Genomic DNA, 49,918 nt, shown 5'->3' with positions numbered 1-49,918 from the left:
TCCTGTGCATGCCCTTCAATAAGGATGCGGTTGCCAATGCCGGTCGTATACTTGAGCGCATTATCAATGAGATTGGTCAGCATCAATGTCAGCAGTAGACGATCGCCGTGCATACGCATCTCGGGAAGTTCTCCAAACTCCAGCTCTATTCCTTGTTGGTAAGCCAGGAAAGCAAAGCGTTCCACCACCTCAAGGGTCACTTCGCTCAGGTCAACCTCTTGCGGGGTGGATATCGTTTGCTCGCTATCGGATCGCGCGAGTAGCAGCAGGTCATTCACCAGGCGGGTCATGTGCTCTGTCTCGGCCTGAATAATGAACAGTTCCTGCTGATACACTTCTATCCTCGCTAATGCCTGCTCATAGTTCTCGGGTCTGTGCAACTGGGACAGTGCCCGGCCGGTGGCGATATTGAGGATGCTAAGCGGCGTACGTAACTCATGGCTGGCATCGGCTGTAAACTGACGCTGGCGGTTTAAGACTGCTTCGATACGATTGAGCATCTCGTCAAAGGTGTCGGCCAGTTCGCCCAGTTCATCTCGCCGCTTGAGATGGAAGCGCCGGCTCAGATCCTGCTGTCCCATCTCCTGCGCCATGCGGGTAATCAAACGAACTGGGCGCATGGCCCGGGACGCCAGCCAATAGCCACCGATAATAATAAAGAGCAATACCAACAATCCCAGCCAGAAAATATCCAGCGCGATCTTGGGGAGGCCCGTATTATCCGGTATGGGCATCATTTTAGCGATCGTGCTCACCAATAGTCCCCCGAATAATACGAGCACAGCAATGGTTGTTGCGGCATACCAGAGCGTCAACCGCATCCGGATACTGCTGAACAGGCTGGATAGCTTTTGCCAGCATGTCTGGTTGGTCTTTTGTTGTGATTTCCTACTGGCTGCATGCATAACTGAACTCCATGTATCAGGACACTGGCCTGCGTAAGCGGTAGCCCACGCCGCGTACCGTCTCTAGCATTTTCGTTGGAAAGGCTTCATCGATCTGGTGACGAAGGCGGCGCATACAAACCTCTACTGCATTCAAAGTGCCGCTAAACTCGTAGTTCCAGATATGATTCGCGATCATTTCGCGCGTCAGGACTTGATCAGGATGGCGCATCAAATATTCGAGCAGCGTAAAGAGCCGTGGAGTCAGGTCGATGCGCTGCCCCGAGCGTTCAACTATATGTGTCGCGGGATCGACACTCAGGTCTCCAACGCGCAGGACAGCACTTTTCTCCTTTCCATTGCGGCGCAACAAAGCTCGCAGGCGCGCAAGTAGCTCGCTCAGGGCAAAGGGTTTGACCAGGTAATCATCGGCTCCGCTATCCAGCCCTCGCACACGATCCGCTATCGTATCGCGCGCGGTTAACAGCAGAATAGGGGTATTGATATGCTTGTGCCGAAGCTCCCGGCACACTGCCAGTCCATCCTTCCCTGGAAGCACAATATCGAGGATGAGCGCATCGTAGGACATAGCTTCGGCCAGTGCTTGCCCTTCAACCCCTTCGAACGCCATATCTACAGCATAACCTTCATCGACCAGGCTCATCTTGAGCTCATGATTCAAGCGCCGATTATCCTCAATCAGGAGAATACGCATAGCTGCCCTCCCTGCCTTTTCTTCTTTTACTCTATTATCGCTGAAAAATCTGACAATTAACTGACAACACCAAAAATCGTGTCAGCGCATTGTCAGGAAGCATAGCTACACTATTCCTCAGTCTCATACAACAACGACTTATGTTTAGATTTCACTTCGCACACATCTATCATTGCATACTGTATGGAGGACAATAAGCTATGTATAAGCAGGAAGAAGGGGATGTTTCCTCCTCTCCACAAGAGACTGTTCCGCCGGTTTTAGAGGCGTTGAACATTACCAGGCGTCTTCCACTGGGACGTGAACATATTGATGTTTTAAAAGGTATTACCTTTGGGGTCCAGCGTGGAGAAATAATGGCGCTGGTCGGACCATCGGGCTCCGGGAAAAGTACCTTGCTGGGCATTCTGGCGGGACTTGATAATCCGACAAGCGGACAGATCGTGCTTGATGGGATCGACATTACGCATATGTCCGAGGGAAAGTTAGCGCGGGTGCGCAACAGTAAGGTAGGGATGGTCTTTCAAGCCTATAACCTGATCGCCACGCTGACGGCGCAGGAAAATGTCGAGGTTCCCCTGTATGTCGGAAAGCATCCAGGAGCACCCTCAGCGCGCGCTCAGCAACTCCTTGATCTCGTCGGGCTCTCGCACCGCCTGAAACATCGTCCGGCTCAACTCTCCGGTGGAGAACAGCAACGTGTAGCCATTGCACGCGCCCTGGCGGCCGATCCCACCCTGATTATTGCCGATGAACCGACCGGGAACCTGGATAGACAAAATGGGCAGAATTTTCTCAAGCTGATCGCCGATCTACGTACACAGACTAGAAAAACCTTTATCCTTGCCACACACGATCCGGCCGTTGCCGCCCATGCTGATCGCGTCATCCATCTTATGGATGGTGTAATCGCAGATCGGGGCGAGCGAGATGCGGAGGCAGACGATGAATAGATCTCTTTTTATCACCTACCCTCTACGCTCTTTGTGGCGCGGTAGAGGTTCCTCACGGCTCGCCGTCGTGTGCATAGCGATTGGAGTCATGATAGTGGTGGCCACACAGTTAACGGGGCAGATGGCGATCAGCGCGTATGTGAGTAATTCGCGTACCGCCAACGGTGGCGACATCTCTGTGGGAGTCGCGAACCGCAATACGCCCCTCAAACAGAGCGATCTCGTGTTTTTCGAGCAGCTAAAACACGCGAAGACCATCAGCGACTATACACCGGTAAACCTGAACATTGGCTCGATAGGTAATACTCCTCCCCCGCTCAGTGGACTGCTTGTGCAGATCATTGATCCACAGCACTTTCCTCTGGTGAGCGCTCCCACGTTCATTTCGCCCTCATCTGGATCGCTGGCAACGCTGCTGACGGACAATCAGGTGGTGGTAACGCAAACATTCCTGACCTACTATCATAAACAGCTTGGCGATACATTTGATCTGCAGATCCAATCATACTGGTGTTAGTCACATCCCTGCTGACCTCGTGGAGAACGGTGCGCATACGCCCCCTCGACGTTCTGCGCTATGAATGAGCGAAGGGGCAGCGATACAGACAAACCATACCTTCTCATGCAAGATGAAAAAAGAGGGCCTGTACGGCCCTCTTCCCTGCTGCGGCTGGCTATTTATTGATGTCCGCGCAGCCGATTATAGACAATGCGCAGTCCTTCGAGCGGTAAATATTGATTGACGTACTGGATTTCAGGAATAATAGGAGCCATCTGCTGTGCCATCCCTCCATGGGCAATGACCTTGATTTCTTCTGGATGGGCCACGTCGGGTATCTCCTGACTGAGCCGCGCAATCAGACCCTGAACCAGGCCAACATGTCCATAAATAATGCCTGACTGCATATTCTCGATCGTGTTCTTTCCCAATGCGGAGCGCGGTGGTGTCATGTTGACGCGATAAAGTTGGGAGGCCGCACTACTCAATGCCTCAGCGGAAATTACGAGACCAGGAGCGATAGCACCACCCAGAAAATCGCCCTCGATCGAGACAACATCAAATGTAGTGGCGGTACTGAAAGCGATCACAATAGCGGGCCCGCCATAGAGATGATGGGCCGCCAGGATGGTCATGATCCGATCCGACCCCACTTCCCAGGGATTATCAACTAAGAGCTTGATTCCCAGATCCATCGTATGGTTGACGACCAACGCTTCACGGTTACAATAGCGTGCGGCCAGATCTTGAAAGACTGGTGTCAGGGGAGGAACAACGCTAGACATAATGATGTCTTCGATATCAGTCAAGGTGTAGCCAACGTGGCGCAACAGATCGCTGAGAACCATGGCGTACTCATCAGTCGTGCGCTGCCGGCTGGTTGATACGACCCAGAGATGCTTCATTACATCGTGATCATATAGACCAAACTTGATATTCGTATTACTGATATCAAGCGCAAGTAACATAGATAAGTCCCTTCTCTACAGAAAAATCATTATTTATTTCTGAGACATTTCCTCCGCCCGGGCTGCAGCCGCGTATTTCTTGATTACGGCGGCGATCAGGAAAGGATCTCCATGAGCATTGTCATTGACGACTGTGACTTCGGCGTTTGTACGATCATCTACAAAAGCTAATGAAGTTGGGGTGCGAACACGTTTACGCCTCTGTTTCTGGCCACTGGCTGTCACACCACGGCCGAAAATAAAACCCATCATGTTCTCGCCTGCCCCTTGAATATTGCGTACACCACCTTCGTCGGCTGTGCGCTCGATGGGTGCGCGTCCACGAGGAGTCACATGGCGAATATTTGCGAGTGGCACCTGGATAGTTTGGGAACCCTCTCTACGTACAAAATCTGTGTCAGTCAGCACTATCATATGTTTCTCTGGATGGGCCAGGCGCAGTATGTCAACCCATAACATATAAATACTACCAACACAGATGAATGCAAGTATAGCCAACATCAATGTAGTTAAAATAATGGAAAAAGCTCCACGCTGATAATTAAAAGGGATAACAATTGGCACAATTAAGGCTAATAAGCCTCCGCCCATTAAAATACCGAAAATCCAACCAACGATTCCCCAGATAACCTTCCCTTTTAGGAGCGGGAAGGACGACCAGCCAGCTGGTAGTTCCGCGCTCGTGTTCGCTTGTGTGAGAATCTCTTCTGCGTCCATTTTGAAATTCCTTGTCAAGATATATGGCACCATCTTATCTCGGCCCATTATATCAGAGAACGACCCATTTGGAAAAATTATTTTCATCCATATGACTATCGGAAATTCTCCCTGCCAGAGGCTTAAAAAGGCCACACCGAAGCTTTCTATGCGATATAATATGGTATGAGCTGAGGCAAAAAGCAAGCGTACAGGTTGGCATGCCTTTATTTTCTCATATTTGCTAGTATTTTTTAAAAGGCGCTGGGAGCACGCTGTGGATAATGTATTACGGTTAACGGTTGAGGCTACGGCCCGACTGGTGCTTGAAGAATATAGGAAAGATAACCCTGCGTGGACTGATGATGTAACTCCTATTGACGATCTGGCCGAGTGGTTGGGATTGAGTATTGGTACGTTCGCGGATGATGATTATGCGCTGGGAACGTATGGTTTCATGGATCCCGACGAAGAGGAAGATCTGATCTGGATTTGCCGTTCCTTGAATGAGACGTTTCGCCGCTTTACGCTGGCTCACGAAATCGGCCATGCGCTGCTCCATTGTCGTGATGGAATGCGCCTGCGGCGTTTTGCGCAGCAGCATGAGCTGCCTTTTTTAGCTCAAACATCCTATGCTTCGATTCCAGAACCATCACCGGCTTTCCCCTGCCATGACAATGATATTCAGGAAGATATGGCGGCTTTTCTGGAGCAAGAACAGATGCAGGAGAAAATTGGTAGTGCCCATGGCTATGATCCGCGCAGTGAACGTGAACTGGCCGCCAATGTCTTTGCCGCCGAACTGCTAATGCCTGGGGCTCGACTCTACACGTTATTTGTACGAGATGGCGCGCCAGCCCATACGCTGGCAGCCCGCTTCAATGTCTCGCCGACCGCCCTGCTCAATCGCCTGGCTGGATTTTTGAATGCGCCTCCTGCACCTGAGGCAATTCAAGAAGCCATCCCTTCTACTCCTGTCACAAAAGAAAACGTGGCTCCGGCGGCAAAAAAACAATACGATGAATTCCAGCAGGCGGCCATCGAGGCTGAGACACCGGCGCTGATTGTAGCCGGCCCCGGCAGCGGCAAGACCAGTACGCTGATCGGACGCGCCGACTATCTCATTAATACTTTACGCATTCCTGCTCAAAATATTCTGGCTCTGACCTTTTCACGAAAAGCTACCCTGGAGATGGAGGAGCGCTTACAGCAGCTGCTTTCGCAGTCCGGACAATCGCTGCCCACGATCAGTACTTTCCATGCATTTTGCGCCAATCTGTTGCGCCAGCATGCAACCCTGGCAGGCTTGCGACCAGATTTTACGCTGATCGATGAGGCCGAGGGCTATCTGATCTTACGCCGGCAGGCCAATGCGATGAAGTTGCACCACTATCGCTTATTGCAAACACCTACCCACTATTTTCCAGATATGCTCAAGGCGATTGCGCGTGCGAAGGATGAATTAGTGACGCCCGAGCAATATGCCGACCTGGCGCGGGCGATGCACGCACAGGCCAGCGATGAAAAGACGCTGGCCGAGGCGGAAAAGACACTGGAGGTGGCGCAAGTCTATGCACTCTATCAGCAAGAGCTACAACGTCGCGGTGATACTGACTATGGCGGCTTGCTGGTATCCGCGATCCAACTCCTCAATGAACATCCTGCGGTTCTGGAGGAGCAGCAGCGAAAATTCGCGCATATTCTGGTCGATGAATTTCAGGATGTGAACCGGGCCAGCGGCGTCTTGCTACGCGTGCTGGCTGGCACGGCCAGGCGAGTCTGGGTGGTTGGAGATGCTAACCAGGCCATCTATGGTTTTCGTGGCGCTTCGCCCGCCAATATCAGTCAGTTCGAACAAGACTTCGAGGGAGCCAGAATCCTGCCGCTCAGCCGCAACTACCGTTCGCGTCCCGACCTGGTAGCAATTGCCGAGGCTTTCCGCTGCCAACAACTCGAATTGGGGCAGGAAATTGGAAAGAACCAGCCGGTACGCCTGACCAATATCGAAACCTACGTCACCATTGCTAAAGCGCCAAATGAGGCCAGTGAAGTGGTGAGCTTGATCGCGGATATCCGTCAAAAGCGGGCCCAGGGTTATGCTTACAAAGATATGGTGGTCCTCTGCCGCACACGCAGCCAGGCCAACAAAATTACTGCCGCCATGCTAGAGGCCGAACTCCCTGTAATCGAGCAAGGAGGCATTCTTGAACAGGAATATATCAAAGATGTACTCTCAGCTATCCAATTAATTCCAGATATCAGCGGGATGGGACTCCTCCGGCTGGCCCACCAGTCCGAATATGCTTTGAGCCAGCAGGATATCGAGGCTTTGCTGCTGGCAGCGCGCGAGCCAGGCAAGACGCCCCGCCAGATGCTGTTGACTGGCGAGGCTCCCCTGGGTATGAGCAGCACCGGACGTCATACACTGCTGCGCCTCTCTCAAATAGTGCATTCTTTGCTCAGGGCGCCCAATATCTGGTCACTGCTAGCTCAATATCTCTTCATTGAAACCTCGCTGGTGCGCACCTTGCTGGCACAACCAGACGATAAGACCAGCAGCATGCAACTGGCTGGCTATCAGCAATTACTCCAAACGGCCCGGCATTATGACCAGCAACTCTTGCTACGCCAGAAGCTTGAGCAGCAGGCAAGCTTCCATGATGGACAGGAATCAGTGGACAGTGAGCCTTTATCTCTGGAAGAGCAGATCCGCGACTTCCTTGACTACCTCAAACTCCTGGTACGGCTGCGGCAGGATAGTGGTAATCGGCAGAATAGTGAAGATGAGGCGGCAATAGCGGCCGATACGATCAGTGTCATGACTGTGCACGCCAGCAAGGGGTTGGAATTTCCGGTGGTCTATATGCCTGGCCTCATGCAGCGCCGCTTTCCCACTTCAGGCCGTTCAGGCCAGGTCAAACCACCCACCGGTATGCTGGCGGCAGATAGCAATAACCATGAAGTGGGCGAAGCCTGTCTCTTCTATGTTGGAGTGACACGAGCACGAGATCAACTGGTACTGAGCTATAGCGAGCGCTATGGCAAAGCTCAGCAGAAATATCAGCGCTCCATTTACCTGGATGCGCTTGAAGCGGGGTTGAGTGAAGAGCGCATTATCAAACAGCACTGGAATCAACACTATGCCGGCACCCTGGTGGAGGAGGAAGAGGAGATCGTGGGTGCTCATAGTTCCCAGCCCAGCGAAGAATTTATTGCGGCCATGAGCTCACCCACGTTGAGCACCTACGCCATTGAAAGCTACCTTCACTGCCCACGCAAATACGCCTATAGCTCGATCTATCATTTTGAGGATCAGCCCACTGGCTATCGGCTCTTTACGCAAGCCACGCGCAAAACCGTCGAAGCGCTGCACCGACAACTGGATGGCGCCAAAGATCAGGCTAATCTACCCAGTCAACAGGAGATCCAGGAACTCTATCTCCAGCATTGGCAGGCCCTTGGTGGCCATACAGAACCGTTTGCCACCATGTACGAAGAACATGGTCAGGAAGTGGTTGCGTCCATTCGTCGCCACCTGCACACCCAGGAAGAGGTACGCTGGCAACTACAACCGGGCTATAACGTTGATGTCGCTGGCACCAGCGTGCATGTTCCCATCGATCGTGTGGAAACAGCCGATGACCTCATCAAACAGCCAGATCGTTTTGTACGCACCAGCTATGGACGTTCAAAAGAGAAGAGCGAGCCAAAACACAAAGATCTTCTGTATCACCTGGCCTATAGACAACAATATCCCGGCCAGAACGTTGAGGTACATAGCCATAATATGAGTACGGGAGAAAGCAAACCAATCACGATTACGGCCAGAAAAGAGCAAAACCTCTATCGCGAAGTCGAGCAGGCAGTCAAAGGATTGGAAGAGCACCGCTATCCGGCACAACCCAGGGACTCCCAACAGTGTCCTACCTGCCCATTCTTTTTTATTTGCCCAGCTTAAAAATTGTAGAGCGTATCCATTAGCGCTGCACGGTGCGTGTTATACACTGTGCAACATAGAACTGTCGATATACAGAGGGAAGCCGATGAAAGATAACGAAATACTCCAACATATTCAAGAGCTTGTGAATGAAGAACACCATCTTCTCCAACTGGAAGAGGAGGGCAAAATTCAAGGAGATCAGCGACAACGAGTCAAAGAACTGGAAGTGGGCCTGGATCAGTGCTGGGACCTGCTGCGCCAGCGACGAGCCCGCCGCAACGCGGGACTAAATCCCGAAGATGCCCAGGTACGCGATCCAAACATCGTCGAAAACTACAAACAATAAAATAGAAATCCAAAAAGGATGGACACGTGCTTGTCCATCCTTTTTGGATTTCTGGCTGCTAAACTTTAATTTATTGAGTTGAGGTCAACTGGCTGGTTGGTCGAAAGGTCAGCATACTCGCCACGATAACGCTCTGGCAGCATCTCGGCGATGCGCTTCATAACTTTGTTGGTGGCGTCTGCGATGTCTTCACGCGTGATTTTATTGCCTTTCGGCTTTAGCAAGAGAGGCTCGCCATAAGAGATGGTCACATGGGCACCAAATTTTTTCAAGGCGTTCTCGCTACCCCAGATCGCGACTGGAATCACGGGTACACCTGAGCGTAACGCAATCATACCCAGACCGGCATGAGCCTTGCCCAGGGTGTGAGCTTTGCTGCGCGTACCTTCAGGGAAAATCACAAAGACTTTCTTCTGCTTCAACTGCTCCTGGGCCGCGCGGATGGCCTGGCGATCGCCCTCACCGCGTTTCACAGGAAATGCGCCCAGAAAACGAACCAGCCAGCCAACTTTACTATGAAATGACTCTTCCTTGGCCATATACACTACTTTGCCCGGAATATAGGCTGGCACCAGTGGGATATCCGTCCATGAAAGATGATTGGAGGCAATAATATAGGGTCCTTTTTTGGGAACATTGTAACGCCCACGCAAGTGGACACGCGCCACCAGAAAGAAGAAGGCTTTGGCGATAAAGCGTATCAGCTCATACAGAACACGTGGGGTCGAATAGGGCTCATACAGGTTTTTTTCCGGCTTCTTCCCGGGCTCGCCTTTTCCAGATTTTTCAGCAGCCGCTGCATTGGCTGAAGAATCAGTGGCATCCATATCCTGCTTCATACAGTATCCTCCACATAGGGCGCGATAGCCTCCATTACCTGGGGCACGCTGAGATAATCGGTTTCGATCACGATGGCGTCTATCGCTGGTTGCATATTATCGTGGTCAATATCGTCCCGGCGCTGGATATCGCGTATCAGTTCTTCAAGTGAGGGCACATTCTCATGGACCGGCCCATAGCGCTCAACTAATTCGGTGTGGCGCCGCCGGGCCCGCTCGGCCAGGCTCGCCGTTAAATAAATCTTCAGTTCAGCATCAGGCAGGACAACCGCTCCAATGTCGCGGCCAACCATGACGACACGGCCCTGTCTGGCCATCATCCTCTGCTGCTCAATGAGCAATTTACGAACTTCGGGATGAGAAGATACCGCCGAAACCGCGCGCGTCACATCTGACTTGCGAATATCCCATGTAACATCCTGTCCATTGACAGTCACAGTATATTGCCGGCCATCAGTGATATGGGGATGGCTAATCACAATATCTGCTTGTTGCGCAAGTTGGCTCAGGGCAGGTCCATCATTGATATCAATACCCTCATGAAGAGCCAGCCAGGCCACTGCACGATACATTGCTCCGGTATCAACATAAAGGTAGCCTAATTGACGGGCAAGTTGTTCACCTATGGTGCTTTTTCCCGAGCCTGCTGGCCCGTCTATTGCTATACATTGTGGCCCTGACATGAATCCTCCGCGTATTGATGATAATCATAACTCAACGGATTATATCATATCCTACCTGGTTGGGATGGCACAGACGCAGCCAAACGTCAGTCTTTTACGTAATCTCGTTTGTGCTCAATTTTTGTCTTTATCTTTTGTGTGCTCTTTCATAAGCTGCTGAACTTCGGCCTCGGTCAGGTTGCGCCACTTGCCAGGTGCAACATTTCTGAGGGTCAGGTTGCCCACGCCCACGCGTATCAACTGGCGTACAGGATGCCCGACCGCACGTAACATACGCCGCACCTGGCGCTTATGGCCTTCATGTAAAGTCAGCATCAGGCTAGTCCCGTTTTCGCTCTGTCGCAGTACGCGCACCTCTGCTGGCGAGGTACGATAGATACCTCCATCATCCTCGTGAATAGGAACTCCATGACGTAAAGCATCCAAAGCTGCTGCATCCGGATGACCCTGCACCAATGCTTCATAGTGCTTCTGAGTAGAATAACGCGGATGCGTCAATTGTAAGGCAAAATCTCCATCATTGGTTAGAAGCAGCAAGCCGCTGGTATCGATATCCAGGCGTCCTACTGGATAGACGCGAAGCTGGCGAATTTTAGGTGGAACCAGCGATAGAACTGTTGGCCGCTGTTGGGGATCGTAAGCGGTGCTGACATAGCCGGCTGGCTTATTGATCAAAATATAAACCTTGCGCTTTGCAGGTTGAATACGCTTCCCGTCTACACTTATTTGATCTCGCTCGGGATCAATACGCACCCCCTGCGTGGTAACTGTCTGGCCGTTCACCTGGACGCGGCCAGCGTGAATGATCTCTTCCGAGTGGCGACGCGAAGCCACACCTGCATGGGCAAGAAAACGGGCTAAACGCACTCCTTCTGGACCCTGTTCGAACTCGTGTTTTTGATCTGGACTCTGCTCGCTGCTCATTGTAATCGCTTTCTCATCATGCAGGTACCCTCCGCAACTCACCAACGGCTGGACCAATTGATCTCTCAGAAATATTGCTACTGAACTACTACCACGACCTATACCATAGATAGGGCGTCTTTAAACTACACCATTTCAACACATTCGGCAAGATATATGATGTTTTACAAATCAAGCTGGTATAAGGCGGGAGGTGCAGGAGGGCCGGCGAGCCCCTCCTGACGGGGTGTGGGGCAAGCATGCTGGGAGCATTGCTTTCTCCTTGCATGCTTAGATACGTTGAGATCCTATAATGCAGCTATGGCAGTGTTTCTCACGGCAGTTTTGTTGATAGATATAATGCAAGCCTTGTTGCAAACAACTACCGCGCGGCTCTCTGGACAATTGTAACTGGGCGCACATGCTACGTGTGATCTGATTGGAGGGCAGCCCGGGATGTTGTAAGTAGAGCGTGCGGCCACGTTCAGCCAGCGCTTCGTTGTGCTCAAGCAGCGCAATAGCAGCGGCGAACGGCAAGACGACATTGCATAATAAGATATCGGTTCTGGCCTGGCTCAACCCGAGTGTGGCAAAGCAGGTGCGCAGGCTTGCCAGTATGTACTGATAATCTTCTGCTCTTCTGGCTGGCCATAAACAGTTGCGCAAGGTACGCCAGATCCCGACGCTACGCCAGCGCGCCAACAGGTTCATCAGTACATGCAGCCTGGTGAGATCAATAGGTTGTGGACACAGGCTGCGTCCTAGCGGCTCCGCTATTTCACCGCGTCCCAATAGCAGGCGCAGGCCTAAAGCGCGAAAGGTGACGCGATCGCGTCCATAGCCCAGTGCTTCAGCCAGCGCCAGAAAAAGGCAGGCATCATAAGCATCAAGTCCCTGAAACTGATCGGAACCCATGATATGCAATTCTTCCAGAAAACGATGGCTTTTGGCCTCGAAGCGCAAGAGTCCTGCACGCCGTAATAATTTATCGCGTTGCTGACTGCTCAACTGCTGGCAGGGCCAGGCCTTCTCGTCGATGATCGGCAATGAGACCAGCTTACGGCCAAGCGGCACATCGGCAAGCGAACAGGTGGGGATCACGCGGCCGTCCTGACGGCGCGTGGGCTGCGCATCATCACAGATCAAGACTATATGCAGGCGCACATTGTTATAGGCCGGATCAGAATGATGAGCATGTGCGCGCCAATCACTGGCACGCACATGAAATTCCACATCTCCCACCACGCGTTCCACCTCTTTCAACTCTTCCAGTGCCGGGTCAGGGACCGAAAAGAAGCGCATAACAGCATCACGTACATCGGGTCCAGCCGTACCAGCCGCTCGCCCTGCAAATAAAACCTGGCACCAGCCTCCTTGCTGTAGCGGCAGGCAAATAGACCGTGGCAGTTCCCACCAGCGCCGTGCTACCTCGTATTCATAGGGCAGCTCTGGCTCATAAAGCCGCGCGCCGGTCAGTGATAGAGAGAGCATATGATAGGTCGCATCCCTCCTACAACTACGTCTGCTGCTCGCTTTCTCCCTCAGTAGCATGCTGCTCCTCCTCCAACTGCTTCTCCAGATTCCTCACCAATGAACGAGCATGCGCTACCTCCATCTCAGCGGCAGTTAATGCCCGCACCGCATCCTCACCAGTTAGCGTACCCTCTTTGACCGCCGCACGTACCAGGGATAATGTATAATCTGCCTGCTTCATCATTTCATGCATATCCACCATATGCTCACTGCTGGCCTCCAATATTGCCTCAGATTCCGCCGCTTCATCCGCTTCGGCGTCCGCCAGAATCAGGGATGCCACGGCAGCAAACGCATCTTCATCTTTCTCGATCTCATCAAACATTGCATCGTTCTCCTTCGCTACATCGTCCAGAAAAGTCACATCGCTGGAAAGTTCCACCCGCTCAATGTCTACCAGGGTTGTATCCTCAGTGGGGGTCAGCGTGACCAGAAGCTGCTCTGCCTCGTCGGCCGCTTGCGCTGTTTCATAGGCAAAAATCTGGGCCCGTTGCGCCTCGCTCTGCAAATGCTCATATTCTTGAGCCAGGTGCCGACCGATACTCTCTTTGGCCAATCGCTTTTCCGCATATTCAGTGCGCGCCACGGCAACCCGAGCTGCCTCTTCCGCTACCCCGGCAATGGAGCGCGCATCGTGAGCCAGAGCCGCGGCCTCGTTGTGCACCTGAGCCGCCTGTGCCTGTAACAGGCTTTCGTGCTGCTGGGCCACCTCATCATGCTCACTCACAGATGAGAGGTCCCATGTCAGGAGTTGCTCCTCCTCATCAAAAATAGATGGACCCTCTTCTGTAGCGTTATCGTCACCGGAAAGGAGAGAAATAGTAACCAGGCGAGAATGTATAGTCAAGAGCCGTTGCTCTAGTTTTTGCACTCGTGCAGCTTTGAGCTGAAACTGCTCCTGCGCCAGTTTCAAACGCTCTTCACTTTTGGTGCGCGCCTTACGCGCCTTCTCAAGGCGCTCTTGCAGGCGGCGCTTCTGTTTGTTTAATTCCTTCTTGTTGCGCGCTATTTTGTCTTGTGGAGAAGATAAATCGGTTTTGCCCATGATATGCGGTCCTCCAAAAGGTATGCTCAGGCTCTGTTTTACATATGATGCTATTGGAACATCTCCATATTGCATTCATCAACCAACCTCACTCATTACCACTCCATATAGAACAAAAATGTAGATGCATCCCAGAATACCATATTCTTTCTGACTGGCTCTAAAGAGTTTACCACTTATTTCCTATAAAGCCCATCCTCACACCTTTCTCACATTCCATTACTCCCAGATAATCCTTATCTATGCCACCTTACGATGACATAGGGAGAACAGGTTAGTAGACCGGGATTTTATGCTGTGAAAGTAGACAATTGAGGTAAAGTACTGTATGATGGCTGGCAGAAAACAGGTACAACGCATGAAGAAAAATATCTTGAGAAATTACAGAAGAACAAATTTTCTCTCCGGTGACCATCTTTTTGCGCTGCTGCAATACTATATTCACCAGGATGTATACGCACTTAGACATGATATGCCTCTCTAAGGATAGAGAGTGAAGAGGTCATAATGGGCACAACATTTTTTCTGGCATGCTTCCATTCTTTACGTAGCAAAAAACTCTCTCTTTTATCACTTATATGTATTTCTCTGCTAAGTATTTTTGCGACTTCCGGCCGGGTGCTGGCGGAGGCGACACCGGGCGGCAATATTTCCAATCCAGTTGTCAGGGCGGTCGACCTGGCCAAACCAGCCGTTGTACGTATTATTACCACGCTGGGTGGACGCCTGACAGTCCAATTTACCGATACCCAAAGCGCCACTTTTCCGCTGGACGGAGGCTATTACGATCTGAAACTGTCTGGTAGCGGCACCTTTGTTAGCTCTCATGGCGACATCCTGACCGCCGATCATGTGATCCAGCCTCCGCGCGATAAATCGATGGATGATGTTTTACAGATGACCGCAGCACAAGATGTGGCTAATTATATCAATCAAAACTTTCATCCCCAGACCCCCTACAGCGAGCAAGATGCCTATAGCAATATGGCCTTCGGCATCTTCCGCACACAGTCAACTTACAAGAATCCTAAGAGTGAAGTGTTCCTCAGCAAGGACTATGCGGGCGTCATCAATGCTGATCAGCTCTCGACGGTGCCGGCAGAATTTCATGCGCAAGTAGATAAAATTGAGCAGGAGAGCGCGGTGGATCAGCGTGACGTCGCCATCATTCACGTCAATATGGAAGATACCCCCGCCGTCCAACTAGGAGACCCTTCCAATGTGTCTCAGCAGGATGAATTGACCATCATCGGTTTTCCAGGCAATGGAGACCTGGGCGATCCCACCAAACCCGATCCGACAACCTATCTCACATCCTCGGTCAATAAAATCTATGTCAGCTCGATCAAAGAGCATGTCATTCAGGTCGGTGGCAACGTTGAGCATGGCGATAGCGGCGGTCCGGCTCTAGATAGTCATGGCAACATCGTCGGAGTGGTGAGCTTCTATAATCAAGATGCACAGACACCAATTGGCACAAGTTTCCTGCAAACCAGTAGCAGCGCAAAAGAATTACTCACAAATCTCAAAATCGATACAAAGCCCGGCAAGTTTCAAACGGCCTGGGAACAGGCATTCAACCATTATACCTCTACCGGGACAGGACACTGGCACCAGGCGTATTCGGATTTCCTAAAGCTTCAGAAGGATTATCCTAATTTCCAGGCCGTCAATCCGTTTCTGGATTATGCCTCACAGCAGTCCAGCCACGAGCGATTGCCACAATCAACGCAGTCCAACTATATGGCTCCATTGATCATCGCTGCGATCATTTTTATTGTCGCTGTGATCGCTCTGGCTTTGCTGGCCTGGTTCTTTCTCGCGCGGCGGCGCAACAAGCCACAACCGGCCTATCCATTCAGCACCCAGGCGCCACAAAACTTCAGTCCCCCATATGAGTATCATCCAGTCAATCAAACAGGCTATAGCGGAGTTGACAGCAGGCCTCAGCCATATTCAGCGCCACAATCTATAGCGGCAACGGATAATACAATGAGGGAGTTCGATAAACAGGACAGCCCACAAACTCCACTGCCAACGAGGTTCGATACTCCACCCACTCCACAGCCAGTAGAATCCCAACCCTGGCCATCAGCAGCGCCAGTGGCTGTACCAGCCACGCCTGTGGTTCCCAATGAAGATAGTAACCTATCGCATAGTAATCCTCCATGGGGGTCCCCTATGGCTGTAGAGCCCACACAGAGACAACCACAAAACGACAGTGACAATAAAATAAAGGTGAAGAGGATTGAGACTGATAGTACGCTGGAAGAAAAGCTAAAAGATTGGCCGTCGGACATGTCAAATCGCTATGCACCCTCTACCTATGTTCCTGATACTGTGGAGCAGGTTCCATTTCCGCTGGATAACCCACAAGAAGGGCTGGATTTTCAGCAAGAGCTGCCTGGAAAACATGAATCAACGCAGAAACTACCGAAAATACCTAAGCCATCTAAAGAACAGTCTGCTGCGACAGCCAGCGCTGTCGATAGGCCACCTGCCTACTATCATGAAACTCCTGAGAGGCGCTAAGTCTGAAGGAAGCATCATTAAAAAAGACAGGAGAGTGCTCTGGTACAAAGACCAGGGCACTCTCTTTATATATACAGCATATACGCATCAGCTCTACCATTAGTATAGCCAGCAGGCAAAATTATTTGATTTGATGAATTGTGATCGCGTCTCTCTGGGTGCTGAGGGTAATTTGTGCCTGCGGGCTCTTGCCATTGGATAACCGACCAAAATCGTTGGTGACCGAACCAGAGCTGTTGCTCACGGTGATATGGAATGCTTGAAGGTGGGGCAGTGACAGGTTAAGGGACCCATTGATGGTAGTGAAATGAAAGTTGCCGTTGCGTGCCAGCGAGCCATCGAAGGTAATGGCTCCGTCGTCTACCGTCATTGCCGATTGGCCAGCCAGCTGAACCTGGTGCGTCTCGATATCCCCCTGGCGTGTAGACACGCTTAACTGGCCCTTGACGTTATGAAGCGCAATCGAGCCGGTATCGGCCTGCAGCGTCATATTTCCAGTACTATTATCAACCACAATTGAACCATTATTGGTTCGGGCTGAGAGTTGGCTCACATTGCCGGCCAGACTAATGGTTCCAGTGGTGGTATAGGCCTCAACAGCTGCCGCCGGGGGCACCGTTACATCAATATCAACGCCGCGCGAACCGGCGAACAGATAGTCAGGATCAAGGCGAGCCTCAACAGTAGTCTTCTCTCCATCCTGGTTATAAGTCACAACAGTACTGATGAGTCCCAGTCCCATGCCCTCCGAGTATTTGTTGATTTGAAAACTAAAAGGGCCATGTAACTGACTATGGATATGAATGTTTCCAGTATCGTTATTGATGACGATTTTTTGATGCGCCTGCTGCTGAAAAAAGTAATTCTCGCTGGCATTTTGGGTACCAACTCTGTTAATGACCCCGACAGCGATCATGCCTACCAGTAGCGCAACCAGCAAGGTGATCAGGAGGATCATACCCAGATCATTCTGGCTTGAGCGAGGAAAACGCCAGTCGGACGAAGGGGGGCGACCAGATAGCGGCAACCAGAGACCCACTTCTGATTTCGGTGGTGCGAGAGGATCTGCCGCGGCAGGTTCAGTGGACTCAGCCGCTTCGGCAGACTCAGCAGGCTCAGCAGCTTCCTCAGCCGGTACCGCCTCCTGGGTTGGTGCTTCCTCCTCTAGCTCTGTTTCGAGAATCTCTGCGACGCTTTCTTCATCAAGAGCAGGGATTTCTTGCATTTCAGCCTGCTCTTCTGACTTATCAAACTGAGACGATCTTTGTTGCTTTTTCTGGCGTTTAGGAGACGCCTGGCCGGTCTCTAGATATTTACTCATCACTTGCCCCTTCATGCTATAAAAAGCCACACTCCTACTACCCACAATCGGAGTGGCAAGGATAAAACTAAAGCGATGGTTGGTCAATCATCAGAAGGTTTAGTTATCTTCATTGATTTCTACATTACCAGACATGGTGGCGATCCCGATATGGGCTCGTGGACCTGGTCCGATGACGGTGCTACCAAACTCGTTATCAACCGGGCTATGATCGGAGAATATACGCAGGATAAAACTGGAGTTGGACGGCAATGAGACAGCAACGGCTCCGCTACGTGTTTCAAAGCTATAATCATTTTCGGGGTCGACACTGCCATCAAAAACTATCTTGCCATCTTGCGTTCTCATACGTGAAGATCCGGTGAGGTGGGCGCCATCCACCTCGATATGTCCCTGATAGGTGGAAAATGAAACCTGTCCATCGATCTGGTCAACATCAATGGCCCCATCACGTGAGCGAAAAGCAATACGTCCATGGCCGCTGTGAATATTTTGCGCGTTAATAGAATCGCTGGCATAGACATTCATACTTCCAGTAATGCCATCTATCTTTACCGCGCCATGATCGGCCGTGATCTGAACGTTAATGAAGGAAGGAACCGTCACATCCAGATCCACACTCTGACCATCGTTACGGCTGCTGTCTCCTCGTTTTTCTGCATTGATCAAGATCGTCTGTCCATCATCCACGACGCGTGCATCTACATTCATATCGCTTGCCTGGGGAACCCAGCTAGCATTATATCTGGTCGAGGTCACGGTAACCGGACCACTATTGCTGCCGTGAATATGCACCCGTCCCTGGGCATCATGAACTACCACTCTGTAAGGCTGGTCGGTCGCCAGTTGCTGGGTGATCGTATTTTTGGCCTGCACCATTTGCTTGAAGAAATTGCCTCCACCGGCAAGCATAAAGAGTAGCAATAATAGAATAAGAGCAGGAGGAATAAACTTCATCGCTTTAACAAGTGGAGAAGGACCCGGTGGTGGTATCAGTTTTTCCCCAATGAACCCACGACGAGAAAAATCTTCAATCGGCCCACGGTAACCTTCGAGATATAGCGGAACAGGTGCCCCATCTCTTTCTCGTTGTGCCTGCTCGTATGGATCCTCATGGATTGGAGAGGTCGGGTCCGCATAGCCATTAAAGGGTCTTTGCGGCTCCTGAGAATCGCCAAATGATGATTGTTGCTTGCCCATGTACAGTTCCCCTACAATTACAACATATCGCACTCTGGTGAGAACACTCGCGCGAACTACCAGTATGCAATAAAGCTGTCTCCAATTCCCACATACCTGACTATACCTGACACCTTAACATCCCTATCACGATGTATCAGGTCAGAAAATAGACAGTTACCACTCCTTGCTGTCCTGGCTCAAACAAAAACCCATCCTGCTTCGTTTATAGTCCACATGTATTGTACTACATTAGAACGAAACAGGATGGGAAAAATGGAATTGTAGTGTTACTTTTTCCTGGGTGCAAGCTGGACTTGAGTGTCTTTTGTATGATTTGTCATGGCAAACGGGATGCGCCAGACAAATAAGAATACGGTATTGGTGAGCAGTGTAACCAGGCCAAAGGTAAGAGCGGAGGTCCAGGTCGGTACACGTTGTTCAAAAACAAAGTGCAAAATCACGCCTAATGGCCAGGCCGCTAACCAGGCAAAACCAGTTTTACGGGCCATCTGGCGTGGCTCGGTCATCAATTCACGACGAAATGCGCCCATAAAAGGAGCGATTAAAAACCAGCTGATAGCAAATGGCAGAGCTGTCCAGACAATTTTGAAGGCCGCGGTCAGGCCACTATCCTCACCATGACTCTGGCGCCCAATGACGGAAAAAATTAAAAAGACCAGGATGTCACCAATAATCAACGTCCAGAGTCGCCGGGCCTCTTTTTTATTGTGAGGCTTACTTCCTTCAATGGCCGAGGTGGTCACAGTATTTTTCTCTTTGACAGCCATACTAAAGCTCCTTTTCCTGCTGTTGTTGCTCGCGCACCAGTTCTTCAACAGCAGCCAATTCGACGCGCACACCACGAATTCGCATGGCTAAAATAACCAGATAGAGACAGATAGCCAGCCAGGCAATAATATAAGCAGCGATCAAATACGTTTGCATCGTTCAGTCCTTTTTCCTTATTCCACTATCGCACGTAACTGTTGAGCCAATGCCTGCAGACGCTGCAACTGATAGGCTTGCACCATCATAAAAGCGTATAACAGGGTTATAGCTACCAGAGCCACCATCAGAGTAAGCGTCGCCTGGGGAGGGAGCGCACCCTGCACACCCACCTGGGCCACTGGATGCTGTCCACGCCACCAGCTCACCGAAAGATAGATGATCGGTACATCAATCGCGCCAATGATGCCGATGACCGCGCCAGCCCGCGCCCCCTCGTTCGTTCTTCCCATGTAGCTGCGCAACATTAAATATCCTACATACATAAACCACAGTATCAAGGTGGCCGTCAATCTGGCGTCCCAGACCCACCAGGCGCCCCAGATCGGTTTGCCCCAGAGCGACCCGAGAATCAGGGTGATGGTGAGAAAAACCACGCCGACCTCAGCGGCAGCTCGCGCCAGCCAGTCCAGGCGCGCATCTGGTTTGAACAGATAGATAATACCGGTGACCGCTAAAATAATAAAAGAGAGCATGCCGACCCAGGCCGTGGGCACATGGAAGTAGAAGATACGCTGGGTCTCTCCCTGCAGACTATCAACCGGCGTATAGATGAAGATCATCCACAGTGCCACAGCCAGTGTGAGGGCGGTCAAGCCTCCTAGAATGAGAGAAATGAGAGGCCAACGTCCCCCGGACGGCCTGGTCGACGCGGCGCGTTCCTCAGTATCAGATATCTGTTTCGCTAAAGCCATAAAAGTGTTCCTCAAAAAAGACTCTTCTCAAGAGTGGTCGCAAAGCCGCTGGCCTGGCCAGGTTACGACACTATCTGGAGTCCGTATAATCTGATTATTCCTCAACAACATATTGAAATAACAACGTCGAGACGCTGATAAAAATGACATCAAAAGCAATCAACAGACTGAGCCATGGTGGCTCATTGATGCCTGGCACCAGCAGGAGTGTGGTGGCCCGCACCGCGCTGATGACTACTGGCACTACCAATGGAAAGACCAGGATAGGCAAGAGTAGCTCTCGCGCCTGTGTATTGGCCGCCAGCACCGAAAAAAGCGTGCCAACGGAGGCAATGCCCAGTGCTCCTAACAAGACAATGGGTACCAGTGCCAGCAAAGTTGGTCCCTCCCAGATCGGTAGATTAAAGAGAATCGCGAAGACTGGCAGGGCAACAATTTCTACTACTCCGATAAATAGCAAATTTCCTAGCAGTTTGGCAAGGTAGATGGCTTTGCGATCTACCGGCGTCAGGAGCAGTCGATCCAATAAACCCTGCTCGCGCTCGGCCGCCACGGTTCTTCCCAGGCCCAGCAAGCTGGCGAAAATGAAGGCCACCCACAGGGCACCTGGCGCGATCGCGGCAACGTTGCTGACATGCAGGTCAAAGGTAAAATTAAAAATTACTAGTACTAACAGGGCAAACATGCCCATGCCGACCCAGGTTTGCTTGCTGCGTAGCTCGTAACGAATATCTTTCCACAAAATAGCCCAGAGCTGGCTGAAAAAGAGGCCGGCCATCTTCATTGCGTAACCTCCCGATACCGCTGCTGCAATTCTGCCAGAGGCAGATTGGCGCTCTCATGCTGATATACCACACGCCCACCAGCCAGGATAACAATTTGATCGCTCCAGGCCAGCGCTCGATCCAGGTTATGAGTAGTAAAGAGCATGCTGCCACCGCGCGCAGTATGCTCCACCAGCAGGGACTCAACCAGATCATTGCCGTGCTGGTCTAATCCGGTGTCGGGCTCATCCAATAAGAGAAGTCGCGGCTCATGCAACAGGGCTCGTGCCCAGGCGACGCGCTGTACCTGTCCCCGCGAAAGGGCGCGAATTCTATCTTTCGCCCGGCGCTCCATCCCCACGCGCTGCAACAACACACTGGCCCGTTCACGCGCATGCTCAACCGCATACAGCTTACCAAAGAACAACAGATTCTCCAGAACCGTCAGTTCTTCATACAAATAAGGCTGATGGGCCACGAAACCAACCTGCTGGCGGATCTCCTGCAGCGCATAGCGACTATCCAATCCATGCACACAAACGGTACCAGAGCCGGCTTTGCTCAGACCAGCCAGGATACGTAGGAGCGTCGTCTTGCCGGCACCATTCGCGCCCAACAAGGCCATGCGCTGTCCTTGCGGCAAATTCAGCTGAATGGTACGCAGTACTGGCTTGAGGCCATAACTCTTCTTCAGATTGGAGATCTCGATTGCTAACGCCGTTGGAGCCGCAACGTCTGGATGCACTGGAGCGGACTGCACGGCGGCAATATGCTCACCGGGCCTGCTCATCGCCGCGTAGTCTCCTTCTCGCTCAGCAGCGTGCGCAGGCGAGCTTTCGTTCTGGCGCGCTGCTTCTCATAGCGCTCTTTGGTAATGTTGCCAGCCTCATACTCTTTATCCAGCTTCAACAGCTCCTGTAGCAAAGCCTGCTCTGGATTATCAGCAGCCGATGCTCTGGCTGTCTCCTTGTCTCCGGAATGTGCCTGTTTGCCAGCGCCCCGCTTTTGATTTGCCGCCACACGTTTACGCTGGGACCGTAAGAGGAACCAGATCATAACTACGATTGCGATCAGTACCAGTACGCCGACGATCAGCCAGATCGTAGCGGCGTTAAAGGATGGTGAACCGGCATTGCTGGCCGGCAGCGCCAGTCCTTCCAAAGCAACCGACACCTGTTTATGCGCGGGCAACACCGTAGCGGTAAAAGAATGATACACATGGTTATCGGCATTCACGATACCGGCCGAGGTAAGATCCTTTGAGCTGGCATGCAAACCTGGATCAACCAGCACCGAAAGCGAGACCGTCGGGTACTGTGTCTCATATGAGAAAGTATAGGTGGAACCTGTATACGGGACCTCATAGGAGTATGAGAATTCGTTGGTGCCAGGTAGCAGGGCCGCATCAGTGGCGAATCCCTGGTTGACCTGAATGACCTGGTAGCCAGAGAAACCACTGCCCAGCGTAATATTGCGTACGCCTGTCGGTAAAGAGAATAGCAGCGCGTTAGGCTTACCTTTGCTGGCATTCAAAGAACCCACATAGGTCTTTTTATTCAGATTCTGGAACGAGAAGGCCTGCGAAACGTTGATGACACCCTTGGCGGGATCAGCCTGCCGCATCAATACGGTCGAACGCACCACGGCAATATTGTCTGTGCTGGTTGTTGATTCATATACCTGGACATTGGCAACCTGGGACGCCTTCTGATTCAGCACCACAGCATTGCTGACATATTGGGCTCCTTGATAGCGCGTATAGACAACATAGCTGATGGTCTGGTCGGTCGCCAGCTTGTCGAAAGAGAAGTGCCCCTGGGCATCGGTTTTCACCGAACCAACGTCGCGGCTACTGCTCCCCTGGGCCAACTGCAATGTTACATCCTGCCCGCTAACCGGCGTATTCTTATTGGTCCCATCTAATACCTGGCCCGAGATCTGCCCATTTTCGGCGGCCGCATGGACCGGCGTTACCTGCCAGCTCAAAATGGTTAAAGCGAGTATTGAGACCAGCAGCAAGCTACTCGTGATTAGTTTTCTCATAAGACTCCTTTAGCTGTTGCAACTGCTGTTCAATATCATCATCAATTTCTTGCTCTCGCTCATAACGTGATTTCAGGGCGGTCAGGGCGCGGCGCATATAACGCTCGCGGAGCGAACGGTAATCAGGCTCCTCAATATTGCCTAGCTGATAGTCCAGTTCAACCTCTTGAATAGCCGAGCGTGCCTGCTGCTCTTCTTCGGCCAGTTCCGTCACCTCTGCGGCAGGTTGCTCTTGTGTCACTGCCGTCCGGCCCAGGCCGCCTTTATTAGCCGGACCCCGATAGAGAGGATACAGAACGAAAACGAGGGCCAGAATACCCAATACAATCGCGATCATGAGCGCCATCAGTTTGCCTCCGTTATCGACCGCCTGAAGAGCGGATCATCGGCGGCGAGTTCTTGTTCTAGTTGTGCGCGATAGCGCTCCAGTTCAGCATCTGTCTCATTTTGTGTTCCATGGTCTTGCTTATGCTGCCCGGCTTGATCGGCTGCAGAAACAGCCAGCGCGGGGGCAGCTTCTTTACGCCAGTCGCGTACGACCAGGAACAGAAAGAGGAAGCCTGCCAGCAGCAAGACAATCGGTACGATCCAGGCCAGCAGGGTAAATCCCTGCCACTGCGGCACCCAGACGATATTGCCTTCGCCATAGCGATTGGCAAAGTATTGTATGATCTCTTGATTGGATTTACCAGCCTGTACTTGTTGCCGAATAATACCACGCATCTCAAGGGCTAAGCCAGAGGGGGCGTCGGCCACTGATTCTCCCTGGCAGACAGGACAACGCAGTTGGGATGCGATATCATGCACGCGTTGATCGACCGTTTGCTGCTTCGGGGCCGCAAAAAACAGCCAGGACCAGACGGCCGCGATCAGGGCCAGTGCGGCCAATAGTAGCAAAAGTGAACGTTTTTGTTGGGCAGCTTTCTTCTGTATACTCATGCGATCACCCCTCCATCAGCCACCTCTGAAGGCTTCTGCTCAGGCGCCTCTGTTTCCACGATCCTGGTTGCCCGCGATCTGGCCTGAGCTTGTGGACGCACTGGCCACCAGCATAGGATACCTCCTATCAGCATTAAGATGCCACCCCACCACACAAAAGGTACCAGGGGATTGATGAAGACGCGAATCGTGGCCTGTGCCGCTCCCTGCCAATCTGCCAGGTAGACATAGACATCTGTGGCCCCAAAGGTCTTGATTTCAATCACGCTGGTCGGCTGATCAGGATAGCTGGCATAGATCACGCGACCCGGGTAGATGTAGTGTTGCAATTTACCATCGCGCCAGATCTGAACCTGCGAGGAGATGGTCTCTTTGTCAGTATCTTTCTCATCTATGTTGCCCAGATAGGTAAAGTGATAGCCAGCGATGCTCATCTCCTGACCCGGCTTAAGAGTCGCGTCCTTCTGCTGCTGGAAATAGTGCGAGCCAATAATGCCCGCGACCAGCAAGACCAATCCCAGGTGAACCACGTACCCACCGTAACGCTGCCGGTAACGCTGGAAGAGCATATAAACGGCACGGAAATAGTTTTCTCCATGGCGATGACGCACACGGGCACCGCGCCAGATTTCATAGCATACCGCCCCGGCGGTAAAGATGCAGACGGTAAAACCTATATTGGCCGCCACATCCGTCACTCCAGCGAAGGGCAGTATCACAGCACACAGCGCCGCCAGGATGGCTGGAACACTGACATTGCGCCAGAAGGCCGCCATTGAGGTTCGCCGCCATGCCAGCAGCGGTCCAATGCCCATCGCCAGTATCAGCAGCACCGTTAGTGGCGCCACTACCTGATTATAAAAAGGCGGTCCCATCGTCATCGTCTGTCCACGGAAGGCAGCTGAAATCAATGGGAACAGTGTACCCCAGAGAATGGCGAAGGTCATACCAACCAGTAAGAGATTGTTGAGCAGGAAGACACCTTCACGCGACACCACCGAATCAAATTCCTGTTCGGCTCGCAGATGCGGCAGGCGGAAAAAGAACAGGCCACTTGAGAAAAGCAGCACCACAGCCAGGAAAGCAAAGAAATAAGCGCCGATATCTGAATAGGCAAAGGAGTGGACTGAACTGATCAGACCACTACGTACCTCAAAGGTTCCAAAGATCGAGAGCGCAAAGGAGGCCATGACGAGAAAAAGGTTCCAGACCTTTAGCATACCACGCCGCTCTTGCACCATGGTTGAATGCAGGAAGGCGGTGGCGGTCAGCCAGGGCAGGAGAGCTGCATTTTCAACCGGGTCCCAGCTCCAATAGCCGCCCCAGCCCAGTACGTGATAAGCCCACCACGCTCCCAGCAAGAGGCCCCCCGTCTGTAAGGTCCAGGCAGCCAGCATCCAGCGGCGAATCGAGCGCAACCATTCGGCGTTGAGCTGGCCCGTAATCAGGGCAGCCACCGCAAAGGCAAAGGGCAGCGAGAAGCTCATATATCCCATCAGCAACATGGGCGGATGCACCAGCATGCCAGGGTCCATCAACAGTGGATTCAGACCGGCACCATCCTTGGGTGCGATGGTAGAACGCACAAAAGGATTTGAGAGGGTCGACAACATGAAGAGGAAGAAGGCTTCGATGCCCATCAGGGTTGCTATTACATAGGGCACCAGGGCCGCAGGGGCGCGTCTGGAAGTGGCGGCAAAGAGGGCCGAGAAGAGGGAAAGCACCAGAGCCCAGTAGAGCAGTGAGCCTTCCTGGCCACCATAAAATGCCGCTGTCACAAAATACCAGGGCATCGAGAGGCTGGAGTGCTGCGCCACATAGTTTACCCCGAAATCATGGGTCAAAAATGACACCACCAGGGCAATGGCCGCCAGCAGCAAGAAAAAGGTTACCGCCAGCAGGCTACGCTTTGCGCTTGTCACCAGTTGTGGTACCGCGCGCACGGCCCCCAAAACGGATGCAACGATAGTATAGAGAGCAAACCCTAGTGCCAGGATAAGAGCGATTATGCCGAGATCTGAAAAATACACTGTCAATCCTTATTTCGCTGTGGGAGTTGCAGATTGAAACTTTGATGGACACTTGGCCAGCAAGGTCTGGGCCTCAAATGGACCACTACCAGTGTAGTGTCCCTCTACAACTACCTGAACGCCAGGCTTGAAAATGTCTGGCACAACACCACTATAGGTGACGGGCAACGTTTGATTGCTATCAGCAATTGAAAATGTGACCATCTGCGTCTGATCGTTACGCTTAATCGAGTCTTTCTGCACAATACCTGAAACACGCACGGAGCGCGCCACACAGTCTGTGCAATGATGTAGTTCAGGCACGGTCAGATAGTAGACCGCGCTACTTTGGGTATTGGCATAAACTAGATAGATCATAGCGCCAAGGATGGCGATTCCTGCCAGGATGAAGCTGAACGGGATGCGCTTGCGTGGCTGCGCCATCTTCTTCTGCTCGTCCTTAGATATATTTAAAGCAGGCTGCACAATACGACCTCCATCAATGTGGCGCAATCGTCATCTCAAATATGGTATTGAGAAGCGCGCCAAGTATAAATACCAGGATGCCCAGGGCTAACATCAGCTGTGGGGCTGCTTTCGAGAGTCGTGTGGTGCGCTTCGCCAGACGCCTGATGTTGCTCTGGCCCAGATACATTGCCAGCACAAACAGTCCCAACGCTCCCAGGATCTTTAGAGCTAATACAATAATATATGGTAGACCCAGGTTGGTTTGTGTCAGACGATCAAAGGTCAAGTAGACTCCACTGAGAAGCAGCAGGCCCACGCAGATGTTGACCATGCGTTTGAAGAGCTCGGCGATCTTTGACGCAATCGCTGGCGCTGGTCCACCACTGCGCAGGGCGGGTATCACCACTACCAGGTACATAAAACTTCCACCAACCCAGGCACTGGCTGCCAAAATATGCACAAGGCGGACAAGCCACCGTATCTCCCACATGCTGACTACAGCCTCAATTCACCTGAAGTTTTGCCAGTTCTTTTTGTAGCCCCGCAGAGTCAAGCGCACCAATCCAGTGTGATACAACCTTGCCATCACGATCAATAAAGAAGGTCTCTGGCATTCTGGTTACACCATAAGCGATGCTGGTGTCGCCACCTACGTTGTCTGCGATATTAGTGTAGGTTACTCCGTATTTTTGTAAGAATTTGCTGCCCGCGCTGGTGGTCTCTCCACCATCAATGCCGATCATAACGACGCCCTTGGATTTCAGGTCCAGCCAGGAACTCTGCAGGAAAGGGGCTTCAGCATTGCAGGGATCACACCAGGAGGCCCAGAAATTGACGATGACGGGCTTCCCTTTATAGTCTGCCAGCTTTACTTTTTCTCCATTGCCGTTGAGCAGCGGTAGCTCGAAGGCCGGCGCCGCTTTACCTATGAGCGGGCTGGAGACCTCTCCTACCACCGATGGGTCATCTGGCGAATGGGTGGCGGTCGTTGCCGGCGTTGTGAGTTGGGTCCAGAGTAATACCAGCACGCCAATGATTAGAATATTGGTTACCACAAAGACAACGATGTTGCGTTTGCGCGATCGATTGTGAGTTGTAGTCTCGTTTATTTCCATACATTGCCCAATTCTTACATGATAATTAATTTCAGTCTGATTATGGTGCTTGAGCCTGATAGCCAACTTGCAAGCATTTCCTATCACCTTACAAAGACCTGAACGTTTAAGAAAAAATATTCCAGCGGCTGTGCCGCTGGAATATTTTTTCTTAAACTGGAACTCTTATTTGTGGTGCCGCCTGACGGCGGCACGAGGGAGTAAAAGGGGATTCAGCGCGGGGACACCCCGCAACCCCGGCAGGAGGACTAGCCGTCCTCCTGCACCTCCTGCTGGTTTGTTAGCCGGTGATGACGTCCTGGGCTCTTTGGGGGCTGGCAGGGGTGGGGATAGGACCCTTTTCTTTGTATTCGGCAAAGAGGGAGGCGATGGCTGAGTTGAAGGCCGGGATGTCTTTCGGGCTGCGACTGGTGACCAGATTGTGGTCTCGTACGACTTCTTGATCTACCCAGTTGGCACCGGCGTTTCGAAGGTCGTCCTGGATGGTGTAGTAGCTGGTCATGGTGCGCCCTTTCGCGCATCCTGCGGAAACCACGAGCCAGGGGGCGTGACAGATAACAGCCATTGGGCGGCCACTCTGGTCGAATTGTTGCACAAACGCGCGGGCCTTTGGTTCCATGCGAATGGTGTCTGCGTTGATGGCGCCACCTGGAAGCAAGAGAGCATCAAAGTCGCTGGGGTTGGCCTGGTCAAACGTCATATCAACAGGAAAGCGGTCGGCTTTCTCGTCGTGGTTGACTCCTTGCACCTGTCCGGGCTTGTTGGAGATTACTTTTGTCACCGCCCCTGCATGGTCTAGTGCCTTACGAGGCTCGGTCATTTCAGCCTGCTCAAAATCATCTGTGACCAAAATTGCGACTCGTAATCCGTCTAATTTTTTACCACTTGCTTGCATAGTTTTCCCTTCCTTTACTACTTAATACAAAACCACTTGCCGTGTTTGGTATTTTCGCTAGCATAAGCACTGTCATGGGGTCTGGGAAGCGGAAGTGGTGGTTCTTTTTCCGCATTTCTTCGATCCGTGTAAGGATACTGTATTAACAACAGCTTTAAACTATTGACATGTTGTATTACGCGTGGAAAATGATAATCGTGTCTCAGCAATATGCTTTTATTGAGCTCAAACACCACCAAGATTTTTTGTCATGTGTAAATATGGATGATGCGATATTTGCACAACGGCGTCTTGCTGGTAGTTAAGGTGCTGATAGAGGCGATAGGCACGCTGGCTGTTTTTGTCGACAAGTAGTGCAATTTTCGTGGGTCCGCCGCTGCTGGTATGCTCTTCGGCAGCACGTAGCAGCGCGGTCCCGATGCCGCGACCTCCATAGCGCGGCGAGACAGAGAGAGTGTCGATATACCACTCGTCTTCTTCTGCTTCTTTGTCCAGTGTGATATTGGGATCGTTTTTTAGTTCACGCAGGCGAGCGATAATGGGTTGGTCAAGGGCAGCCGCTTGATTGCCATGGTAAAGGATAAGTACGCCAACGACTTGCTGATCCTCTTCCGCCACCAGTGTATTTTGATAACTCAGGCGGTTGCCTGGCAATTGAAAAAACGTGGTCATGAAGGCCTGTACTTCGTGCGGCTGCTCACTTCCCGCCAGCGTACTGGCAATGTCATCCATGGCCTGAATAAATAAAGGGACCACTAAAGGTGCATCTTCAGGCCTGGCTGGTCGAATCTCCATAATATATCCCGGTATCTTTGTGGTGAAGCAGGGTAGTGTTATTTACCGACACTAAAGGCTATTTCAGGGGTATGCTCAATCCGGCTATGCCAACCAATAGTCCAGAGCAACAGGCCAATCACGATAATAGCCAGCCCGATCATGGTCAGCACAAACTGAAAGAGCAGGCCGATCATGGCCAGGAAAACACCGGCGGCGGTAATCACAGGCCAGATGCTCGGCGAGCTATCTTTCCGATAGGTGGCCAGCAGGGCCTCTTCAGCCCGGGCCAGTTGCTCTCCCTGTTCAATCGTGCGAGCCAGCAGCAGGTGGTCAACCCCTTCATGCAGCGCTCGTGCATCAAACGGTTTATTGACACACACACAACGCGAAATAGTGGTCAGCGTGCTACGCTTCTCTTCAATGGGTGGGTCCCAGGATAGAACGACCGTGGGCAAGGTAGAGAGTTCGGGCTGCTCCTGTACCGTCTGGAGCAACGTCCAATCACAGGAAACACCGTCATCGACATCCAGGATAAGCAGATCAAGAGACTGGATGTCAGTCGAAGAAATAGCTGCCAGAGAAGTCGCTTCGATTACCTCTAACCCGCGATGGCGTAAACCAAGGCTAATTAAGCGACGCATGGTAGGGTCAGCTTCCAGCACGAGTATCGTTGCAGCTGATGATTTCTGCCCTTGCGACATATGTGCACCTCTATCGCTACAAAGTCTATCTGACGAGTTGTATTGCTTTATTAAGCATACGGGGCACACATTACAATATCTTTGACACCTAAGGCGATTCCCTTACAGTGACCTGAATATTTTGACAGCGCATCAAACTTTCATGCTGATGGGGAAGCAAAGCGCTTACAGGTGTAGGTTTTTCAGGGGCGTAGCCCCTGAGACCCCTGATGCCGCCCTGCGGGCGGCACGGAGAGGGAGGAGGAGTTGGGGGCACAGCCCCCAATCCCCCAGTCAAGGGGCTCGCCGCCCCTTGCATCCCCGCTTTTCCGGCGCGAATCCAAAAAACCTATATCTGTAAGGAAGCAAAGCGCCCCCGTTCGGGCGAGTGCATATGCACCCGAGCCCTTTTAATTGTTGGTGCATCGGGTGCGCACGGCGCACCCGATGCACCAACAAATTATGTTTTGAGCACCGAAGGTGCGAACCGTCAGGGGCCGAAGGCGCATACCGTATGGGTTTCAGGCACTTGCTGAGCTTTCATGTAAAGCTGCGGGCAGCTGACTAAAGCTAGAGCTTCGCCAATTTATAGCCAACATCAGGAACTGTCAGGATATATTCAGGTCGCCGCGAGTTGGTTTCAATTTTGCGGCGCAGACGACTGATATATACCCAGATAAAATCGATATCACGATTGTATTCGGGACCCCAGACCTTTTCCAGTAAGAGCTCATGGGTCACTACCATACCGACGTTCTGGGCCAGCGTACTGAGCAGTTTATATTCGGTCCGGCTGAGTTGGACCGGACGATCAGCGACCGTAACCAGGTGTTGGGCATAATCAATAGTTAACGCACCAGTACTAAAGATGGTCTGGTTCTGCGTATGCTCAGATGCGGGGGCCTGACGCCGGAGCAAGGCTCGAACACGTGCCAGCAGCTCTTTCATGCCAAACGGCTTGAGCACCAGGTCGTCGCCTCCCAGATCAAAGAGCTGCACGCGCTCTTCTTCCTCACAGGCCTCGCAAAGCATCATGACAGGCGCATTAGAGAATTCGCGCATGCGCTGCAGCAATTCCATACCACTCATATCCGCCAGGCGCGTGGAGAGTAGAATAATATCGGGCTCTTCCAGTTCCAGTTGTCGCAGGAATTGCACTCCATGACTGACCACCTGTACGCGGTATTGCTGCTCTTCCAGATTGGCGCGCAGGTAACGTGCCAGGCGAGCATCGTTCTCGGCCAACAGTACGCGTACATAGCGTCCCTGCATCAGCGATGAGGTGCGCGTCTTGCGTTGCTGCGCCGGGGCAGCCTCGGGCTCTTCTAAGGTCGCCAGTGGGACCGAGGAAGACGAGACATAGCTCGCTGTTAGCGGCAGAGTAAAGGAGAAACTAGCACCCTGGCCAGGACCCTCGGAGTCGGCCCAGATCTTTCCATGATGGGCCTCGATGGTAGCGCGGGCTGATGCAAGTCCCAGTCCACTGCCATTGCGGTGTGCTGCACGTTGATTGGGCTCGCCAGAGGCACCATTTTGAGCATGGGCTTTGCTGGCATGTTCGATACGGTAGAAGCGATCAAAAATACGATCCAGGTGCTCGGAGGCGATACCCATACCCTCATCGCTGACACAGATGCGTGCTTCCTCTTCATTGGTTTCCAGCGAGAGGCGCACGATTTTGCCAGCCGGTGAATAGGTCACAGCATTATTCAGTAAGTGGTTCAGGACCTGCTCGATCCGTAAAGCATCGCAGGTCACGGGAGGTATGCCTTCGGGTAAATCCAGCACAAAACGATGATCTGGCGCCTGGTTCTGCCAGCGCTTCACCAGTTGCATCAAAAGTTCGGCTAGCTGCACTTGAGAAAGGTGGAGCGGCTGCGTACCACTGTCAAAACGCCAGACATCCAGTAGAGTGTTCAACACATCATACAAACGATCGGATTGGGCATCGATCATCTGCAGCATCTCGCGCTGCATCGCTGGGTCCCAACGGGCCGATCCACCTAGCAAGGTAGTGGCGCATCCTTTGATGATCGCCAGCGGCGTCTTAAACTCGTGCGCAGCCATCTTTAGCGTTTCGGAACGCGCATCGGCCGCCGATCTTTCCAGGGTCACGTCCTCCAGCAGCACACCACGGCCCAGGAAGGTTCCCTCAGCATTACGGACAGGAAAGCTGCGTACCCGCAACCAGTTTGCGGCAGCGTCGGCCAGCGAAAGGTCGGCGGAATATTCTTGCTCTACGTGCTGCCAGACCTGATCTAGCTCGACACGGGCCTCACGGGGATCTGTAGCCAGGGATAACAGATGCTGGTGGACATCAAAGTTTTGCAGACTGGCCTGGTCGTGTCCAGCCACGCGCAGCAAACGCAGAGCGCTATCGTTTGAATAGGTAACGCGCTCACGTGGATTGAGCAGCATAAAGCCGCTGCTCATACTGGCGCACATTTCTGCAAGCACCTGATATTCGCGGCTAAATGCTGCGGGAATGGGATCAATGCTTCTATCTGTGCGCTCTCCAAGAATCGTAGCATTCTCCGCAATCCACAAGCCGCTAGGAATTTGATCGTGTTTTTGTTCGGTGGAGGAGGACATCCAAAACAACCCTTTCCCGCCTGTTAGTGATGTGTAGAACCTGGCTATTCATATTTTAGCAATAAGAGTCAACCGCATGCCACACAGCAGAACAGGGGGAGAAGAGCCTGCCAGCGCGCTTTATGGCCCGGCAAACATACGATATATACAAGGTATTGGATAGTACTCAAGGATAAGGGGAGACTACTATTTGAGGCCCGCTATCATCACAATAAGTATCAAGTGGAGAACCATCGCCACAACCAGACCGATAGCGATAAAAAGCACCAGGCGTCGATCATTAATATATTCACGCACACGGGTAGAATACGCATGGGGCCAGCGTTCCGCCGCCACAATCCCCATGGCGATACGCAGGCGCAGGGGAGAGCGCACAGGAGAGCGAGTCATCTCCTTCTGCAAAGATTGATGGCAGGCTTTACAGAGCACCCATGAAAGTCTGGGCTCAGGCACACCCTCCGGTTCCACCATCTCAATCGGCTCAAACCAGATGCGCGCAGTACAGATAGAACAGTATTGAGGAGCGCGGCTTCTTCGCTTGCGCGTATCATCGTGCCGGACGGCAACGACAGACCCGTTACCGTGCATTGCATCTTTCATCATACTGCCTTTCTTGCTCCAAAGCAAAACGGTACATTTGGGAGTTAAGCTTGCTTTTCCAATTGTAACATATTTCCACCATCCGGGCAGATAATGAAGACGCCATGAGATACGAAAACAGATACAGCCACGTTGCACTGGTAAATCTTTGCAAAGATTTACCAGTGCAACGTGGCTGACCCCGCCATACTAAATCGCACGTCGCTCGCCAGCCTGGGGACGTCAGCGCCCCAATCTTCTCTGTTTTAATGTTGATGCAAAAAATGCGCAGTCGCGCATTTTTTGCATCAACATTAAAACACTTTTTGAGCTCCGCAGGAGCGAAGTGTGTGGTAGAGACCACCATGGTCATGGCCGTCCAGTGCCCTCTAAAAATGTGACCTGATATCTATTGTAGATATCAGGTCACAAACTAACGCCTAATGCGCAATGTAAGGATGCTTAACGCAGCAATGGCACCAGGTAAACGAGGGAAAATACGAATACCCAGACAATATCAACGAAGTGCCAGTACATCTCAGCCGCCTGAATGGCGAAATGCTGTTGCTTGGTGAAGTGGCCGCGCGTAGAACGAATCAGACACACAATCAGGAAGATCGCACCGATCGTCACGTGCAGACCATGGAAGCCTGTCAGGGTAAAGAAGGCTGAACCAAAGATGCTGCTGGAAATGGTAAAATGCTCTGGTCCGGTAATCAACGAGTTATATTCATAAGCCTGACAACCCAGGAAGATCAAGCCCAGAATAATCGTTCCGGTCAGACCCCAGATCAACTGCTTCTGATTACCCTTGCGGATACCAGAACCAGCCTGATGCACAAACCAGCTACTAGAAAACAGGATAACGCTGGCAATAAATGGCACAATGCTAAATTCCAGTTTCCAGACCTGGCTATTATTGCGAATCTCTAGATAGAGAAAAGCAGCGATCAGGTTGGCAAAGATCAGAGCCTCTGAGCCGATGAAGAAAACCATGCCCCACCAGTTAAGGCTGCGCCCGCTTTCCTGGCCGTGCTCCTCAAGTATCCTTACCTGCTCGCCATGAGCAACACTCATACAAGTAACTCCCTAACTCTATAAAGATAAGGCTCGTCGAATACGAGCCTCACCTTTTATCGACGCTCTAAAGCCCAACCCGCACCCGATATAACAAGCAGTACAATGCCAATCCCAAGCACAACCGGGCCTGCAACAACTCCAAACAGGACGAAAGCCAGCGAAAAAGCCATGCCCAGCGGCCACAAACTGGGTCGCGGCATTACTTCCTCAGCATTGACCAGTCGGCCTTTGGCCCTGGCCCGCTTTCTACCTGTCGGATTCTTCTTAGGCTGTGCCCCCGTAGCTGTGACCTCCTCTTGTGACACCTGCTGTTGATCCGCTGGCGCAGAGTCGGAGGTCGGCGTGCCGCTGGCGAGAGGAGCGACAGAAGTGTCGCTCTCCTTCACTGGCATCGGCTGCTCTACGCGGTTTGTTTGTTCTTGAGACACCTTATACCTCTACTAGTCTTGTTTCCACCGGGGTGGATAGGTTACTCACACTTAGTGAATGACGGATTTCCAGTCGGCTTTCTCTGGATACTTTTTGTCATAGAAAGGACGGCGGCTGCGTACAACCGGGATCTCCAGGAAGTTGTATTTCTTCGGAGGAGATGTGGTATCCCATTCCAGTGTAAAGGCATCCCATGGATCGTCTCCAGCTGGCTGGCCGGCCTTCAGGCTCTTGATGATATTGATCATGAACATGATTACGCCGATACCAATGATCAAAGCACCAACGGAAGCCATCAGGTTCAGATCATTCCAACCCAGGTTACCGGGATAGGTGTAGACACGGCGGGGCATGCCCAGGATACCCATGATGTGCATGGGGAAGAAGGTCAGGTTCAGGCCAAGGAAGGTGACCCAGAAATGCCATTTACCCAGGCGATCATCCATCAGCTTGCCGGTGAATTTGGGGAACCAGTAGTAGATACCCGAAAAAACGGCCAGCGCGGTACCGCCAAAGAGTACATAGTGGATATGCGCCACCACAAAGTAGCTATCAGTGATCTGATAGTCGAAAGGCACAACCGCCAGGGCGGCACCATTCAAACCACCGATCAGGAACATAGCAATAAAGCCGAGCGCAAAGAGCATCGGAGCATTGAAGCGCAGCTTACCACCAACAGTGGTAGCCAGCCAGTTAAAGATTTTTACCGCGGTTGGAATAGCGATCAGCGTTGTGCTGGTAGCAAAGAAAGCCTGCGCGATCGAAGGCAGACCCACAGCGAACATATGGTGTGCCCATACGGTAAAGCTCAAGAAGCCGATAGCCACACCAGACCAGGCGATGAAGGTATAACCAAAGATCGGTTTGCGCGAGAATACCGGCAGAACCTCAGAGATAATACCAAATGCCGGCAGAATCAGGATGTACACCTCGGGGTGGCCAAAGGACCAGAAGAGGTGCTGCCAGAGCAGTGGATCACCACCGTTACCGTACTGATAGAAATGGCTACCCAGGTGGCGGTCCAGCAGCAGCAGTACGCTGGCCACAGTCAGACTGGGCAATGCGAACAGCAGCAGGAAGGACATCACCAGGATCATCCATGAGAACAGTGGCATACGGTTGATGCTCATGCCAGGGGCGCGCAACTTGAAGATAGTCACAACGAAGTTGAGCGAACCGGCAATGGACGAGACACCCAGCAGAGTTGTACCCAGCAGCCAGAAGTCGGCATTCATCAGCGGGGTAGCCTGATAACCATGGCCAGCCGCTAACTCACTCAGCGGAGCATACATAAACCAGCCACCATTTGGTGCCTGACCAAACAGGAAGCTAGCCTGCATAAAGATGCCACCAAAGAGCACCAGCCAGTAACCAAAGGCATTCATACGCGGGTACGCCATGTCGCGCGCGCCGAGCATCAGCGGCACCACATAGTTACCAAAACCCGAGAGCACAGGAATAACGAACAAGAAAATCATGGTCGTGCCGTGCATGGTAAAGATCTGGTTATAAGTATTAGGATCCAGTACCTTACCATTCGGCAACGCCAGCTGCGTGCGGATCAGGAGGGCCTCCATACCGCCCACAACGAAGAAAAAGAAACCGGTGATCAGATACATCAGACCGAGCTGCTTATGATCGGTCGTTGTTATCCATTCACCAATATAGGTTTCGCTAAAGCGCTTTCGGCGCACACCCGTTGTCGTTGTTGTCGTGGTGTGTTCACCGATGGTGCGAGTCGCCATGCGCAAATCCTCCAGTGTCTAGCCCCAAAGGGTCACAGGGCAAGGCAGGTTATTTTAACCCTTCCAGATAAGCAACCAGCTGTTGAATCTGATCATTGGTCAGCTCACCAATGTTCATATCATTCCCAGGCTTGACACCCTGGGGATCTTTCAACCATTTTGCCAGGTTACATTGTTGCATCAGGTTTGGATTATTTGGATCACAGTTACCATTGGCGGTATTGTTATCCAGCACTCCACCAGCAAGCAAATTACGACTGCCGAAGTGCGTCAGGTTTGGACCAATCAGACATTCAGGGGTGCCATTGGCTTTACCACCTGGCAAATCGGTACATTCCTGCGCAGTGTTGTAGAACTGCTTCAAATTCACACCAACGATACCATGACAGGAAGAACACTGGTTTTTAAACAACGCAGCACCCTTCTGGGCCAGGGGATCGGTTGGAGCAGCAGCAGCCTGCTGTTGCGTCGACACCCAGGATTGGAAGTCATTGTTATTGACTACCTTGACGTTGAAACGCATATTCGCGTGCTGGGTGCCACAATACTCGGCACAGATACCTGTATATGTACCCGCTTTTTCTGCCACAAACCACTTGGTGTTGTTATGACCAGGCACTACGTCTGTTTTACCAGTCAAAGCAGGGACCCAGAAACTATGGATCACGTTGTTTGAAAACAGGTTGACGTGCACGGTAGTGTTGACCGGCACCTCCAGCGTGTCAGCAGTTGTGACATGGTAATTCGGATAGTAGAACTCCCACCACCACTGGTGACCGATAGCTGTAACCTCGATCTTTGGCTGCGATGCACTCGCGGCAGGCTCATTTTCAGGAGCCACGTAGAGTAGACCACGGATCGTAAAAAAGAGAATTACAAAAAGTACCAGCGTTGGAATAACAGTCCAAACGAGTTCCAGTTTCAAGTTACCGTGATTTTGGAATGGATTCGGAGCTCCAGGTCGCTCACGGTAGCGAATAATGGAGAAAATCAATATGCCCTCGACCAGGACAAAGATAATTACCGAAATGATCAGGATCAACCAGAACAGGCTGCTTTCACTGGCAGCTACTGGTCCGGACGTATCCAGGATCGAGGGTGAGTTTTCACCGCATGCGGCTAATAGAATAGAGGACAATGACAGCAGGCTGAGCAATGCTAGCCAGCGCTTTGCCCTACGAAATACCGGCATCCTCACGTCTAAATCTCTCCTAAACAATTGATTGACGATGGACGATGATGTCTTGTTTTGGCGACATTTTTCCACTGTACTGGTGTAGTGTAGCGATGGAGCCTAACACAAAACTTGCAATTTCAAAAACGAACCTTACAAGAACCTGAACGGGGGAGGTGCTTGCACCGCCAGCCTGGGGGCGTCAGCGCCCCAGGCGCGAACCATCATAGGTGCTGACGAGCATGCCGGGGACATGATCTCCTCCTTGCCTCAGCTTAAAACGCATGCTTTTTAAGCATGCGCAGAGGCATCGTGCTCTTCTTCGAAGAGCTCCTCCTCAATTTCGGCAGCGTAGCGGCGCTCCTCCTCCATTCGCTGTTTTTCGTCCTGCGCTTGCATCCAGCGAATAAAGAATACGCTTGCTACTATAATGTAAGCAATGTTGGCAGGTATCCACATGATCAGGCCGCCTAGCTGCTGATCCGTCGCAGGCGAAAGGCCCCATGCGCGCGGCGCATGAATATAAGGCTCATAGAGAGGATCCATGAAGGTCAGGCCAGCTCCTAGCAAGACTGTTGGCATGCCGCCAAGAAAGATATACAGCAATTGGCCACCCATCGAGAGGCGAGGCCATCCTTCTTGAAGCGGACTAAAGACCGGCCACCAGTAGATCACGCCCGTGACGATATACGTTATATGCTCCAGAATATGTAAATTAGGATCATACAGTGTTGCGTCATAGAGCGCCGGTGCATGCCAGAGCCAGAAGTTGACGTTGAAGATGACAAACGCTACCGCTGGATACGTCAGGAACCTTCCTACCTTGTAGATTATACGTCTGTTGAGTAGCGACTGGAACAACCAGCCGGGTGTACCCACAATCATCAACGGCGGGGCAACGATCGTCAGCAGCAGATGTTGTACCATATGCGCGCTAAAGAGGTAGGCGTCCCCTAGCTCATCCAATGGCGACACCAAAGCGAAGAATATACAATAGACACCTGCGAAGAAAAGCACTGCCTGCCTGCTCTTCACCGGCTCACCTAATTGATATTTTTCACGTATCGGGCCTACCAGATAGATATAGAGACCAAGGATAATGGCGGTCCCTAAAATAATTGACGGTTGCCAATTCCATTGGGTCAGCCAGAAGTTTAATCCTACGTCTGCTCGCATGTTTGATGACCTTTCCAGAAAATCCTCTTACATACTATAGCAGGACAGCGAGGAGGCGACAAGTAAAATTTTGCCTGCAGATAAACAGTCTTTTTTCAGGCGGGCCCAAACGTTCAGGCAATTGTAAGGTAAGAGAAACTGACTGCAAGGGTAGTATCAGGAATGGCGCCGACAATAGGGAACGTCAAACTTTATAGACTATAGGGAGCCTCGTGTATGAAGGTATTAAGCCATAGTGAGCTTGAAGAGCCAAAGCAGGTCCATCCTTTTCGTCAGACTCTTTCAGCTTACATTAATCTGATGAAACCACATGTGACAGTCTTGCTACTTGGCACCACAGTGGCGGCCATGGCGATTGCTGGTCGCGGCCTGCCCAATCTAGGATTGGTGCTGGCAACCCTGGTGGGCGGCGCCATGGCGGCTGGCAGTGCTAATGCAATTAACTGTTATATCGATCGCGATATCGACCAGATTATGGGTCGTACACAGCGTCGCTCGTTGCCGTCTGGTCGCGTCCAACCTGTGCCTGCCCTGATCTTTGGCGTTGGCCTGGGCGTCGTATCATTCATTGTGTTAAGCCTATTCGTCAATCTGCTTAGCGCAGGCCTGGCCATGGGAGCCATTCTGTTCTATGTATTTGTCTATACAATGGGACTCAAACGCAATAGCGCGCAAAACATTGTAATTGGCGGCGCCGCTGGCTCTGTTCCGGTACTGGTTGGCTGGGCGGCCGTAACCAATAATGTCTCCCTATCCGCCATCTGGCTCTTCGCCATCATCTTCTACTGGACACCACCACACTTCTGGGCCCTCTCACTGCTGATCAAAAAAGATTATGAGAAAGCTCACGTGCCGATGCTGCCAGTGGTTCTGGGTGATTCTGAGACACGACGCCAGATCTTCTTTTATTCGCTCCTGTTATTTGCTGTAACAATGATGCTCTTCGTGATGCACACCATGAGCTATCTCTACCTGATCGGCGCGATCATCCTGGGTGGCATTCTCATCTATATGTCGATTCGCCTGATTACCGACCAGAGCAAAAACTGGGCACGTACTATCTTCTGGTATTCTAACTGCTATCTGGCCGCGATCTTCGCACTGATGGTGATAGACCGCATCCTGTTCTAGTTATCAAGGTCAAGGTATTATGAGTATGCGTATGAGTTGGCGACTTGCTTCACGATTATCCGTTATCACTCTGGCGGTGATAGTCGTCATTTTAATTACTGTCATTCAACACAACCGGGCTACACCGTCCTCACCCAGCAGCAGTAGCAGTGGTACGTCTACCTCTGCGTCCGGACTGCAAGGAACGGATCTGAATGGCACACCCGCTCCCAATTTTCAGCTCACAGATCAATATGGCAAGACCGTCTCGCTCGCGCAGTTTCGTGGGAAACCGGTTGTGGTGACCTTTTTATACACCCACTGTCCCGATGTATGCCCTCTGACAGCTGAACACCTGCACACGACCTTACAACAACTTGGTAGCGATGCTAAAAATGTTGCTATCCTGGCAGTAAGTACGGACCCTAAGCGCGATACCACAGCCGAGGCATTGAAATTCTCTACCGAGCATAATATGCAGGACTACTGGCATTTCTTGACCGGTACCCAGCAACAACTTTCTCCGATCTGGTCAAGCTATAGTATCTATGCCCAACAGCAACAACAAAAAGTGAACCACAGTTCAGCGCTCTATGTGATCGATAAAAAAGGCAACGAGCGCGTCTATATGGGCGATGACTTCGATCCAGCCCAGATGGCAGGAAATTTGAAACAGTTGCTTAAAGAGAACTAACAGAGCATTTTCTTCAGTTTGACATGAAGGATGAAATGGCTTACCTGCCTGGGGAACGCAGGCGTCCCCAATCTTTTTTATGTTGGGTGCAAAACGTGCGCTTTGCGCACGTTTTGCACCCAACATAAAACTTCTTTTGAGCTCTGCAGGAGCGTAGTGTCAGGGGCCGAAGGCGCGTATCTTATGGCTTTCAGACGCACTCTTAATGGGTTGTTGCAAAAGATGCGCATAGCGCATCTTTTGCAACAACCCATTAACTCTTTTGAGCGCCGAAGGCGCGAATCGTCAGGGGCCGCAGGCACAAAAAGCATGCTTTTCAAACGCTTTCATTGCGCACAATGTGCCACACTGAATAAATTTCCAGTATTAAGATTCTATAAAACACTGAGACAAGCAAACGATGTAAGATTGACTGATACAATCATATCAGGTATTCTATGCACTATAATAGATCATTTAAAGCATGAAGTGTATAGGCATCATTGGTGATAATTGCATAACTTTTTATCAGGTGCATTGAGGCTCTCTTATGATGAACAGCACGATGGATGAAAATCAGACATGGCGTACATTTTTAGGACAGCTGATTGCCGATCCACATGAACGCCAACGCATTGCTGATATCATGAATATCAATCCGGTTACGTTGCTACGTTGGACAACTGGAAAGTCAAATCCACGACCGGATAACCTGCCGCCCCTGATCGCTGCCTTGCCCCACTATCGGCAACAACTAACGATCTTAATTACAAAAGAATATCCAACAGCCCTGCATATCCCTGTTTCCGAAACAGAACAAACAGTTGAAATCACAGCATCTTTCTATACCCAGGTCCTTAATACCTATACATCCAACACAGCACAGCAGCGCAAAATCGCCGTCTACAATATGATTCTGCAGCAGATACTTGCACATTTAGATATCCAGCAGGCTGGTATGACCGTCTTGCTGGCGCTCTGTGTTCCCCCACGCACTGGACAGCCTGTACGTAGCCTGCGCCAGGTCAATGGCCGCAGCAATGTCGCCAATGACCAGCAAATTGAATATACAACCCAGTTCTTTGGAGCTGAGTCGCAGGCCGGGCATGCCGCCAGCAGCGGACACCCGGTAATTATTCAAAGTAAGCAGGAAAAACTGCGCCTCTTTCCCCTGCATTACTATGAGCAGGAGGAATGCTCGGTAGCTTATCCCATCTTGCTGTCCGATCAGGTAGCTGGCACGCTTTCTATTATCAGTACGCAACCCGACTTTTTTACACAACCTTACCTGGACCTGATTCAGAATTATGTGAATCTGCTCGTGCTGGCCTTCGAGCCGGATGATTTTTATGCGCTTAATAGCCTCAACCTGGGCATCCTGCCCGCGCGCCAGCAACAATATGCGACGCTGGCCACCTTCAAACATCGTGTCACCAATCACCTTATCGATGCGAATCGGAGCATGCAGTATCTTTCTCCCACTCAGGCCGAAACTTTGGCCTGGCAAGAAATAGAAGAGATTTTGCTGTACAACCCATTATCCTGATCATCCTCTCATCCTCCACCTTTCAGATATAGGTTGTTCAAGGGCTTCGCCCTACGACCTCGGTACCGCCTACGGCGGCGCTGGGAGGGAGGTTTGGAAAGCTGTGGTAATGAAATATTTCAGGTTGCACGAACCTCATATATTTGGTATGCTTAAATATACAGGACCACTATTATAAAAAAATAAAGAGTCCTCGCTGATTGTAAACCATTCGCGGAGGAGAGCGAGAGCGTATGGAATCATCTCTTCAAAGAGCAAATCTCGCAGTAGACGATCGAGAGTCGTCTCTTGAGTCATATCAGGAAGTAGAAGAGGCTGAGCATCATATCCATATGCCGGGTCCCAGTCTATGGCCTGTGATGCTGAGCATCGCCATTCTGGTTGCCGTGGCCGGTATGTTGTTTATCCCCGATGCTCCCTGGGTGACACTTGTTGCGGTTCCATTTATTATCTGGGGCATCATGGGCTGGGTGCTAGAAGATCCCATGGCAACAACTCATGGTGAGGAAGGTGCCGAGTATAAACGGATTATCTCATTGCCGGCACATGAAGTATTGGATCGGGCCCGTGCAACTGCAGAGCAGATTGTGACATTAGGCAGTACAGCATTCAGCAATCATCCTGTTAAAGTGGAGATTGAGAATGAGACACCAGCAGGTGTGGTGCTCGCCCTCTATGGTAAGCTCGAACTGGAAGTTCAGCGCGAGCGTCTGGAGGAAGGGATTAGCCGTGTCCCTGGTGTAGCAAGTGTGCGCAATTTCATTGTGGCGGAAGATACCGTCTTGAATACGGCCTATGAGCGTATCGAGAATTTGAAGTCACAGGGAAAGTTGGATGGGGCCACGAACATCTCTGTTCTGGTAGAAAACTATATTTTACACCTCTATGGAGATGTGCCAAAGTCCAGCATGAAATATGTTTTAGAGCGTGAAGTCGTCGGTATCCCCGGCGTCCGCGTGGTTGTCAACCATATCGGTTTGAACAAAGACATCCCCGGTAACCTGGGCAAGACCAGAAACGCTTAACAATATCATTTTCAGCACATACTAAAAAACCAGCGGCCCGCTTATTCAAAGCGGGCCGCTGATTTTTCTTGTTCTACGTTAACGTTTGCGTAGGAAAGCCGGAATGTCGATGACGTCGCCGGATGGTGTGTTGCGGTTACCGCGTGACAGTTCAGAGGCGGCTCCGCGATCCAGGCGCCGTACGATACGTCCGCGCTGGCCCACTTCTCGACGCGTCGGTAAAGCCTGATCCTCCAGGGCGGGAGTCGGCAGGTTGCTCATATCGGGCATCGACTGATTCATCTCTTCCTCGTCATCATCCAGGCTGCCGCTGTTAATCAGCGGAATCGCTGGCGGCGGCGTATAGCCATTACCGGGAAGGCGCTGTCTACCGGCATCGGATTTATACGGCGGCAGAGCAGGATTTGATGGCGCGGCAGGCGTCGATGGTTGATTTCTCTGCACCGCAGGTATCGGTCCGGTTGGATGATTAGCCGCTTGCATTGATGGCGTGACCGGTGGTGGATAGCCTTGAGACGAACCTGAGCGCACTGGCGTATTCCCACTGGCATTTCCAGACGGCGACGACGAATTAGAGACGGTATACAGACGGCTACGATCATAATCTGACCGTGGCGCGGCATATCCTGAGTGGGCATTACTGGTCGCTGCCCGTGCTGGTGGCAATTGGTCAAAGCCAGTCGCGATAACGGTAATCTTCACTTTGCCATCGTAGTTAGGATCCTGTACCGCGCCAAAGATGATGTTGGCTTCAGGATGGGCTGCCTGGCTGATGATATCGGCCGCCTCATTAACCTCAAACAGCGTCATATCCAGGCCGCCGGTGATGTTGAAGAGCACGCCACGCGCACCACTGATATCGATATCCAGCAAGGGGCTAGAGATCGCAATCTGGGCGGCATCAATGGCTCGGCTCTCGCCGCTGGCCTCGCCAATAGCCATCAAAGCGGATCCGGCCGCCGACATGATAGTCTTGACGTCGGCGAAGTCCAGGTTGATCAAACCAGGGACCGTAATCAGATCACTGATACCCTGAATGCCCTGACGCAAAACGTCGTCCGCCAGTCGGAACGCTTCAGCCAGCGGTGTACGTTTATCGGCAACTTGCAGCAAACGATCATTGGGTACGGTAATTAGCGTATCCACATGCTGCTTCAAGTTGTTGATGCCTTCTTCGGCCGAGAGCAAACGTTTCTTCCCCTCAAAGGTGAAGGGGCGGGTGACGACGCCCACGGTCAGCGCACCCACCTCACGCGCAATCTGCGCAACCACCGGGCTGGCCCCGGTTCCGGTACCACCGCCCATACCAGCGGTAATAAAGACCATATCAGAGCCCTTCAGGGCCTCATAGATATCCTCAGCATTTTCTTCAGCAGCCTTCATGCCGACGCTAGGATTGCCTCCTGCTCCAAGGCCACGGGTTAGCTTATCACCGATACGAATGCGATGCGGTGCCTCTGTTAGCAGTAAGGCCTGGGCATCTGTATTAATGGCAATAAATTCGATACCCGTCATATTGGCCTGAATCATGCGGTTCACCGCATTACTGCCACCTCCCCCAACACCGATCACACGGATTTGGGCGAAGCCTTCAAGTTGATGATTTCCCATTGGTAACATGTTCTTCGTGGCCCCCTTTCGAGTTTCTCATTTATAGTGAATACCTCATATGTGTACAACGAACGACGCCCAGTTTGTTGCAGTGATTCGCCTCCATGCATGCAATTGCTTACCCATACTCAATTGTTCGCTTATACGCTACTCGATGATTCGCCTATACTATAAATGAGTACTTCGTTTAAGGAATAAATGCACGCAGCCAGCGCCCAAACCGAGATACAAGATTATTTTCATCTTCTACGTTTACATCGATTGGCTCTTCATCCATGAGGAACGAGGTATTGCTCAATCCCCACAGTAATAGACCAACGGCCGTTGAATAGGCGGGCCTGTTAATAGAGTCCGCCAGCCCATGCAAGCCCAGAGGAGAACCGATGCGAGCCGGGAGATCCAGAACCTGGCCTGCCAGTTCTAAAATACCTGGTAGCTCAGCGGTTCCTCCGGTAATCACGACGCCTGCGGGCAGTAATCCATCGTAGCCGGACTTTTTGATCTCTTCATGTACCATGCAGAAGATTTCGTCAACACGAGCCTGAATAATTTCGGCCAGAAGTTTCCGTGGTACGAGATCATCACAGTCAGGCATAAATTGTGACAGATCGATCATATCATCTTCATCTATAGCTGACGGATCACAATGCCCATAAGTAATTTTGAGTTCTTCAGCAACCCCGACTGGCAGGCGCAATCCAATGGCAATGTCGCTGGTAATCAGGTTACCACCGACCGGCAACACGATTGTGTGCCAGATAGCTCCATCGGTATATACCGCAACATCGGTGGTGCCACCACCGATATCGACCAGGGCAACCCCCAGGTCGGTCTCGCCTTCCTCCAGGACCGCATCACCTGAGGCCAGGGGCTCCAGGACGAGGTCCTCAATCTCGACATGCGCTTTATGCACACATTTAATCAAGTTATGCATAGAGGACACTGAACCGGTGATGATATGCGCTTCCACCTCCAGGCGGAAACCAGACATACCGATGGGGTTCTTGATACCCTCCTGTCCATCGACGACATAGCCCCGCGGAATAACGTGAATCAGTTCACGATTCGCGGGAATGGCAATTGCCCGAGCCACCTCGAAGGCACGGCTAATATCGTTTTGTTCAATATCCCGATTCTTTGGGGAAATCGCAACGAAGCCCTTGCTATTTTCCGAGGAAATATGGCTACCTGCAATACCAACATATGCAGAGGTAATTTTTTTACCTGATAAGCGTTCAGCACGATCAAGCGCCGCTGCAATTGAAGTGACGGTCTCTTCAATGTTCACCACCACCCCACGGCGCAACCCCTGTGAAGGGCAGGTGCCAACGCCAACAATATTCAGCTTCCCGTCACGATCCAGTTCGCCGACCAGGACACAGATTTTTGTTGTTCCGACGTCGATACCGACAATCACCCGCTCTTGCACGATCCACGCTCCTATTGGGCGGTACACTTTTGAGACGCACTACGAATACAGTATTTTAGACCTGTCATGTGATTATTCACATTCTTACTTACTGTTGTAAAGTAAACACTGGTCGCAGGCCATAACGTAAGTCTATGGTGGCAATGTTCATTTGCTGCTGGCGTGCGAGCTTTACAATCTCACGTAATTCTTTAAGACGATTATCCAGAGAGTTAGCGTCATGAGAACTTCCCAAATACGCTTTCCAACCATCTGGACTTTCTATAATATAGGATCCCCTACCACCTCCCATTCCACCAGTTTGACTGGTAGTACTAGCATACATTGTACCATCGTAATACAGTTTGAACGCATCTATACCTGCTACTTTAGGAACTCTCTGCCAGACATCACTTGCAAATACACTATCAATGTTCTTTAAATACGTTCCAGGACGCAATAACGGTTCTGTTTTTGCGCCCTGGGTCGTTGTGTCAACCACGATTCCTAATTGATCTGCTCCAGGTGTCTGGCTGGCGGGCTCAATCACCATCCCCTGCGCGTCCACGCTGAAGGTGCCTTGCGGGCCCTGCCATAGCACTACGGGCTTACGCTCTACAATGGTCACAGTCAGTTGATCCGGAAATTGCTTGCTTATGGCAACTGAAGCTATCAACGGCGAGGCCTGAATGCGCGCTTGAATACTTCCAGTATCGACCAGGAAGATATTCTGCCCCTGAATACCCATGTGCTGAATGCTTTGAATTAACCCGTTATTGTGGGTGCCAACCACACTGACGCGATGCAAGCGAAAGACATCGCTGGTGAGTGCAAAGTTAATCGCAGCAATCATACAGGCAATGATCGCAAACACGGCTGCAACTTTCCAGAGCAGGTTACGCCTGCCACGCCGACGACCACTGCGCCTGGGAATAGACGATTTGTAGGGCAATGGACGCCGCACCGCCTGAATGCGTCCGTTAGTTGCCCGTACTCCTGTCTGAACCAGCGTACGTGGTACCAGTTTGACTGGCTTTCGTGCTCGTGAGCGCACGTGTCGCAATTGCGATTGACGTTGAGCAAACGTATGCCATGCCACTGAAGGGTCCGCATTTGGAACTGTAACTACCCGTTTCAACGAACGTGAGGAGATGAGCGTGTTATGCGCCAGCTCTTTTTTTAACGCGTCTTTTGGTGTGTAGACTTTTTCAAGCTTGTTGTAGCTTGGCGTTGCCCGTTGAGACGGTAGCTTTTTCCTTTCTGTCATGTCATAGTACCTTCCACTCCCCGCGCAGTTCGACCTCCAGCTCTAAATCAACCCCGAAGCGGTCATAAACGCGCTGATGGGCTTCTTTGATGAGAGCGGCAACGTCTGCTGCACGTGCTCCACCTACATTGACAATAAAATTGGCATGACGCTCCGAGATCTGGGCTCCCCCATGCACCATTCCCTTCAATCCTGCCGCTTCGATTAGACGTCCCGAGTAATCGCCTTGCGGATTTTTGAAGATTGAGCCCGCACTCTGCTGCGGTGGCTGGGTGCGCTTGCGATACTGTTTGTGCTCTTCGATGGCGGTTCGCAGCTTCTGAGGATCTTCCTGCCGCAGGCGGATACCCAGCTGCATGACGATTTCCGCTGGCTCGATCAATTTGTGGGGCGCGGCAACCGGGTTGCCCTCGCCGTCAAATTGAACGCGCCGTTGAGCCCTGAAACGGCTGTGCCGGTAGCTGAGCTCTAACTCGCTATGCTGATAGCGCACAACCGTTGGAGCTACGGGACCATCTTCGCACTGGCGCGCATCGACGATGTCGACCCATTCCAGTACCTGTCCCAGATCGTAACCGTGCACGCCTGCATTGCTAACAACTCCACCACCTAAGGTGCCTGGTATGCCAGGACCAAACTCTAAGCCACCCCATCCTTTGGGAGCAATCTCATTGATGATACGCGGCCAGCTGATGCCTGCACCTACCGTTAAAAAGGCGGTTTCAGCGCCATTCTCTTCAAGGGTGTAGGTGTTGATGGCGACGCGCGCCACCACACCTCGGACACCGGCATCGGCATATAAGACGTTGGTGCCGTTGCCGGTGATCAGCAATGGCCAGCGTCGCTCAGCACACATGGTGACCAGGCCCACAAGATCCTCAGGTGTATCCACTGAGACCCATACATCAGCGGGACCACCAACGCCAAAGGTGCAGTGGCGCGCTAATGGCTCATTGCGGCGCACGCGGCTACCAAAGTGAGCAAGGAGTTCGTTATAAGCAATCTCAGCATCAAATATCATGTTGTTTCCTCTAGGCCTGTTATGCATTCTTTAACAAGTTTTCTGTAACGATATAGATATCACCCGCACCCATAATCACTACCAGGTCGCCGGAGCGCAGGGTGTGGGTAAGCAGTTCAGTAGTTTCGGCGACACTTCCACCATGTATGATATGGGCCTTGCCCTGCACGAAAACTGGCTGCTGCGCTATTCCATCTACAAGTTCACGCGCATGGATTAAGCCGGTATCGCGTTCGCGTGCGGGAAAGATGTCCGCGATGATGGCAATATCAGCTGCATCGAACGCATGCAAGAACTGATCAAAAAAGGTTTTGGTCCGACTATACATATGCGGCTGATAGACCGCGACGATGCGCTGCCCCGGATAGCGGCGGCGCGTGGCCTCCAACGTGGCGGAAATGGCGGTCGGATGGTGAGCATAGTCATCCACCAGCATAACGTCCAGCGCCTGATCTACTATCTTCAGTGGTCCCTGGTGGCGAATATCAAAGCGCCTTCTGGTGCCGCTGAAGCTTGCCAGGGTCTGCGCAATGCTCTCGATACCCACACCTAACAGTTGCGCCGCCGCCAGCGCAGCCAGGGCGTTCTCAATGTTATAAGTGCCTGGCAACTGCAAATGTAGCACATGCTCCTCTGGAATAGAGATAGCGATGCGCGAGCGTACGCGGAAGCTGGTCTCACCATCCAGTTTGATATCATAGGCTTCAAAGGTGGCCGGTCCTTGCTCTGGCGCCGCATGATGCCCCACGGAATAGGTTAAGATCTGGCCGGGCCAATCGTGCAGACGCGCCTTCAGATCCCAGCAACCTGGACTATCCGCGTTCAGAATGACGGTTGGCGGCACTGGCCAATCGCCTTGCAGATCCATGCCGCGAATAAAGTGTTCAAAAGCGGCTAAGAAAGCATCGTAATCGGCAAAGAACTCTGGATGCTCAAACTCAATTGAGGTTACGATAGCCAGCCGTGGATGGTAGTGCCAGAAGTTATGGTTGAATTCGTCGGCTTCATTGACGAAGTATGAACTCTTACCCAACCGATAATTGGCACCAAAAC

Annotated in this window: 46 protein-coding genes and 1 pseudogene; 9 read left to right on the top strand and 38 right to left on the bottom strand. The window is 51.7% G+C overall.

Features of this window, described 5'->3' with window-relative positions:
- Together JMI88_RS37340 and JMI88_RS37335 are read right to left on the bottom strand one after the other, a co-directional pair.
- A partial coding sequence (locus tag JMI88_RS37340; RefSeq protein ID WP_201367181.1) for a HAMP domain-containing protein occupies positions 1–905 on the bottom strand: 905 nt, incomplete at its 3' end.
- 16 nt (positions 906–921) lie between these two features.
- A complete protein-coding gene (locus JMI88_RS37335; RefSeq protein ID WP_201367180.1) occupies positions 922–1,599 on the bottom strand; it encodes a winged helix-turn-helix domain-containing protein in 678 nt (225 codons plus the stop codon).
- A gap of 200 nt (positions 1,600–1,799) precedes the next feature.
- Here JMI88_RS37335 and JMI88_RS37330 point away from each other — a divergent pair, with 200 nt between their 5' ends.
- Entirely contained in the window at positions 1,800–2,552 is a 753-nt protein-coding gene (locus JMI88_RS37330) for an ABC transporter ATP-binding protein (RefSeq protein ID WP_201367179.1), read from the top strand.
- On the top strand, positions 2,545–3,069 hold the full coding sequence (locus JMI88_RS37325; RefSeq protein ID WP_201367178.1) for an ABC transporter permease: 525 nt from the start codon (positions 2,545–2,547) through the stop codon (positions 3,067–3,069). Before JMI88_RS37330 ends, JMI88_RS37325 begins: the two co-directional genes overlap by 8 nt.
- 161 nt (positions 3,070–3,230) lie before the next feature.
- On the opposite strand, the gene JMI88_RS37320 is transcribed toward JMI88_RS37325, so the two are convergent.
- Together JMI88_RS37320 and JMI88_RS37315 are read right to left on the bottom strand one after the other, a co-directional pair.
- A complete protein-coding gene (locus JMI88_RS37320; protein ID WP_201367177.1) occupies positions 3,231–4,019 on the bottom strand; it encodes a type III pantothenate kinase in 789 nt (262 codons plus the stop codon).
- A gap of 33 nt (positions 4,020–4,052) precedes the next feature.
- A complete protein-coding gene (locus tag JMI88_RS37315; protein ID WP_201367176.1) occupies positions 4,053–4,736 on the bottom strand; it encodes a hypothetical protein in 684 nt (227 codons plus the stop codon).
- 256 nt (positions 4,737–4,992) lie between these two features.
- Between JMI88_RS37315 and JMI88_RS37310 the strand changes: the two genes are divergently transcribed.
- Both JMI88_RS37310 and JMI88_RS37305 read left to right on the top strand, forming a co-directional pair.
- Complete coding sequence (locus tag JMI88_RS37310) at positions 4,993–8,673, top strand: ATP-dependent helicase (RefSeq protein WP_201367175.1); 3,681 nt, start codon at positions 4,993–4,995, stop codon at positions 8,671–8,673.
- 85 nt (positions 8,674–8,758) lie between these two features.
- Complete coding sequence (locus tag JMI88_RS37305; RefSeq protein ID WP_201367174.1) at positions 8,759–9,001, top strand: DUF2630 family protein; 243 nt, start codon at positions 8,759–8,761, stop codon at positions 8,999–9,001.
- A 65-nt stretch (positions 9,002–9,066) separates the two neighbouring features.
- Here the strand turns inward: JMI88_RS37305 and JMI88_RS37300 are convergent, their stop codons facing one another.
- The 5 genes from JMI88_RS37300 to JMI88_RS37280 all read right to left on the bottom strand — a co-directional run bounded on the left by JMI88_RS37300 (position 9,067) and on the right by JMI88_RS37280 (position 14,004).
- On the bottom strand, positions 9,067–9,840 hold the full coding sequence (locus JMI88_RS37300; protein ID WP_201367173.1) for a lysophospholipid acyltransferase family protein: 774 nt from the start codon (positions 9,838–9,840) through the stop codon (positions 9,067–9,069).
- Positions 9,837–10,523 (bottom strand): (d)CMP kinase, encoded by a 687-nt coding sequence (cmk, locus tag JMI88_RS37295; protein WP_201367172.1) that lies wholly within the window; start codon positions 10,521–10,523, stop codon positions 9,837–9,839. The genes JMI88_RS37300 and cmk overlap by 4 nt, the downstream gene beginning before the upstream one ends.
- Positions 10,524–10,637: 114 nt before the next feature.
- Positions 10,638–11,447 carry a pseudouridine synthase gene (locus JMI88_RS37290; protein ID WP_201367171.1) on the bottom strand — a complete coding sequence of 270 codons (810 nt, stop codon included), beginning with the start codon at positions 11,445–11,447 and terminating at the stop codon, positions 10,638–10,640.
- A gap of 270 nt (positions 11,448–11,717) precedes the next feature.
- The gene (locus tag JMI88_RS37285; RefSeq protein ID WP_201367170.1) at positions 11,718–12,977 is read right to left on the bottom strand and encodes a DUF2851 family protein; all 1,260 of its coding nucleotides are present in this window, start codon (positions 12,975–12,977) and stop codon (positions 11,718–11,720) included.
- A complete protein-coding gene (locus JMI88_RS37280; RefSeq protein ID WP_201367169.1) occupies positions 12,943–14,004 on the bottom strand; it encodes a hypothetical protein in 1,062 nt (353 codons plus the stop codon). The genes JMI88_RS37285 and JMI88_RS37280 overlap by 35 nt, the downstream gene beginning before the upstream one ends.
- Positions 14,005–14,511: 507 nt before the next feature.
- Between JMI88_RS37280 and JMI88_RS37275 the strand changes: the two genes are divergently transcribed.
- Positions 14,512–16,536, top strand: a complete 2,025-nt coding sequence (locus JMI88_RS37275) for a S1 family peptidase (RefSeq protein ID WP_201367168.1) — start codon at positions 14,512–14,514, stop codon at positions 16,534–16,536.
- A 121-nt stretch (positions 16,537–16,657) separates the two neighbouring features.
- On the opposite strand, the gene JMI88_RS37270 is transcribed toward JMI88_RS37275, so the two are convergent.
- The 24 genes from JMI88_RS37270 to JMI88_RS37155 all read right to left on the bottom strand — a co-directional run bounded on the left by JMI88_RS37270 (position 16,658) and on the right by JMI88_RS37155 (position 39,204).
- Entirely contained in the window at positions 16,658–17,857 is a 1,200-nt protein-coding gene (locus tag JMI88_RS37270) for a DUF4097 family beta strand repeat-containing protein (RefSeq protein ID WP_201367167.1), read from the bottom strand.
- A 99-nt stretch (positions 17,858–17,956) separates the two neighbouring features.
- On the bottom strand, positions 17,957–19,057 hold the full coding sequence (locus JMI88_RS37265; protein ID WP_201367166.1) for a DUF4097 family beta strand repeat-containing protein: 1,101 nt from the start codon (positions 19,055–19,057) through the stop codon (positions 17,957–17,959).
- Between the two features lie 269 nt (positions 19,058–19,326).
- A complete protein-coding gene (locus JMI88_RS37260) occupies positions 19,327–19,827 on the bottom strand; it encodes a DUF3054 domain-containing protein (RefSeq protein ID WP_201367165.1) in 501 nt (166 codons plus the stop codon).
- Position 19,828: 1 nt separating this feature from the next.
- On the bottom strand, positions 19,829–19,984 hold the full coding sequence (locus JMI88_RS37255; RefSeq protein ID WP_201367164.1) for a hypothetical protein: 156 nt from the start codon (positions 19,982–19,984) through the stop codon (positions 19,829–19,831).
- Positions 19,985–20,001: 17 nt separating this feature from the next.
- On the bottom strand, positions 20,002–20,739 hold the full coding sequence (locus JMI88_RS37250; protein ID WP_201367163.1) for a cytochrome c biogenesis protein: 738 nt from the start codon (positions 20,737–20,739) through the stop codon (positions 20,002–20,004).
- A 94-nt stretch (positions 20,740–20,833) separates the two neighbouring features.
- Complete coding sequence (locus JMI88_RS37245) at positions 20,834–21,523, bottom strand: heme exporter protein CcmB (protein ID WP_201367162.1); 690 nt, start codon at positions 21,521–21,523, stop codon at positions 20,834–20,836.
- A complete protein-coding gene (gene ccmA / locus JMI88_RS37240; RefSeq protein WP_201367161.1) occupies positions 21,520–22,293 on the bottom strand; it encodes a heme ABC exporter ATP-binding protein CcmA in 774 nt (257 codons plus the stop codon). The genes JMI88_RS37245 and ccmA overlap by 4 nt, the downstream gene beginning before the upstream one ends.
- The gene (locus tag JMI88_RS37235; protein WP_201367160.1) at positions 22,290–23,546 is read right to left on the bottom strand and encodes a carboxypeptidase-like regulatory domain-containing protein; all 1,257 of its coding nucleotides are present in this window, start codon (positions 23,544–23,546) and stop codon (positions 22,290–22,292) included. Before JMI88_RS37235 ends, ccmA begins: the two co-directional genes overlap by 4 nt.
- On the bottom strand, positions 23,524–23,892 hold the full coding sequence (locus JMI88_RS37230) for a hypothetical protein (protein WP_201367159.1): 369 nt from the start codon (positions 23,890–23,892) through the stop codon (positions 23,524–23,526). The genes JMI88_RS37235 and JMI88_RS37230 overlap by 23 nt, the downstream gene beginning before the upstream one ends.
- Positions 23,892–24,485, bottom strand: a complete 594-nt coding sequence (locus tag JMI88_RS37225) for a cytochrome c-type biogenesis protein (RefSeq protein WP_201367158.1) — start codon at positions 24,483–24,485, stop codon at positions 23,892–23,894. The genes JMI88_RS37230 and JMI88_RS37225 overlap by 1 nt, the downstream gene beginning before the upstream one ends.
- A complete protein-coding gene (locus JMI88_RS37220; RefSeq protein ID WP_201367157.1) occupies positions 24,482–26,515 on the bottom strand; it encodes a heme lyase CcmF/NrfE family subunit in 2,034 nt (677 codons plus the stop codon). Before JMI88_RS37220 ends, JMI88_RS37225 begins: the two co-directional genes overlap by 4 nt.
- A 9-nt stretch (positions 26,516–26,524) precedes the next feature.
- Positions 26,525–26,980 (bottom strand): cytochrome c maturation protein CcmE, encoded by a 456-nt coding sequence (locus tag JMI88_RS37215; protein WP_201367156.1) that lies wholly within the window; start codon positions 26,978–26,980, stop codon positions 26,525–26,527.
- Between the two features lie 13 nt (positions 26,981–26,993).
- Entirely contained in the window at positions 26,994–27,452 is a 459-nt protein-coding gene (locus JMI88_RS37210; protein ID WP_201367155.1) for a hypothetical protein, read from the bottom strand.
- Between the two features lie 13 nt (positions 27,453–27,465).
- A complete protein-coding gene (locus JMI88_RS37205; protein WP_201367154.1) occupies positions 27,466–28,077 on the bottom strand; it encodes a TlpA family protein disulfide reductase in 612 nt (203 codons plus the stop codon).
- 280 nt (positions 28,078–28,357) lie between these two features.
- The gene (locus tag JMI88_RS37200; protein ID WP_201367153.1) at positions 28,358–28,972 is read right to left on the bottom strand and encodes a type 1 glutamine amidotransferase domain-containing protein; all 615 of its coding nucleotides are present in this window, start codon (positions 28,970–28,972) and stop codon (positions 28,358–28,360) included.
- Positions 28,973–29,197: 225 nt separating this feature from the next.
- Positions 29,198–29,767: a GNAT family N-acetyltransferase gene (locus tag JMI88_RS37195; RefSeq protein ID WP_201367152.1), complete on the bottom strand. Its 570-nt coding sequence runs from the start codon at positions 29,765–29,767 to the stop codon at positions 29,198–29,200.
- A gap of 38 nt (positions 29,768–29,805) precedes the next feature.
- Positions 29,806–30,450, bottom strand: a complete 645-nt coding sequence (locus JMI88_RS37190; protein WP_201367151.1) for a response regulator — start codon at positions 30,448–30,450, stop codon at positions 29,806–29,808.
- Between the two features lie 549 nt (positions 30,451–30,999).
- Positions 31,000–33,021, bottom strand: a complete 2,022-nt coding sequence (locus JMI88_RS37185; RefSeq protein ID WP_201367150.1) for an ATP-binding response regulator — start codon at positions 33,019–33,021, stop codon at positions 31,000–31,002.
- Between the two features lie 186 nt (positions 33,022–33,207).
- Entirely contained in the window at positions 33,208–33,624 is a 417-nt protein-coding gene (locus JMI88_RS37180; RefSeq protein ID WP_201367149.1) for a hypothetical protein, read from the bottom strand.
- Positions 33,625–34,062: 438 nt separating this feature from the next.
- Complete coding sequence (locus JMI88_RS37175; protein ID WP_201367148.1) at positions 34,063–34,677, bottom strand: cytochrome c oxidase subunit 3; 615 nt, start codon at positions 34,675–34,677, stop codon at positions 34,063–34,065.
- Positions 34,678–34,733: 56 nt separating this feature from the next.
- Complete coding sequence (locus JMI88_RS37170; protein WP_201367147.1) at positions 34,734–35,108, bottom strand: hypothetical protein; 375 nt, start codon at positions 35,106–35,108, stop codon at positions 34,734–34,736.
- Positions 35,109–35,159: 51 nt separating this feature from the next.
- Positions 35,160–36,854: a cytochrome c oxidase subunit I gene (gene ctaD / locus JMI88_RS37165; protein WP_201367146.1), complete on the bottom strand. Its 1,695-nt coding sequence runs from the start codon at positions 36,852–36,854 to the stop codon at positions 35,160–35,162.
- A gap of 49 nt (positions 36,855–36,903) precedes the next feature.
- Positions 36,904–38,046 carry a cytochrome c oxidase subunit II gene (coxB, locus tag JMI88_RS37160; protein ID WP_236023233.1) on the bottom strand — a complete coding sequence of 381 codons (1,143 nt, stop codon included), beginning with the start codon at positions 38,044–38,046 and terminating at the stop codon, positions 36,904–36,906.
- A 273-nt stretch (positions 38,047–38,319) separates the two neighbouring features.
- Positions 38,320–39,204 carry a cytochrome c oxidase assembly protein gene (locus tag JMI88_RS37155; protein ID WP_201367144.1) on the bottom strand — a complete coding sequence of 295 codons (885 nt, stop codon included), beginning with the start codon at positions 39,202–39,204 and terminating at the stop codon, positions 38,320–38,322.
- Positions 39,205–39,420: 216 nt separating this feature from the next.
- On the opposite strand from JMI88_RS37155, the gene JMI88_RS37150 reads away from it, so the two are divergent.
- The 4 genes from JMI88_RS37150 to JMI88_RS37135 all read left to right on the top strand — a co-directional run bounded on the left by JMI88_RS37150 (position 39,421) and on the right by JMI88_RS37135 (position 43,558).
- Positions 39,421–40,335 (top strand): heme o synthase, encoded by a 915-nt coding sequence (locus JMI88_RS37150; RefSeq protein ID WP_201367143.1) that lies wholly within the window; start codon positions 39,421–39,423, stop codon positions 40,333–40,335.
- Positions 40,336–40,354: 19 nt separating this feature from the next.
- A complete protein-coding gene (locus tag JMI88_RS37145) occupies positions 40,355–41,008 on the top strand; it encodes an SCO family protein (protein ID WP_201367142.1) in 654 nt (217 codons plus the stop codon).
- Between the two features lie 529 nt (positions 41,009–41,537).
- On the top strand, positions 41,538–42,533 hold the full coding sequence (locus tag JMI88_RS37140; protein WP_201367141.1) for a GAF domain-containing protein: 996 nt from the start codon (positions 41,538–41,540) through the stop codon (positions 42,531–42,533).
- A gap of 233 nt (positions 42,534–42,766) precedes the next feature.
- Positions 42,767–43,558, top strand: a complete 792-nt coding sequence (locus tag JMI88_RS37135) for a BON domain-containing protein (RefSeq protein WP_201367140.1) — start codon at positions 42,767–42,769, stop codon at positions 43,556–43,558.
- 651 nt (positions 43,559–44,209) lie between these two features.
- Here JMI88_RS37135 and ftsZ read toward each other — a convergent pair.
- The 5 genes and pseudogenes from ftsZ to JMI88_RS37110 form a co-directional block, all read right to left on the bottom strand.
- A pseudogene (ftsZ, locus tag JMI88_RS41055) lies at positions 44,210–45,169 on the bottom strand (cell division protein FtsZ); the annotation flags it as partial.
- Between the two features lie 187 nt (positions 45,170–45,356).
- On the bottom strand, positions 45,357–46,598 hold the full coding sequence (gene ftsA, locus JMI88_RS37125; RefSeq protein WP_201367138.1) for a cell division protein FtsA: 1,242 nt from the start codon (positions 46,596–46,598) through the stop codon (positions 45,357–45,359).
- A gap of 88 nt (positions 46,599–46,686) precedes the next feature.
- Positions 46,687–47,844: a cell division protein FtsQ/DivIB gene (locus JMI88_RS37120; protein ID WP_201367137.1), complete on the bottom strand. Its 1,158-nt coding sequence runs from the start codon at positions 47,842–47,844 to the stop codon at positions 46,687–46,689.
- Between the two features lies 1 nt (position 47,845).
- On the bottom strand, positions 47,846–48,865 hold the full coding sequence (gene murB / locus JMI88_RS37115; RefSeq protein WP_201367136.1) for a UDP-N-acetylmuramate dehydrogenase: 1,020 nt from the start codon (positions 48,863–48,865) through the stop codon (positions 47,846–47,848).
- A gap of 19 nt (positions 48,866–48,884) precedes the next feature.
- Positions 48,885–49,918, bottom strand: a 1,034-nt coding sequence (locus JMI88_RS37110; RefSeq protein WP_236023231.1) for a glutamate ligase domain-containing protein, incomplete at its 5' end; no start/stop codon positions are given.

The organism is Dictyobacter formicarum (assembly GCF_016587435.1).
Note: the sequence above shows the minus strand (reverse complement) of the source record. Positions and strands in the feature narration are given on the sequence as shown.

What these genes read in the sequence shown, in the direction of transcription:
- JMI88_RS37290 (WP_201367171.1), bottom strand. Translation starts at nt 11,447, where the DNA reads ATGAGCAGCGAGCAGAGTCCAGATCAAAAACACGAGTTCGAACAGGGT.
- JMI88_RS37210 (WP_201367155.1), bottom strand. Translation starts at nt 27,452, where the DNA reads ATGTGGGAGATACGGTGGCTTGTCCGCCTTGTGCATATTTTGGCAGCC.
- JMI88_RS37135 (WP_201367140.1), top strand. Translation starts at nt 42,767, where the DNA reads ATGGAATCATCTCTTCAAAGAGCAAATCTCGCAGTAGACGATCGAGAG.
- JMI88_RS37150 (WP_201367143.1), top strand. Translation starts at nt 39,421, where the DNA reads ATGAAGGTATTAAGCCATAGTGAGCTTGAAGAGCCAAAGCAGGTCCAT.
- JMI88_RS37190 (WP_201367151.1), bottom strand. Translation starts at nt 30,450, where the DNA reads ATGTCGCAAGGGCAGAAATCATCAGCTGCAACGATACTCGTGCTGGAA.
- JMI88_RS37145 (WP_201367142.1), top strand. Translation starts at nt 40,355, where the DNA reads ATGAGTATGCGTATGAGTTGGCGACTTGCTTCACGATTATCCGTTATC.
- JMI88_RS37140 (WP_201367141.1), top strand. Translation starts at nt 41,538, where the DNA reads ATGATGAACAGCACGATGGATGAAAATCAGACATGGCGTACATTTTTA.
- JMI88_RS37225 (WP_201367158.1), bottom strand. Translation starts at nt 24,485, where the DNA reads ATGAGTATACAGAAGAAAGCTGCCCAACAAAAACGTTCACTTTTGCTA.
- JMI88_RS37315 (WP_201367176.1), bottom strand. Translation starts at nt 4,736, where the DNA reads ATGGACGCAGAAGAGATTCTCACACAAGCGAACACGAGCGCGGAACTA.
- JMI88_RS37185 (WP_201367150.1), bottom strand. Translation starts at nt 33,021, where the DNA reads ATGTCCTCCTCCACCGAACAAAAACACGATCAAATTCCTAGCGGCTTG.
- cmk (WP_201367172.1), bottom strand. Translation starts at nt 10,523, where the DNA reads ATGTCAGGGCCACAATGTATAGCAATAGACGGGCCAGCAGGCTCGGGA.
- JMI88_RS37180 (WP_201367149.1), bottom strand. Translation starts at nt 33,624, where the DNA reads ATGATGAAAGATGCAATGCACGGTAACGGGTCTGTCGTTGCCGTCCGG.
- coxB (WP_236023233.1), bottom strand. Translation starts at nt 38,046, where the DNA reads ATGCCGGTATTTCGTAGGGCAAAGCGCTGGCTAGCATTGCTCAGCCTG.
- JMI88_RS37255 (WP_201367164.1), bottom strand. Translation starts at nt 19,984, where the DNA reads ATGCAAACGTATTTGATCGCTGCTTATATTATTGCCTGGCTGGCTATC.
- JMI88_RS37300 (WP_201367173.1), bottom strand. Translation starts at nt 9,840, where the DNA reads ATGAAGCAGGATATGGATGCCACTGATTCTTCAGCCAATGCAGCGGCT.
- JMI88_RS37335 (WP_201367180.1), bottom strand. Translation starts at nt 1,599, where the DNA reads ATGCGTATTCTCCTGATTGAGGATAATCGGCGCTTGAATCATGAGCTC.
- JMI88_RS37235 (WP_201367160.1), bottom strand. Translation starts at nt 23,546, where the DNA reads ATGAGAAAACTAATCACGAGTAGCTTGCTGCTGGTCTCAATACTCGCT.
- JMI88_RS37155 (WP_201367144.1), bottom strand. Translation starts at nt 39,204, where the DNA reads ATGCGAGCAGACGTAGGATTAAACTTCTGGCTGACCCAATGGAATTGG.
- JMI88_RS37280 (WP_201367169.1), bottom strand. Translation starts at nt 14,004, where the DNA reads ATGGGCAAAACCGATTTATCTTCTCCACAAGACAAAATAGCGCGCAAC.
- JMI88_RS37195 (WP_201367152.1), bottom strand. Translation starts at nt 29,767, where the DNA reads ATGGAGATTCGACCAGCCAGGCCTGAAGATGCACCTTTAGTGGTCCCT.
- JMI88_RS37320 (WP_201367177.1), bottom strand. Translation starts at nt 4,019, where the DNA reads ATGTTACTTGCGCTTGATATCAGTAATACGAATATCAAGTTTGGTCTA.
- JMI88_RS37325 (WP_201367178.1), top strand. Translation starts at nt 2,545, where the DNA reads ATGAATAGATCTCTTTTTATCACCTACCCTCTACGCTCTTTGTGGCGC.
- JMI88_RS37285 (WP_201367170.1), bottom strand. Translation starts at nt 12,977, where the DNA reads ATGCTACTGAGGGAGAAAGCGAGCAGCAGACGTAGTTGTAGGAGGGAT.
- JMI88_RS37245 (WP_201367162.1), bottom strand. Translation starts at nt 21,523, where the DNA reads ATGAAGATGGCCGGCCTCTTTTTCAGCCAGCTCTGGGCTATTTTGTGG.
- JMI88_RS37330 (WP_201367179.1), top strand. Translation starts at nt 1,800, where the DNA reads ATGTATAAGCAGGAAGAAGGGGATGTTTCCTCCTCTCCACAAGAGACT.
- JMI88_RS37270 (WP_201367167.1), bottom strand. Translation starts at nt 17,857, where the DNA reads ATGAGTAAATATCTAGAGACCGGCCAGGCGTCTCCTAAACGCCAGAAA.
- JMI88_RS37265 (WP_201367166.1), bottom strand. Translation starts at nt 19,057, where the DNA reads ATGGGCAAGCAACAATCATCATTTGGCGATTCTCAGGAGCCGCAAAGA.
- JMI88_RS37175 (WP_201367148.1), bottom strand. Translation starts at nt 34,677, where the DNA reads ATGAGTGTTGCTCATGGCGAGCAGGTAAGGATACTTGAGGAGCACGGC.
- JMI88_RS37120 (WP_201367137.1), bottom strand. Translation starts at nt 47,844, where the DNA reads ATGACAGAAAGGAAAAAGCTACCGTCTCAACGGGCAACGCCAAGCTAC.
- ccmA (WP_201367161.1), bottom strand. Translation starts at nt 22,293, where the DNA reads ATGAGCAGGCCCGGTGAGCATATTGCCGCCGTGCAGTCCGCTCCAGTG.
- murB (WP_201367136.1), bottom strand. Translation starts at nt 48,865, where the DNA reads ATGATATTTGATGCTGAGATTGCTTATAACGAACTCCTTGCTCACTTT.
- JMI88_RS37275 (WP_201367168.1), top strand. Translation starts at nt 14,512, where the DNA reads ATGGGCACAACATTTTTTCTGGCATGCTTCCATTCTTTACGTAGCAAA.
- JMI88_RS37230 (WP_201367159.1), bottom strand. Translation starts at nt 23,892, where the DNA reads ATGGCGCTCATGATCGCGATTGTATTGGGTATTCTGGCCCTCGTTTTC.
- JMI88_RS37205 (WP_201367154.1), bottom strand. Translation starts at nt 28,077, where the DNA reads ATGGAAATAAACGAGACTACAACTCACAATCGATCGCGCAAACGCAAC.
- JMI88_RS37305 (WP_201367174.1), top strand. Translation starts at nt 8,759, where the DNA reads ATGAAAGATAACGAAATACTCCAACATATTCAAGAGCTTGTGAATGAA.
- ctaD (WP_201367146.1), bottom strand. Translation starts at nt 36,854, where the DNA reads ATGGCGACTCGCACCATCGGTGAACACACCACGACAACAACGACAACG.
- JMI88_RS37260 (WP_201367165.1), bottom strand. Translation starts at nt 19,827, where the DNA reads ATGGCTGTCAAAGAGAAAAATACTGTGACCACCTCGGCCATTGAAGGA.
- JMI88_RS37250 (WP_201367163.1), bottom strand. Translation starts at nt 20,739, where the DNA reads ATGGCTTTAGCGAAACAGATATCTGATACTGAGGAACGCGCCGCGTCG.
- JMI88_RS37200 (WP_201367153.1), bottom strand. Translation starts at nt 28,972, where the DNA reads ATGCAAGCAAGTGGTAAAAAATTAGACGGATTACGAGTCGCAATTTTG.